Genomic DNA, 54,000 nt, shown 5'->3' on the forward strand with positions numbered 1-54,000 from the left:
GATGCCCGCGGACGCGAGGGCCTGCGGCTCGAACGCGCCGGGCGGGGCTGGACGGTGGACGGCGTCGCGCGCCCGGATCTCGACGGCGCCGACGAGCCCGACCTCTCGGTGACGCCCTTCTGCAACACGCTCCCGATCCGCCGGCTCGCGGCCGCGCCCGGGGCGGCGCTCGAGCTCGACGTCGCCCTCGTCGACGGGGCGACCCTCACGGTGACCCGCTCGCGTCAGCGCTACGCGCGAAAGGGACCGGGCCTCGTGCGCTTCACCGCCCTCGGCCCGACGAGCCCCGGCTTCGAGGCGGACCTCGCCGTCGACGCCGACGGCCTCGTCCTGCGCTACGAGTACCTGTTCGAGCGGATCGCCCGAACGGACGCGTAGCGCCTCAGCCCCGCGCCGCCATCACCGCCATCGCCGCCGCGAGATCCTCGATCGCCGCGCCGACCGACTTGAACAGCGTGATCTCGTCCGCGCTCGTGCGCCCGGGCACCTCGCCGCGGCACAGGCCGAACAGGTCGCCGCGCACCCGGTCGTGCGCGATGGCGCCGTCGCGGAGGGCGATGGCGACGTCGCCGCCCTCCTCCAGCGCGGCGGGCGTGTCGACGTGGACCCGCGAACGTCGCAGCGCGTCGTCGTCGGCCTCGCGCATCGCGAGATTGAAGGCACCGACGAGGTCGAGATGGGCGCCCGGCGCCAGCCAAGCGCCGTGCACGAGGGGCTCGCGGGACAGGGTGGCGCAGGAGACGAGGTCGGCCTCGCGCACGGCGCTCTCGAGATCCGCGCTCGCGCGCGTCGGCAGGCCCTCCGCGGCGAGGGAGGCGGCGAGCGCCTGCGCCTTGGCGGGATCGCGGTTCCAGATCGTCACGTCGGTGATCGGGCGCTGGCTCATGTGCGCGCGGATCAGGAAGGGCGCGAGCGCGCCGGCGCCGACCATGGTCATGCGCGCGGTGTCGGGCCGCGCGAGGTGCCGGGCGGCGAGCGCGGAGGCGCAGGCCGTGCGCCAGAGCGTCAGCCGGGCGCCGTCGAGCACCGCCCGCGGCACGCCCGTGGCGCCGTCGGCGAGATAGTAGACGCCCTGCACGGAGGCGAGGCCACGCGCGGCGTTGCCGGGGAAGACCGCGACGATCTTGACGCCGAGCGCGGACCCGTCGGCGCTCGCCGCCGTCGCGCCGGACGCGGTCCAGGCGGGCATCAGGAGCAGCGTCGCGTCGCCGTCGGGCCGCGCCACGCCGTGATGGTGGCGCACCGGCGCGACCAGATCGCCGCGGAACCCCGCCTCGAGGGCGTCGACGAGCCCGGGGAAGGTGAGCGCACGGTCGATGTCCGCCGCGGAGACGACGGCGAGGGGAGCGTCCGCGCTCATCGCCCGCGCGGGCCGGCGAGCGCCGGAAGGCCCGTCTGCGCCTCGCGCTGCGGAGCACGCTCCTTGGCGCGCTCCACCTCGCGCTCGAGCCGCGTCGCCTCGCGCTTGTAGGTGCGCTCGGCCTTGCGGTGCTTGCCCTGCACGAGCCAGGCGGCGCAGCCGCCAACGACGACCCCGATGGTGAAGGTGACGAACAGCACGACCCAGAGCGGCCCGGTCAGGGACCAGACCGGGCTCTCCGGGGTGAACGGATCGAGCGAGATTCGCGTCGGCACCCGGTTCGCCATGGCGAGCAGCGCCACCAGGAGCGCGAAGGGAACGAGGATCAGGAGCGAGACGATGCGCCTCATGGGAGGACCTCCAGCTATGGCTCCGGCAAGGGCGCGTGCGTCGCGCGCGTCGCGATGGCGGATCGATGCGTGCCGCGCAGCCTAGCGCGCGGCGGCGAGCGGCGCCACGCCACCCGGCTCTCCGGCGTCGTCGTCGGCGTCGTCCTCGCCGACCCCGTCGCGGTTGAGCCGGTTGCGCATCTCCTTGCCGGTCTTGAAGACGGGGATCGCCTTCTCGGCCACGGCAACGGTTTCGCCGGTGCGCGGGTTGCGCCCCATGCGCGCGTCCCGCCGCTTCACCGAGAACGCCCCGAACCCGCGCAGCTCGACCCGGTCCCCACGGGCGAGCGCGTCCGCGATCGTCTCCAGGATCGCGCCGACGATGTTCTCGACGTCGCGCTGATAGAGGTGCGGATTCTGCTCCGCGATGCGCATGACCAGCTCGGATTTGATCATTGTTCGCCTAGCATGTTGAAAATGTTTTAGTTTTCGACACGAGGCTGCCAGAGCGCGAGAAGCCCGTCAAGCCGAAAGCCGCGGGTTCCGGACGATGCGCGCGCGAGCGTGGCCGAGAGGCTCTCGAAGCCGGCGAGGTCGGCGAGGACCGCGCCCGCGAGGAAGACGTCGAACGGATCGTCCTCGCGCTGCGGCTCCCAGTCGCGCACCGGCAGGTCGGCGTCGACTCCCCCCTGCTCGAGCCAGGCGCGCGCGGTCTCCTCGTCGCCGAGCGCGTCGACGAGGCCGAGCGCCAGCGCCTGGCGGCCGTTCCAGACGCGCCCGTCGGAGACCCGTGCCACTTCCGCCTCGGTGAGCGGCCGGCGCTCGCCGACGATCTCGACGAACCAGCGGTAGGTGTCGGAGATGACGAGCTCGATCGCCTCCACCGCCTCCGGGTCGATCGGCGAGACCGGCGAGGGTGCCGCCTTGAGCGGCGTCGACTTGATCTCGAGCACCTCGATGCCGAGCTCGTCGAGCAGCCCCGAGACGTTCGGCACCTGCATGAGTACGCCGATCGAGCCGACGATGGCGGTCTGGCGCGAGACGATGTGGTCGGCCCCGAGCGCGGCTATGTAGCCGCCGGACGCCGCGAGCCCGTCCACGAAGGCGACGGTCGGTTTCGCCTCGGCGACGTCGCGCAGCGCCGCGAACAGCTCCTCGGCGCCGGTGGTCGTGCCGCCGGGGCTGTCGATCCGCAGGATCACGCCCTGCACGCTGTCGGTGTGCGCCAGCTCGCGCAGCATCTCCGCCGCCTCGCGGTCGGTGGTGATCAGGCCCTCGACCGAGACCCGCGCGACGTGGTCCCGCGCGCCGGGAAGCGCCCAGACGCCGAGGCCCGCGGCGCGCCAGCCGACGGCGACGACGGCGACGATGGCCGCGACCACGCCGGCGACCCGCCAGAAGGTCAGCTTGCGCCGGAGGCGACGGCGGTCGGCGATGTACTCGGCGTCCCGCGGGGCGGGGGAGGAGGTGGTGGGCATGCCTGGGCGGCCTCTCGATCCACGGGTGCCGGCGCGATCCGCCGCCGGACCCGGGCAAGCTAGTGGCGCGGGGGGGCCGCGGCAAGGGCGCTGCGAGGGCGCTGCGAGGGCGCTGCGAGGGCGCTGCGAGCCCGCGGACCCGGTCGGTGCGTCGTGAAGTCGACACTACCTATGGGGTATGTACCGAGTTGACCGGCAATCTTCGCGACGGGTAGCTTGCGCACGGGAAGTCTCCAGCGAAGCGGACAGACGCATGGCCGATCGAACGCCGCGCATCAACTGGGACGATCTGCGTCTCTTCCTCGTCGTCGCGCGCATGCCGAGCCTGCGCCTCTCCGCGGACGCGCTCGGCGTCAGCGCGGCGACGCTCAGCCGTCATTTGGCGGCGCTCGAGAACCAGCTCGGCACGGCGCTGTTCCTGCGCCGCAGCCGCGGGCTCGAGCTGAGCCGCGACGGCGAGGCGCTCTTGACGCGCTGCGAGGAGATCGAGCGCATCGTCGGGCGCGCCGCCGGGCCGGACCCCACGTCCGCGCGCTACCAGGAAGTCCACCTCACCTGCATCCCGACGCTGGCGCGGCTCATCGTGCCCGCGCTGCCGCGGTTCGCCGAGGGCTGGCCGGACCTGCGCGTCGTGCTGAACGCCGCGCCGGAGGTGAGCGACTTCGAGACGAGCGAGGTCGACATCGCGGTTCGCCTCTCGCGGCCCAAGAAGGGGCGCTTCACGGTGCGCCGCGTGGCCTCGCTGCCGCTCTCCGTTTGGGCGCTCGCCGACGCGCCGCCGAAGCAGCCGCTCGTGATCTGGGCACCGGCGGCGGGGCGGGCGAGCCGGATCGACTCCGTGCTGCGCGAGCAGCATCCCGGGCGGCGCATCGCCTTCGTGACGAACGAGCTCGCGAGCTTCGTCGAGGCGGTGCGCGGCGGGCTCGGCCAGGGCGTGCTGCCGGACGTCGTGGCGCGCGATCATCCCGAGCTCGTGCGCGTCGAGGGCTACGGGCCGCTGCCCGACCAGGAGGTCTGGGTCGTGGTGCGCGAGGAAGCGCGCCGGCGCACCAGCGTGCGCCAGCTCGCGACCTTTCTCGGCGAGGTCCTGCCCTGTGCGCTCAGGGCCGGCGGACGCCGCCCGCCGGAGCGCGGCAACGGCCACGCGCACCCCGCGGCGGCCGTGCCCGGCCTCGCGTAGATCGGGCGCTCCGGCCGGCCTCGTCCCGTCACGAGAAAGCCCCGCGCGAGGGTCGCTCGCGCGGGGCTCTCCGTCTCGTCCCTCACGCCGCCCGGCGGGCGGCGGAGAGGCTCACTTCTTCTCGCGGGCCTTGAGGGCCGCGCCGAGGATGTCGCCGAGCGAGGCGCCCGAGTCGGTCGAGCCGAACTGGGCGATCGCCTCCTTCTCCTCGGCCATCTCCAGCGCCTTGATCGAGAGCTGCACCCGGCGCGCCTTGCGGTCGAACTGGGTGACGCGCGCGTCGAGCTTCTCGCCGGGGGCGAAGCGCTCGGGACGCTGGTCGGCACGGTCGCGAGCGAGCTCGGCGCGGCGGATGAAGGTGCCGAGATCGGTGTCGACGATCTTCACCTCGATGCCCGAGTCCTTCACCTCCGTCACCTCGCAGGTGACGACCTGGCCCTTGCGGATCTCGCCGGCGTCCGCGAAGGGGTCGCCCGCGAGCTGCTTGATGCCGAGCGAGATGCGCTCCTTGTCGACGTCGACGTCGAGGACCTGGGCGCGGACCATGTCGCCCTTCTTGAACTCCTCGATCACCTGCTCGCCCGGACGGTTCCAGTCGAGATCGGAGAGGTGGACCATGCCGTCCACGTCGCCCTCGAGGCCGATGAACAGGCCGAACTCGGTCTTGTTCTTGACCTCGCCCTCGACCTCGGAACCCACCGGATGGGCCTCGGCGAAGGCGTCCCAGGGGTTCTGGAGCGTCTGCTTGAGGCCGAGCGAGATGCGGCGCTTGACGGGATCGACCTCGAGGATCTGGACCTCGACCTCCTGGGAGGTGGAGACGATCTTGCCCGGATGGACGTTCTTCTTCGTCCAGGACATCTCGGAGACGTGGATCAGCCCCTCGATGCCCGGCTCGAGCTCCACGAACGCGCCGTAGTCCGTGATGTTGGTCACGCGGCCCTTGAAGCGGGCGTTCACCGGATAGCGGGCGGCGATGCCCTCCCACGGGTCGGCCAGGAGCTGCTTGATGCCCAGCGAGATGCGGTGCGTCTCGTGGTTGATCTTGATGATCTTGACCTTCACCGACTGGCCGATCTGCACCACCTCGGACGGATGGTTGACGCGGCGCCACGCCATGTCGGTGACGTGCAGCAGGCCGTCGATGCCGCCGAGGTCGACGAACGCACCGTACTCGGTGATGTTCTTGACGACGCCCTCGATGACCTGGCCCTCCTCGAGGTTGGCCACGAGCTCGGAGCGCTGCTCGGCGCGGCTCTCCTCGAGGACGGTGCGGCGCGACACGACGATGTTGCCGCGGCGGCGATCCATCTTGAGGATCTGGAACGGCTGCGGCACGCCCATCAGCGGGGTGACGTCGCGGACCGGGCGGATGTCGACCTGCGAGCGGGGCAGGAACGCCACCGCGCCGTCGAGGTCGACCGTGTAGCCGCCCTTGACCTGGTTGAAGATCATGCCGGAGACGCGCTCGTTGGCCTCGAAGGCCTTCTCGAGCTTGACCCAGCTCTCCTCGCGGCGGGCCTTCTCGCGCGAGATCACGGCCTCGCCGAGCGCGTTCTCGACGCGGTCGACGTAGACCTCGACCTCGGAGCCGACCGAGATCGGCTCGTCACGGCCGGGACCCATGAATTCCTTGAGGGCGACGCGCCCCTCGGTCTTGGCGCCGATGTCGATGACGGCGACGTCCTTCTCGATGGCGACGACCTTCCCCTTGACGACGGAGCCCTCGGCCACCTCGTTCTGCTGGAAGGACTCCTCGAGCAGGGCCGCGAAATCCTCACGGCTGGGCGCGTTCTGCATGGAAGCGGACATTCAATCTCCTAGTGCCCTCGTCGGGCGTGCACCGGCGGGCTCGTGCTGCGTTGCGCCACCAACCGCCGCACCCGGGGGCGCGCGCGCTCGCGAAGCCCGTCGGGCTGCCGCTCCTGTCTGTACGGAGCGGGCCGGCGCGACGACGGCGGGCGGTGACGATCTCTCGTTCCGTGCGAACGCTCCGAACGGGTCTCGCGCCGGGACGCGCGCCCCTGCGGGCACGCGGACGCCGGACACGTCCTCGCGGAGGTCCTCACGGATCGCGGCGTCTTAACGGAAAACACCTGGACAGGCAAGGCGCCGGCGTGCTTTTGGGCGCGACGGGCAGCGGCCGCACGCGGCTGCGGCCGCACGGCCGCCGTACGGGGCCAAAAACCGGGAGAATCCGGGCGTTGCGACGTAGCGCCGGACGAAGCCTTGCATTAGGACTGTTACCGACCTCGTCGGAGCCGGTGGGAACGGCCGATGCCCGGCGGGAGAGAGAAACGTATGGGAGAGCCAACATGAAGAAGCTCATTGCGGCCACCGCCGTCGCCGCGCTGATGACCGCGCCGGCCCTGGCGCAGGACGACGGCATCCCCGTCGGCATCATCCTCGGCTTCACCGGGCCGCTCGAGTCGATCATGCCCAACATGGGCAACGCGGCCGAGCTCGCCTTCACCGAGGCGTCCGAGTCCGGCCAGCTGCTCGGCGGGCGCACGATCGAGGCGATCCGCGCGGATTCCACCTGCATCGACGCGGCCGCGGCGACGGCGGCGGCGGAGCGCCTGATCACTTCCGACGAGGTCGTCGCGCTGATGGGCCCCGACTGCTCGGGCGTCACGACCGCGGTCGTCAACAACGTGTCCGTGCCCAACGGCGTGCCGACCGTGTCGCCCTCGGCGACCTCGCCGGCGCTGTCGACGATCGAGGACCAGGGCCTGTTCTTCCGCACGGCGCCGTCCGACGCCCGCCAGGGCCAGGTCATCGCCGAGCTGCTCGACGAGCGCGGCGTGGACGAGGTCGCGGTCACCTACACCAACAACGACTACGGCAAGGGCCTCGCCGACTCGTTCGCCTCCGCCTTCGAGGCGCTCGGCGGGTCGGTGCTGATCTCCGCCGCGCACGAGGACGGCCGGGCCGACTACTCGGCCGAGGTGGGCGCGCTTTCGGCCTCCGGCGCCGACATGCTCGCGGTGTTCGGCTACGCCGACGGCGGCGGCCGCGGCATCGTCCAGGCCTCGCTCGACACCGGCGCCTTCGACCAGTTCGTCTTCGGCGACGGCATGTTCGGCGAGAGCATCATCGAGGCGATCGGCTCCGAGCTCGACGGCCGCGTGATCGGCGCCGTGCCGGGCACCGACAACGACGGCGCGCAGGCCTTCGCCGACATGACCTCGGGCACCTCCGTCGACTCGACGGGGACCTATGCCGGCGAGAGCTACGACGCCGCGGCGCTGATCGTGCTCGCCATGCAGGCCGCGGGCGACGCCACGCGCGCCGGCATCGCCGAGCAGATGATGAACGTCGCCAACGCGCCGGGCGAGCAGATCGGCCCGGGCGAGATCGGCCGTGCGCTCGAGATCATCGCCGGCGGCGGGGACGTCGACTACGTCGGCGCCACCGGCATCGAGCTGATCGGGCCCGGCGAGGCCGCCGGCTCCTACCGCATCTTCGAGATCGACAACGGCGAGATCGTCACGCTCGGCTTCCGCTGATCGCGACCGCGCGCCGGCCCGGGTCCGCCCGGGCCGGCGTCGCTCGGAGCATCGAACTCATGATTCGCGTCGACGACCTGCATCTCAGCTTCGGCGGCATCAAGGCCGTGGACGGGGCGAGCCTGGAGATCGCAAAGGGCTCGATCACGGGGCTGATCGGCCCCAACGGCGCCGGCAAGACGACCCTCTTCAACGTCGTCGCCGGGCACTACCGGCCGACCGCCGGGCGCGTCTTCCTCGACGGGCAGGACGTCACGGGCCTTCCCCCGCACGAGCTGTTCCGCCGCGGGCTGCTGCGCACCTTCCAGATCGCCCACGAGTTCTCGACGCTCACCGTGCGCGAGAACCTGATGATGGTGCCCGACCGGCAGTCCGGCGAGACGCTCTGGAACACCTTCTTCCGCCGCAAGCAGATCGCCGCCGAGGAGCGGGCGCTGTGGGACAAGGCGGACGAGGTGCTGCACTTCCTCCACCTCAACCACGTCGCCGACGAGCTGGCGGGCAACCTCTCCGGCGGGCAGAAGAAGCTGCTCGAGCTCGGCCGCACGATGATGGTCGACGCCAAGATCGTCTTCCTCGACGAGGTCGGGGCGGGCGTGAACCGCACGCTGCTCAAGACCATCGGCCACGCCATCGAGCGGCTCAACCGCGAGCGCGGCTACACGTTCTGCATGATCGAGCACGACATGGACTTCATCGGGCGCCTGTGCGACCCGGTCATCGTCATGGCCGAGGGCAAGGTCCTGACCAAGGGCCATCCCGACGCGGTGCGCGCCGACGAGCGCGTCATCGAGGCCTATCTCGGCCGCGGCCTCAAGAGCCGCCGCAGGCAGCCCGTCGGGCCGGACGCGCCGGCCGCGCAGCCCGGTGCCCGGCCCGGCACGCCCGCGGCCAGCCCCGGAGCGCCCGCATGAGCTTCCTCTCCGGGGCGCACATGACCGGCGGCTACGGCGGCGCCGACATCCTGCACGATTGCACCATCGGCGTGGAGAAGGGCGAGATCGCCGTGATCGTCGGCCCCAACGGCGCCGGCAAGTCCACCGCCATGAAGGCGATCTTCGGCATGCTCGGCCTGCGCCAGGGCACCGTCACCCTCGACGGCCGCGACATCGGCGGGCTCTCCCCGCAGGAGCGGGTCGTCGCCGGCATGGGCTTCGTGCCGCAGACGAACAACGTCTTCCGCGCGCTCACCGTCGAGGAGAACCTCGAGATGGGCGCCTACATCCGCACCGACGGCTATCGCGAGACGATGGAGCAGGTCTTCTCGCTCTTCCCCATCCTGCGCGAGAAGCGGCGCCAGCCGGCGGGCGAGCTCTCCGGCGGCCAGCGCCAGCAGGTCGCGGTCGGCCGCGCGCTGATGACCAAGCCCAAGGTGCTGATGCTCGACGAGCCCACCGCCGGCGTCTCGCCCATCGTCATGGACGAGCTGTTCGACAAGATCCTCGACGTCGCCGCCACCGGCATCGCCATCCTGATGGTGGAGCAGAACGCCCGCCAGGCGCTCGAGATCGCCGACAAGGGCTACGTCCTCGTCCAGGGCCGCAACCGCTACACCGACACCGGCGCCGCGCTGCTCGCGGACCCGGAGGTCCGCCGCACCTTCCTCGGAGGCTGAAGACCCGTGGAGAGCTTTCTCAACGCCTTCGTGGTGCTGTCGAACTTCGTGCTGATCCCCGGGCTGGCCTACGGCGCGCAGCTGGCCCTCGGCGCGCTGGGCGTCACCCTGGTCTACGCGGTGCTGCGCTTCTCGAACTTCGCCCACGGCGACCTGATGGCCTTCGGCACGATGGCCACGATCCTCGGCACCTGGTGGCTGCAGTCGATGGGCGTCGGCTTCGGGCCGCTGCCGACCGCGCTGCTCGTCCTGCCGCTCGGCATCCTCGCCGCCGTGCTGCTGGTGCTCGGCACCGATCGGGTGGTCTACCGCTTCTACCGCCGGCGGCGGGCGGCGCCGGTCGTGTTCGTCATCGTCTCCGTCGGGGTGATGTTCATCTACAACGCGCTGGTGCGGTTCTTCATCGGCGTCGAGGACCGGCGCTTCGAGGACGGCGAGCGCTTCATCATCAGGCCCAACGAGTTCGAGGCGCTCACCGGCCTCTCCGAGGGCCTGGCGCTGCGCACGAGCCAGCTGATCACCGTCGTCGTGACGCTCGTGGCGGTGGTGGCGCTGTTCTGGTTCCTGCAGCGCACCCGCACCGGCAAGGCCATGCGCGCCTTCTCCGACAACGAGGACCTCGCGCTCCTGTCCGGCATCGATCCCAAGCGCGTCGTCCTCATCACCTGGGCGCTCGCGGCGACGCTCGCGACGCTGGCGGGCGTGCTCTACGGGCTCGACAAGAGCTTCCGGCCGTTCAACTACTTCCAGCTCCTGCTGCCGATCTTCGCCGCCGCCATCGTCGGCGGCATCGGCAAGCCGTTCGGGGCGGTGATCGGCGGCTTCGTCGTCGCCTTCTCCGAGGTCGGGTTGACCTACGCCTACCGGCGGGTGCTGGGCCACGTCCTCCCGGACGAGTGGATGCCGAGCGGCCTCGCGCAGCTGCTCTCGACCGACTACAAGTTCGCGGTCTCCTTCATCATCCTCGTGCTGGTCCTGCTGCTGCGGCCCACGGGCATCCTGCGGGGGCGCGTGATATGAGCCTGTCCGTCAAGACCCTCCTGTCCTTCGCGGTGATGGCGGCCGCGCTCCTCGCGGTGGGCGTCTTCCAGAGCTGGACGCTCGCGCTCGCGATCCTCAACCTGTCGCTGATCTCGGCGATCATGGCGCTGGGCGTCAACATGCAATGGGGCTACGCCGGCCTGTTCAACGTCGGCGTCATGGGCTTCGCGGCGCTCGGCGGCATCGCCGCGGTGCTGGTGGCGATGCCGCCCGTGCCGGGCGCCTGGGCCGCGGGCTCGTGGAACCTGCTCTTCGCGGCGCTCGCGCTGCTGGGCACGATCGCCGCCGCGATCGCCGTGCGCCGGATGCTGCCCAAGGGCCGACGCACGGCGGCGACGATCCTCGTCGTCGCGGTGGGCTACTTCGTGATCCGCTATTTCGGCGACCGGGCGACGGGCGCCATCGAGGGCTACGACGCCGCCGCCACCGGCTATCTCGGGGGCCTGGGGCTGCCGATCCTGCTTGCCTGGGTCGTCGGCGCGCTGTTCGCCGCCGGCGCCGCCTGGCTCATCGGCAAGGTCGCGCTGGGGCTGCGCTCGGACTACCTCGCCATCGCGACGCTCGGCATCTCCGAGATCGTCATCGCGCTCCTCAAGAACGAGGCCTGGCTCACCCGCGGCGTGAAGAACGTCAGCGGCCTGCCGCGCCCGGCGCCCTACGAGATCGAGCTGCAGCAGCAGGCCTGGCTCGTGGACCTCGCCGCCGACCTCGGCATGCGCACGACGACGCTGTCCTCGGTGGCCGTGGCGCTCGTCTACACCGCGCTCTTCGCGGTCGTGCTGATCGTGCTCATCGTGCTGGCCGAGCGGGCGCTGAACTCGCCCTGGGGGCGGATGATGCGCGCCATCCGCGACAACCGCGACGCGGCGTCCGCCATGGGCAAGGACGTCACCCGCCGCCACCTGCAGATCTTCGTGATCGGCTCGGCGGTGGTGGGGCTCGCCGGCGCCATGCTGGTGACGCTCGACGGGCAGTTCACGCCGGGCACCTACAACCCGCTGCGCTTCACCTTCCTGATCTGGGTGATGGTGATCCTCGGCGGCTCGGGCAACAACATGGGCTCGGTGCTCGGCGCCTTCGTGATCTGGTTCGTCTGGGTCCAGGCCGAGCCCGCGGGCCTGTGGCTGATGAACACGCTCACCGCCGGCATGGAGCAGGGCGACGCGCTGCGCCGGCACCTGCTCGATTCCGCGCCGCACCTGCGGCTGTTCCTGATGGGGGTGATCCTGCTCACCGTGCTGCGTTTCGCGCCGCGCGGCATCCTGCCGGAGAAGACCGGGGTCGCCCGCCCGCGGACGTGACGGAACGAGGGAGGGTTGCGATGGCCGAGGACCGCGTCGATCCACACTGCCCCTTCTGCCGCATCGCGCGCCGGGAGATCGGGGCGAGCATCGTCTGCGAGGACGCCCGCCTCGTCGCCTTCCTCGACATCATGCCGATCCGGCCCGGCCACGTGCAGATCGCCCCGAAGGCGCACTACCCGACCTTCGAGGTGCTGCCGCCCGACCTCGCCGCCGAGATCCTCGCGCTCGGGCAGCGCCTGGCGCGGTCGATGAAGAGGCTCTACGGCGTCGAGCGCGTGGCGTTCCTGTTCTCGGGCGGCGACGTCGCGCATGCGCACGCGCACCTCGTGCCGATGCACGAGAAGACGGACATCACCTCGCGCCGCTACATCGCCGACGAGGACCTGAGCTTCCAGGCGCTGCCGCGCGCCGGCTCCGACGAGCTGGAGGAGACCGCGCGGGCGCTTCGCGGCGCGCTCGCGACGGAGGACGGCGCCGTGCAGCCGTGAGCGTGCACGAGCGGGCACCGTTCGTCTGGCACGGCACGGGGTCGTGCCTATATGGTTGGATCGCGAAACGAACGAGGCCGCGATGAAGCCGATCGAGATCTACCTGCGCTCCTGGTGCCCCTACTGCACGGCCGCCCGGGCGCTCCTCGACGAGAAGGGCGCCGCCTACACGGTGATCGACATCGAGCGCGAGCCAGAGCGCCGGCGCGAGATGATCGATCGCGCCAAGGGCCGCACGACGGTGCCGCAGGTCTTCGTCGGCGAGACGCATGTCGGCGGCTTCGACGACCTCTCGGCGCTCGACCGCGCCGGGCGGCTCGACCCGCTCCTGTCCGCGTGAGGAGGCCCGCATGAGCCGTCTCGTCGTCGCCTGCGTCCAGATGCGCTCCGGGCGCGATCCCGTCGCGAACCGCGAGGCCGCCATCGCCGGCGTCGCCGCTGCGTCGGACGCGGGGGCCGCCTACGTGCAGACGCCCGAGATGACCGGGCTGCTCGAGCGCGACAAGGCCGCGCTCTTCGACAAGATCCGCACGCAGGAGGAGGACGAGACCATCGCGGCGCTGCGCGCCGTCGCCCGCGCCCGCGCGATCACGGTCCATATCGGCTCGCTGGCGATCCGGGTCGGCGACAAGGTGGCGAACCGCGCGGTGCTGATCGGGCCCGACGGCGAGATCGTCGCCACCTACGACAAGATCCACCTCTTCGACGTCGACCTGCCCAACGGCGAGACCTGGCGCGAGAGCGCGACCTATGTCGGCGGCGAGAGGGCGGTCCTGGCGCAGACGCCGGTGGGCGCCATCGGGCTGTCGGTCTGCTACGACATTCGCTTCCCCTACCTCTACCGCGCCTATGCCGAGGCCGGCGCCGAGATCCTCACCGCGCCCGCGGCCTTCACCCGGCAGACCGGCGAGGCGCATTGGCGCACGCTCGCCCGGGCGCGGGCGATCGAGAACGGCGCCTTCTTCGTCGCCGCCGCCCAGGGCGGCCGGCACGAGGACGGGCGCGAGACCTGGGGGCACTCGATCGTGGTCGATCCGTGGGGACGCGTGCTCGCCGAGGGCGACGCGGAGCCGGGGCTCGTCGTCGCCGAGATCGACCGCGAGGCGGTCGCCGAGGCGCGCCGGCGCGTGCCGAGCCTGCGCCACGGGCGCCCCACGCCGCTCGTCCGTGCCGGCGGGGCGTCGGCATGACGCCGCTGCGCGCCTTCGGAATTCGTTCGCTGCCGACCCGCATCCTCGTCCTATGATCCGCTACGCGCTGGCCTGCTCGTCCGGCCACCCCTTCGAGAGCTGGTTTCCGTCCTCGGCGTCGTTCGAGGAGCAGGCGGCGCGCGGGCTCGTGGCGTGCCCCGTGTGCGGCGCCACGCGCGTCGAGAAGCAGATCATGGCGCCCTCGGTGGCCCGTACCGACCGCGGGCCGCGGGAGAGCGCGCCCGAGCCGGCGGCGGACGCGCCGCCGACGGGCATGCCCGTCGTCCCCGCCCCGTCCGAGCACGGGCCGCCGACGGCGCCGCCGGTCGCGCTCCTGTCGGAGGCGCAGCGCGAGATGCGCGAGGCGCTCCGTCGCCTGCGCGCCCACATCGAGGCGACCGCCGAGAACGTGGGGCGCGCCTTTCCCGAGGAGGCGCGCCGCATCCACGCGGGCGACGCCCCCGAGCGGCCGATCATCGGCCAGGCCGACCGCGACGAGGTCGCCGAGCTGATCGAGGAAGGCGTCCCCATCGCCCCGCTGCCGATCCTGCCGAACGAGCGGAATTGACGGCGAGCCTTCACGGCTTGCATTTCCCGCCCGAAAGCCCATAATCGAGCTTTCCCGCTCGGCCCGTTCCGCGCGGGCATCGTGCTGGCTCGCCTCTCGCGGCCGGCTGGGGCCGAAGGCGGCTCCGACCCACGGGTCCGTCGGACCCCGCCCGTGCCTCGACTCGTTCGCTCATCCGAGTCCGGCCGCCCGGCATTCGCCGGGAGCGCGATCGTCATCGATTCAGTCGGCGCCCGGCGCCGCGCAACACGAGGAGAGAGTTTTTGCAGGTACTCGTTCGCGACAACAACGTCGACCAGGCACTGCGCGTGCTCAAGAAGAAGATGCAGCGCGAAGGCGTCTTCCGCGAGATGAAGAAGCGCCGCTCCTTCGAGAAGCCCTCCGAGAAGCGTGCCCGCGAGAAGGCCGAGGCCGTGCGCCGCGCCCGCAAGCTCGCCCGCAAGCAGGCCCAGCGCGAGGGGCTGCTGCCCGTGCGCAAGAAGGCCGCCGCCGCCCCGGGCCGCCGCTGACCCGGTCCGCCTGCGACCCGCACCCTCGTCTCGCCGGCCGTGCCGGCGGCACGACGGCGGGTCTCAGCCCGCCGGGCGCTCCGCGAAGGCCATGTAGTTCACGGCCGTGTCGCGGGAGAGGCCCCAGGCGTCCTGGAGCGGATTGTAGGTCACGCCCGTCACCTCGCGCACGGCGAGCCCGCCGGCGCGCATGGACGCCTCCAGCTCGGCGGGCGTGACGAACTTGTCCCACTCGTGGGTGCCCTTGGGCAGCCAGCGGAGCACGTATTCCGCGCCGACGATGGCGAGTCCCCACGCCTTGAGCGTGCGGTTGAGCGTCGCCATGAACAGGAGCCCGCCCGGGGCCACCGCCCGCGCGCAGGTGCGCACGAAGGCGTCCGGATCGGGGACGTGCTCCACGACCTCCATCGAGATCACGACGTCGAAGCGCTCCCCGCGGGCGACGACCGCCTCCACCGTCTCCTGCTCGTAGGACACGGCGACGCCGGCGCGCTCGGCGTGGAGGCGCGCGACCTCGACGTTGGTCGGCGCCGGGTCGAGCCCCCGCGCCTGCGCGCCGAGCCGGGCCAGCGGCTCGGTGAGGAGCCCGCCGCCGCAGCCGACGTCGAGCAGCGTCAGGCCGTCGAGCGGCGCGCCGTCCTTCGGGTCGCGCCCGAAATGCGCGGCGACGTGGTCGCGGATGTAGGCGAGGCGCACCGGGTTGAACTTGTGGAGCGTGCGCATCGGCCCCTTCGGATCCCACCAGGTGCGCGCGATCTTCTCGAAGCGGGCGACCTCCTGCGGGTCGACGGCGGCGGCTTGCGTGTCCGCGTGCGGCTCGTGGTGTGCGGCGGGGCTCATCGGCTGGACCTTCTGGAACGCGACCGCGCCTCGTCTCGCCCGCACGCCCCCCGCGGTCAAGGGCGCGCCGGATGGCGTCGGTCACGAGAAGTCGCAGGCGATGCCCTTGATCTCCCAGTCGGCGTAGCGCACGGGCTCGAGCCCGCCGCGCCCGGCCTTCTCGGGCTCGGCGGCGATCTCCGCCGCGCGGGCGTCGATCGCCGCGCGGCGCGCCGCGGCCTCCTCCAGCGCCCGGCGCGCGGCCGGGGAAAGGGCCTTGCCGGGGGCGGCCCCCGGCAGCTCCGCCGCGGCGTCGACGGTCGCGTCGACCTGCGGGGCGTCGTCGTTGGCGTCCTGCATCGTCTCCCTCTCGTACGATCGGTCCGGCCGCGCTCGAGACGGGCCTTGCCGGAACCGCCGCGGCGATCCCACATTCTCGGTCGGACCTTGATATAGGCGCGCTCCCCCGGAGGTACACCACGATGAACGTCGCCAAGACGGCCCTGCTCCTCGCCGCGCTGACCGCGCTGTTCGGCGTCGTCGGCTACTGGATCGGCGGATCGGGCGGCATGCTGATCGCGCTCGGCCTCGCGGCGGCGACGAACCTCTACGCCTGGTGGAATTCCGACCGGCTCGCGCTGAAGGCCCATCGCGCCCGCGAGGTCGACGCGCGGACCGCGCCCGAGCTCGTCGGCCTGGTGGAGGATCTCGCCCGGCGCGCCGACCTGCCGATGCCGCGGGTCTACCTCATCGACAACCCCCAGCCGAACGCCTTCGCCACCGGCCGCAACCCGGCGAACGCCGCGGTCGCGGCGACGACGGGCCTCCTGCGCAGCCTCTCGCGCGAGGAGGTCGCCGCGGTGATGGCGCACGAGCTCGCCCACGTCAGGAACCGCGACACGCTGATCATGACGGTGAGCGCCACGCTCGCCGGCGCGCTCGCCACGCTCGCGCAGTTCGGCTTCCTCTTCGGCGGGCGCGAGCGGCAGAACCCGCTGGCGCTCATCGCCATGATCGTCCTCGCGCCGCTGGGGGGCATGATCGTGCAGATGGCGCTCTCGCGGGCGCGGGAATACGAGGCGGACCGGATCGGCGCGGAGATCTGCGGCAACCCGCTCTGGCTCGCCTCGGCGCTCGAGAAGATCGCCGGCGGCGTCGCGCGCAACGTCAACCCGGACGCGGAGAACCACCCGGCGACCGCGCCGCTCTTCATCGTGAACCCGCTGAAGGGCGGGGCCATCGACGGCCTGTTCTCGACCCATCCCGCGACGGCGAACCGCGTCGCCGCCCTCGTCGCCATGGCGCGCGAGACGGGCTCCGAGGCGGGGATCGGCGCGGGCGCGAGCCCGTCGGCGGGCCCGTCTGCAGGCCCCTGGGGCGGGACCCGCTCGCGCGGGCCGTGGGGATGAGGTAGAGGGCAGGGAGAACGATCGTCGCCGCGCGACGCGCGGGATCGACGCACGAGCTTGTCGAAGGAGACGGACCAATCGTGGCGGATACCCAGCCGGGCCTCGGCGCACGCCGGCTCGCCTTCGAATCGTTGGAGGAGACGCTGCGGGCGCGCCGCGCCCTCGACGACGTGCTCGCCGCCCGCGCGCCCGCGGCGGCACTCGACGCGCGCGACCTCGGGCTGGCTCGCGCCATCGCGGTCACCGCGCTGAGGCGGCTCGGCACGATCCGCGGGGCGCTCGCCGAGCGTCTGGCGGCGCCCGTGAGCGATCCGCGGCTCGAGGCGCTCCTCGTCGTCGGCGCCGCGCAGGTGCTGTTCCTCGACGTGCCGGACCATGCCGCCGTGGGCACCGCGGTCGATCTCGCGCGCGAGGAGAAGCGGCTCGCGCGGGCGAGCGGCCTCATCAACGCCGTCCTGCGCCGCGTCGCGCGCGAGCGCGAGGCAATCCTCGCGGACGCCGAGGCGGACGCGATGCGCGACGTCCCCGCGTGGCTCGCCGCACGCTGGCGCGCCGCCTGGGGCGAGGAGACGGCGGCGGCGATCGCCCGGGCGCACCGGAGCGAGGCGCCCCTGGACCTCACGCCGAAGCCCGACGCCGCGGCCTCCGCCGAGACCTCCGCCGAGGCCTCCGCCGAGGCCTGGGCGGAGCGGCTGGACGCGCGGCTCCTGCCCACGGGGACGCTGCGCGTCGGCGCGCGCGCTCCGGTTCCGGAACTCCCCGGCTACGCGGAAGGCGCCTGGTGGGTGCAGGACGCCGCCGCCGCCCTCCCCGCACGGCTGCTCCACGCAGGTCCGGGCGAGCGCGTCGCCGACCTGTGCGCGGCCCCCGGCGGCAAGACCGCCCAGCTCGCCGCGACGGGCGCCAGCGTGCTCGCCGTCGACCGGTCGGCGAAGCGCCTGGCGCGGCTGTCGGAGAATCTCGCTCGCCTCGGCCTTCGTGCGGAAACCCGGGCGATCGACGCGCTCGCGCTCGAGCCGGACGCCGGGTTCGACGCGGTCCTGCTCGATGCGCCCTGCTCCTCCACGGGGACGCTGCGGCGCCATCCGGACGTCGCCTGGACGAAGAGCGAGGCCGACGTGGCGAAGCTCGCCGGGCTGCAGACGCAGCTCCTCGACCGGGCGGCGGGGCTGACCCGCCCGGGCGGGCGCCTCGTCTATTGCACCTGCTCGCTCGAGCCGGAGGAGGGCGAGGCGCAGGCCGAGGCCTTCCTCGCGCGCCATCCGAGCTTCGCACGCGATCCCGTTCGGGCCGAGGAGATCGGCGGCGCCGCGGCGCTCGTCGACGCGGCTGGGAACCTGCGGGCGCTTCCGCATCTCGGCGTCGCGCCGGACGCGCCGGGTCTCGACGGGTTCTTTGCCGCCCGATTCGTGCGCTCGACATCAGCCGACCCGGGGTCGTGAGGCGAAACGTCGCGGCACCTGTGCCGCGGAACGGAGATGATCGAAGGTCGTACGATCGGCGGGCCCCGGCAGGCGCGACAGACGTCCGGCCGCCGTCCCGCCCGGCTTTCCCGGCTCGCGCGAGGCCGGGCGCGGCCGCGTTGCAGGGCCTTGCGGTTGCGTGTAATCGCCAGATGCAGCGCTACTATCCGGACGCGAACGTCACCGTCGCGTTCGAGGAGCGAACGCTCGGCTCGCCCGAGGCGAAAGCAGGAGTTTCGTGCCGAATGCCAGGGTTGACGGAAAGTCTCCCCTGCTCAATTTCCCGCTCGAGGCAGCGAGGCGGCCGCACGTGCTGCGAGCCAGGAGAGCGGACCGATGGAGAGCCCGTATCTCGGGACGATCATGATGTGGGCGGCGGACTACGCGCCGCGGGGCTGGGCGTTCTGCTACGGGCAGGTGCTCGACGCCCGCCAGCACAAGGCGCTGTTCGTGATGCTGCGCGAGACCTTCGGCGGCGACGGCGAGACCAGCTTCCGGCTGCCGGACTTCGTCGGCCGCACCCCCGTCGGCGCGGGGCTGCTCGGCAGCGGCGAGGAGATCGCGCTGGGCGCGGCGAGCCCCGTCCTGCGCGGCGGCCAGACGCCCGGCTGCGGGCTGCTGCGCGGGGCGCTCGCCGTGAACTACGTCATCTGCATCGACGGCCGCTTCCCCGAGCCGGCCTGAAACGCAGCGGGCGGGCGCGCCGGTCGCGGCGCGCCCGCCCGAGCGCGTCACTCCGCGGCTTCGACCTGCGGCCGCTCGCGGCCGACCTCGCGCTTGATCAGCTCGGCGGTCAGGAAAGCGATCTCGAGCGCCTGCTCGGCGTTGAGGCGCGGGTCGCAGTAGGTGTGGTAGCGGTCCGAGAGGTCGGCGTCGCCGAGGCCGCGGGCGCCGCCGGTGCACTCGGTGACGTTCTTGCCCGTCATCTCGAGGTGGATGCCGCCGGCATGCGTCCCCTCCGCCTGGTGGACGGCGAAGAAGTTGCGCACCTCCTGCATGATCCGGTCGAACGGCCGGGTCTTGTAGCCCGAGCCCGCCTTGATCGTGTTGCCGTGCATCGGGTCGCAGGACCAGACCGGCGTGCGCCCGGCCTTCTTCACCGCGCGCACGAGCGCCGGCAGATGGTCGAAGACCTTGTCGGCGCCGAAGCGGCAGATCAGCGTCAGGCGCCCGGGCTCGTTCTTCGGATCCAGCGCGTCCATCAGACGCAGCAGGTCGTCCGCCGCGAGCGAGGGGCCGCACTTGAGCCCGATCGGGTTCTTCACGCCCCGCGCGTACTCGACGTGGGCGTGGTCCGCCTGGCGGGTGCGGTCGCCGATCCAGATCATGTGGCCCGACGTGGCGTAGTAGTCGCCGGAGGTGGAGTCGACGCGGGTGAGCGCCTCCTCGTAGCCGAGCAGCAGCGCCTCGTGGCTGGTGTAGAACTCGGTGTTCTTCACCTCGGGATGGCGATCCGCCTCGATGCCGATCGCCTTCATGAAGGCGATCGCCTCGGTGATGCGCTCGGCGACGTCCGCATAGCGCGAGCTCTGCGGGCTGTCCTTGATGAAGCCGAGCATCCAGCGATGCGCGTTCTCGAGGTTGGCGAAGCCGCCGGTGGCGAAGGCGCGCAGCAGGTTCAGCGTCGCCGCCGACTGGCGGTAGGCGTCGAGCTGGCGCCGGGCGTCCGGCCTGCGGCTGTCGGGCGTGAAGGCGATGTCGTTGACGATGTCGCCGCGGTAGCTCGGCAGCGTGACGCCGTCGACCGTCTCCTCGTCGGAGGAGCGCGGCTTGGCGAACTGGCCGGCGACGCGGCCGATCTTCACCACCGGGCAGGAGCCCGCGAAGGTGAGGACCACCGCCATCTGCAGGAAGACGCGGAAGAAATCGCGGATGTTGTCGGCGGAATGCTCGGCGAAGCTCTCGGCGCAGTCGCCGCCCTGGAGCAGGAACGCCTCGCCGCGGGCGACCGACGCGAGGCTCGCCTTCAGCTTGCGCGCCTCACCGGCAAAAACGAGGGGCGGAAACCCCGCGAGCTGACCCTCGACCTCGCGCAGCAGGTCCTGGTCCTCGTAGGCCGGCACCTGCCGAATGGGCTTGCCCCTCCAGCTGTCGGGCGTCCAGCGCTCGCTCATCGTCCTCGCTCCTCGCTCATCGCGCGTCCCCGCGCGTCCGGTGTCCTCGTGACGGGGGCCGCCCATGCCCGGGCGGAGCGGCCTTATAGCCGCTTTGCGACGCCGACGCGAGCCTCCGTCGCCGCCTTGCGTGGAATCACGGAGCCACGCAACGATCTTGCGCATCGGCACCGGACATTTACAAAAGCGATCGCTCGCGTATATAAGAGCGTCATGGCCCAGAACGCACCCCGCCGCGGCCCCGGCCGCCCCGTCGACCCGCGCGCCCGCGCCGCCCGCCGCACCCACATCCTGGCATCCGCCCGGCGCTGCTTCCTGGCGCGCGGCTTCCACGCCGCCAGCACCGCCGACATCAGCCGCGAGGCGGGCGTGAGCGTCGCCAACCTCTACCAGTACTTCCCGTCGAAGGAGGAGCTCGTCCTGGCGATGGTGGAGGAGGATCTCACCGGCGATCTCGCCTTCTTCGCGCATCTGTTCGGCGGCGCCGACGGCTTCCTCGCCAGCGTCGAGGCGGCGTTCGCGGCCCTGGCGGAGGCGGGGCGCGCGCGCGACGAGCTCGGTTTGCGCGCCGAGATCTTCGCCGAGGCGTTGCGCAACCCGCGCGTCCACGAGGCGCTGGCGCGCTCGCAGGAGAAGCTCCTCACCGCGCTCGCCGAGCGCGTCGCGGCAGCGGTCGCCCGCGGCGAGATCGCGCTCGCCGACGGCGTCGCGGCGCGCGACGTCGCCGCCCTGCTGTTCACCCTGGCCGACGGCGTCTACTCCGCCGGCGGCCTCGATATTCTCGACGGGGCGCGCGCCGCACGCTGTACGCGCCTCCTCCTCGCCCGCGCGCTGACACCGGCGGCCTGACCCGGGCCAAGACCGCAGTCCGCAGTCCGCAGCCCGCTCGTAGCCCGAAATTGAGCGATGCCTCGCTCATAAAAAACCGACCGCCCGCCCCGGAGCCCTGCATGTCCCTCGTCACCCCCGCCGAACGCCCCACCCGCGACCGCAGCATCGACGCCCTGCGCGGCTTCGCGCTGATGGGCGTCGTCGTCGTCAACGCGCCCGCCTTCGCCGTGCCCATCGACGCGCTGCCGGCGCTGGCGACGCTCGCCGACCGGCTCGCCACCTGGGCGACGCTGGCCTTCGGTGCCGGCAAGTTCTTCCTGATCTTCTCGTTCCTCTACGGCTTCGGCCTCTCCGTCGCCCTCGATCGCGCCGCGCGCCCGGGCGGATCGCCGGCACCGCTGCGGCGGCGGCTCGCGGCCCTGCTCGTCATCGGCGCAGCGCACGCGACGCTGTTGTTCTACGGCGACATCCTGGTGCTCTACGCGGTGCTCGGCGCCGCGCTCCTCGCCCTGCGGGGCGCGCCGCCACGACGGCTCGCGGCGATCGCCGCGGCGAGCTTCGCCCTCGCGGTCGTCGCGCAGGCCGGGATCGTCGCGCTCGCGCTGTCGCAGAGCGCGACCCTCGGGCCGGTCGAGCGCATCGACGGTGTCGGCTATCTCGGAGCGTTCGCGGACACGGTCGCGGCGCGGCTCGCGGACCTGCCGAGCGCGATCGTCTTCCTCCTCGCCTTCAACGGCCCCGCCGCCTTCGCCATGGTGCTCGCCGGGCACCTGGCGCACCGCTCCGGCGCCTTCCCGCCGAGCCCGGAGCGCCTCGCCGGGTGGATGCGCCGGGCGCCGCTGGCGCTCGCGGCCGGCGGGCTCGCCGCCATGGCGGCGGCCGCGGCGCTCGTCCTCGCCGTCGTCGCCCCGGGCACGCTGGGCATGCCGGCCGTCGTCGCGGCCGCCGCCGGGCTGGGGCTCTCGGCGCCCGTCCTCTCCCTCGGCCTCGCCGTGAGCGTCCTCGCCGCCGCGCGCCGGCATCCGGACCACATCCTGGTGCGCGCCTTCGCGGTGGTGGGGGAGAGCTCGCTGTCGGGCTACCTCCTCCACTCGCTCCTGCTCGGTGCGGTGTTCCTCGGATGGGGGCTCGGACTGTGGGGCGGGCTCGGCTCGGCGGCGATCCTCGCCATCGCGCTCGCCACCTACGCCTCCATCGTCGGCATCCTCGCCCTGTGGCGACGCGCCTTCGCGCACGGGCCGATGGAGATGGTCATGCGCCGGATCCTGAAGGGCGGCGGCGCCCCGCGCGCCGCGCGCTCCTGAGCCCGCCGCCTCAGCGGGCCCGCGTGCGCATGGTGACGAGCTCCTCCGCCGCCGTCGGGTGCACGGCGACGGTGCGGTCGAAGTCCGCCTTGGTCGCGCCCATCGTCACGGCGACACCGGCGAGCTGGATCATCTCGCCGGCGTCGCGGCCGAGGACGTGGAGCCCCATGACCACGTCGCTCCGCGCGTCGACGACGAGCTTCATGTAGACCGGGTCGTCACGTCCCGAGAGCGTCGCCCGCATGGAGCGGAACGCGGTCTCGTAGATCGCGACCTCCCCCGTGCGCTGGCGCGCCAGCGTCTCCGAGCAGCCCACCGTGCCGATCTCGGGCGTCGAGAACACGGCGGTGGGGATGATCTCGTGGTCGACCATCCGGGGCGTGCCGCCGAACACCGTGTCGGCGAAGGCGTGCCCCTCGCGGATGGCGATCGGGGTAAGCGCGGCGCGGTTGGTGACGTCGCCCACCGCCGAGATCGACGGGACGAGCGTGCGCGAGTAGCCGTCGACGATGATCTCGCCGCCCGCGCCCAGCGCGACGCCCGCCGTCTCGAGCCCGAGCTCCGCGGTGTTCGGCTTGCGGCCGGTGGCGACGAGCACCCGGTCGAACGTGCCGCTCGACCCGTCGGAGAAGCGCGCGGCGATGGCGCCGTCCGCGTCGCGTGCCAGCCGCTCCAGCGTCGTGCCGAAGCGCAGCGCGACGCCCTTGCGGGCGTAGGCCGCGCCGAGGCGGTCGCGCAGGTCCTCGTCGAAGCCGCGCAGGAGCTTGTCGCCGCGCAGCGACATCGTCACCTGGGAGCCGAGCCCGGCGAAGATGCCGGCGAACTCGACGCCGATGTAGCCGCCGCCGACGACGAGGATGCGCCGCGGCTGCTCGGGCAGGTCGAAGATCTCGTTCGAGGTGATCCCGAGCTCGCCCCCGGGGATCTCCGGCTCGAGCGAGGGCCGCGCGCCGACGGCGACGAGGATGTGGCGCGCGCGGAAGACCTCGCCGGTGGAGAGCAGGCGCACGGCGTGCGGCCCCTCGACCACCGCCCGGCCGTCCATGACGCGCACGCCCGCCTTCTCGAGGTTGGTGCGGTAGACGCCCTCGAGCCGCGTGATCTCGCGCTCCTTGGCGGCGACGAGCGCCCGCCAGTCGAAGGTCGGTGCGCCCACGCTCCAGCCGTAGCCGGCGGCGTCGGCGAAGTCGTCGGAGAAGCGGGAGGCGAGCACCATCAGCTTCTTGGGCACGCAGCCGCGGATCACGCAGGTGCCGCCGTAGCGGAACTCCTCGGCGATCGCGACCGTCGCGCCGTGGCCCGCGGCGATGCGCGCCGCGCGCACCCCGCCGGAGCCGCCGCCGATGACGAACAGGTCGAGATCGTAGTCGCCGCTCATCGCGCGGGTCTCCTCGTGCGGGCGCGCCGGTCCGTGCTCACTGCGGGGCCGCCGCGGGCGCCTCGCCAGCGGCCTGCGCCTCGCGGCGCGCGACCATCTCCGCCTGGACGCGGATCTGCAGGTACTCGTTGAGCTCCTGCGACCACGCCTGCATCTCCGAGATCAGCCCGTCGAGGATCGCCGGCTGCACCTCGACGTAGCGGCGCCCGGCCTCGCTGTCGAAGAAGGCGGCGATCGCGGTCAGCTCCTCCTCCGAGAGGCGCGAGGCGATGACGCGCGCGGCCCGGTTCTGCATGGCGCGACGCTGCAGCTCCATCTCGGGGCCGAGCTCGCGGAGCACCGCGCTCGCGTCCTCGAGGAGCGCGGGGTTGCGGCCGTACTGCCGCAGCAGCCCTTCCTGCATCTGCGGGATGACGGCCTCGAAGGAGCGCGCCATGCCCGAGGAGGCGACGACCCGGCGGGCGACGGCGAGGTGGCTGTCGGAGAACTGCGCCTGGGCGGCGGGGGTCGCCTCCGTCTGCGCGCGGGCGCCGGTCGTCGCGGCGCCGGCCAGCGCGACGGCGACGGCGAGCGTGGAGGCGGCGAGAAGGGGTCTCAACATGGTGCGGATGGCTCCGGATTGTCGGGATTGTCGGTGTCAGAGGTCGCCCAGGGTGACGAGGCCGTCCTCGGTGGCGATCACGGCCCCCGTGGCGAGCCCCAGGAAGAGGCCGTGCTCGACGACGCCGGGAACGGTGGCGAGCGCCGCCGCGAGCGCGTCCGGCGCGTCGATTCGGCCCAGACGCGCGTCGAGGATGAAATGGCCGCCGTCGGTGAGGTAGGGCGTATTGTCCGTGGCGTTTCTGAGGCCGAGCGTGCCGGCCGCGCCGGCCGCGGCGATCGCCCGCTCCACCGCCCGGCGGGTCGCGCCGAGCCCGAAGGGCACGACCTCGATGGGCAGCGGGAAGGCGCCGAGCGTGGCCACGCGCTTCGACGCGTCGGCGATCACCACCATGCGGCGCGAGGCCGCGGCGACGATCTTCTCGCGCAGCAGCGCCCCGCCCCCGCCCTTGACGAGGTTGAGCGCGTCGTCGAGCTCGTCCGCCCCGTCGACCGTGAGGTCGAGCTCGGGGAACTCGTCGAGGGTCGCGAGGCGGATGCCCTCGGCCTCGGCCTGCGCCCGCGTCGCCTCGGACGTCGGCACGCCCACGACGTCGAGGCCGCCGCGCACCTTCTCGCCGAGCAGGGCGACGAAGTGCTTGGCGGTCGAGCCGGTGCCGAGCCCCAGCCTCATGCCGGGCTCGACGAGGGCGAGCGCACGCGCGGCCGCGTCCCGCTTGAGGGCGTCGGCGCTCATGACGGCGCTCCGGTGGTCGCACGTAGGCTCGAGGGCATGGTGGCTGGCATCCCGGTCTCGTCGGATGCCGGTCCTTAACATGCGTGGGGGACGCGGGGAAAGCGCCCGTGCGCGCCGTCGTCCGGCGCCGCGTCCGGCCGCCCCCGTCCGCACCCCCTTTTCCGCCGCCCGCGCGCGGGCTAGACCGGGCGCGACACGGAGGATTTCCATGCAGCTTTCAGACGTCTCCGCCGCCATCGTCACCGGCGGCGCTTCCGGCCTCGGAGAGGCCACGGCGCGCCGGCTCGCGCAGGCCGGCGTCAAGGTCGCGCTGTTCGACCGCGACACCGCCCGCGGCGAGGCGGTCGCCGCCGACATCGGCGGCCTCTTCTGCGCCGTCGACGTCACCGACGAGGCGACGATCGACGCCGGCCTCGAGAAGGCCCGCGCGGCGCACGGCGTCGAGCGCCTGCTCGTCAACTGCGCCGGCGTCGCGCCGGGCAAGCGCACCGTCGCCAAGAAGCGCGACACCGGCGCGCTCGTCGCCCACGACGTCGAGACCTTCGCCCGCACCGTGCAGATCAACCTCGTCGGCACCTTCGCCATGATCGCCAAGTGCGCGACGGCCATGGCCGGGCTCGATCCCGTCACCGCCGACGGCGGGCGCGGCGTCGTGGTGTCGACGGCATCCGTCGCGGCGCAGGACGGGCAGATCGGGCAGGCGGCCTACGCGGCCTCGAAGGCCGGCGTCGTCGGCCTCACCCTGCCGGTCGCGCGCGACCTCGCCGGCGTGGGCATCCGCGTCGTGACGATCCTGCCGGGCCTGTTCGAGACGCCGATGTTCGCCTCCGTCCCGGAGGACATCCGCAAGGCGCTGGAAGCGGGCGTGCCCTTCCCCTCGCGCCTGGGCAAGCCGTCGGAATACGCCGCGCTCGTCACGGCGATCGTCGAGAACGACATGCTCAACGGCGAGACGATCCGCCTGGACGGCGCGCTGCGCATGCAGCCGAAGTGACGGAGGTCGGGTGACGGACGTCGCGGCCGAGCCGGCAGCGGCGAAGAATGCGCAGCACTCCCGAGAAGCAGGCCGCCGCCCTTCTCCCTCCCCTCGTGGCCCCCGATGAGGGAGGAGCGGGTCCCACCCCGTCGGGGCGGGGACGGCGAGCGCAGCGAGCCAGGGGCGGGGTCCCCCCGGCTCGACGCGTCCGATTACGGCTCCGCCGAAGCGCGCCCGTCGGCGCACCCCCTCCGTCTCGTCGCCTTCGGCGCCGATCCATCTCGCCCGATGGGGGAGGAGCGAGCCGGGGGCAGGGTCGCGTGCCGAGCGGCGGCTTGATCTCGCTCAACGCGCGGATCGCACGGCGGCGCCATGGTGCCGCCGCATCGGCATTCGTCCCGCGAGGCTCCTCATGCTCAAGCTCGCCGTCCTGATCTTCATCCTCACCGCCCCGACCTTCGCGGGCACGCTCGTCATCGGCGTTCTCACCGCGGACATGGGCCTCGACAGCGCCATGCCGATCGTCGTCGCCGCGGCGCTCGGCGTCCTCGCCGCGGTGCCGGCGAGCTGGCTGATCACGCGCGCCATCCTCGGCAACCAGAAGCCGGGCGGCGATCCCGAGCACCGCCGCGCCTGAGCGCGCACCGTCGGGTCGCGCGCCGTCAGATGACGTTGCGCTCGACGTCGCGCCGGCCGTCCGCCACGCGCGCGAAGCCGAGATCGGAGAGGTCGAGGGTCGCATAGCGGCCCTCGACGATCCATTCGGCGAGCCCGCGCCCCACCGCCGGGGCCTGCTGCAGGCCGTGGCCGGAGAAGCCGTTGCAGACGAGGACGTTGTCCGGGCCGAACGGCGCCACGGGGCCGATCAGCGCGTTCGAGTCGAGCGCGCACATGTCGTAGGGGCCGGCCCAGGCGGCGCCGGGGCGGATCGCCTCGAAGGCGGGCACCCGCGCGGCGAGCGCGGGCCAGATCCGCTCCTCGAAATACGACCAGTCGACCGCCTGCGACGCCGGATCGTCGTCGCGCCAGGCGAGCCGCTCGTCCTCCTCCGGCCTCGGCGAGACGCCGCAGATGAACCGGCGGCCCTCCGCGCTCTCGCCCTCCGGGCGCACGTAGACGCCCGAGGTGTCGATCAGGAGCGGGCAGTTCGGCACGTCGCCGCGGCACGAGAAGCCGAAGACGTAGCGCGGGCGCGCGAACACCGGCAGGTCGAAGCCCGCCATCGCCGCCACCGCACGCCCGCCGGCGCCCGCGCAGTCGACGAGGGTGCCGCAGGCGATCCGCGCCCCGTCGGCCAGGACCGCGTGCGTGATGCGCGAGCCCTCGCGCACGAGGTCGACCACCTCGCCGGCGACATAGTCGGCGCCGAGCGCCTTCGCCTTGCGCCGGAACGCCTGGAGCAGGCCCCAGCCGTCGAACCAGCCCTCGCCCGAGAGCCCGAGCGAGCCGAGCACCACGTCCTCTCCCGGGTTCAGCCAGGGGAAGCGGGCGACGAGGGCGGCGGGGTCGAGGAGCGCCACGTCCGCGCCCTCGGCACGCTGGAGCGCGTGCGCCGCGCGCATGCCGTCCTCCTGGGCGGCGTTGGCGAGGTAGAGATAGCCGCCCTCCGTCAGCCCGATCTCCGGCGCCTCGCCGTCGACCGCGAGATGGTCGCCGATCGCCCGCAGGAAGCGGATGCCGTGGAGCGAGATGCGCACGTTCACCCCGCTCGTGAACTGGCTGCGGATCGAGGCTGCCGACAAGGCCGAGGCCGAGCGGGCGTAGGTCGAATCCTTCTCGACCACGACGACGCGGCCCGCGAAGCCGGGATGGGCGAGGAGATGGTAGGCGAGGGAGGAGCCCATGGCGGCTCCCCCGACGATGAGGACGTCTGCGGTCTGCGGGCTCGGCACGGCTCTCGGTCCTGTCCTGGTGTCCGGGCGGGACGGGAGCACGGAACGCCGCGCCCGCCAAGGCGCGAAAATCCGCGCTCCCCATGGACCTTCCAGCGCGGGCCTTTCGCGGGGCGCGCCGGCGCGCTAGGGTCGCGGCGCGCGGTGCGGGACGGAGCGACCATGGCCGACAGCAAGGGAAAGGGGCTCGTGCGCGTCGTGCTCGACGAGGCCTCGATCGGTCGCGGCAACCCCGATCAGGAGCACGAGCGCGCGGTGGCGATCTGGGACATCGTCGAGGCGAACCATTTCGCCGTGCCCGGGCGCGACGACGGCCCCTACGCGCTCAAGCTCGGGCTCGTCGAGAGCAAGCTCGCGTTCGAGATCCAGACGCAGGACGGCACGCCGGTGATGACGCACCTCCTCTCGCTCACGCCGTTCCGGCGCGTGATCCGCGACTATCGCACCGTGTGCGAGAGCTACTACGCCGCGATCCGCACCGCCTCCCCGCAGAAGATCGAGGCGATCGACATGGGCCGCCGGGGGCTGCACAACGAGGCGGCGGAGCTGCTGGTGGAGCGGCTCGCCGGCAAGGTCGACATCGACTTCGACACGGCGCGGCGCATCTTCACGCTGATCTTCGCGCTGCACTGGAAGGGCTGAGCCCGTGGCGTCGGCGGACGAGCGCGTCCATTCCGTGCTGTTCGTGTGCAACTTCAACGCTGTGCGCTCGCCGATGGCGGAGGGGCTGGCGCGCCACTTCTTCGGCCGCTCGACCTACGTCCAGTCCGCGGGCGTGCGCAAGGAGGAGGCGCCCGACCCGTTCATGATCGCGGCCATGGACGAGCTCGGCATCGACGAGTCCCGCCACCGCTGCCGCACGCTGGACGAGCTGGAGGAGTACGAGGGGCTGAGCTTCGACCTCGTCGTCAGCCTCACCCCGGAGGCCCACCACGCGGCACTGGAGCTGACCCGCTACCTCGCCGCCGACGTGGAGTACTGGCCCACCCCCGACCCCACCCTCGAGACCGGCACCCGCGAGCAGCGGATGGACGCCTACCGCGCGACGCGGGACTGGCTGATGGAGCGGGTGAAGGCGCGGCTGAAGTGAGATGGGGCGAGGTCCTACTCGCTCGAGCCGCTAAGATCTCTTCTCCGCTCGATGCTTCTGAGTGCCACGGCCAGCTTCGGCAGGTCGACGGTCGCCACGTTCCAGATGATCCTGCGCGAGATGCGATGATACTCGTGGCGCAGGACGTTTCCGATGGAATGAACCGCCCGCCAAGGAATGTCGGCGTGCTGCGCCTTCTCCGAGTCGGGTAGATGGCGTGATGCTTCGGAGACAATCTCCAGTCCGCGCTCTATGGCACGAGCGAGGACCCAATCGGCTTCCAGATCAGCGAGGGACTTCCCACGGCACGCTTCGTCGATGTGATCGATCGCTTCGAGCATCTCGTCGAGGACGATATCGATCGGCCGGCTCGTCAAAACACCTGCACCGCGTTCCGCTCGATCTCCCCGCGCAGCCTCGGGTGCAGGCTGTCGCGGGTGGTGACGTCCACTGGTCGCTGCAGCGCCTCCTCGAGGTAGAGCTTGATGCCCACGAGGTCGAAGAGCGAGAAGCGGCTGTCGTGATCGTAGTCGAGGAAGAGGTCGATGTCGCTGTCGGGCCGGGCGTCGCCGCGCGCGACCGAGCCGAACAGCCAGAGCGCGGACGCGCCTCGCGCCTTCACGGCGTCGGCGTGGCGCGACAGGTCGGCGATGATCGTGTCCCGCTCCATGCGGGCATCATGCCGAAGGACGGGCCGGAAAGGAAGTGTCGCGCCTCACAGCCCCGCGAGCCGCGCCAGCGACACCGCCGCGAGCCCCGCCGCGACGCCCGCGAGCTCGAAACGCACGAGCGCCATCGTCGCGATCGCGGCGGCGAGCCCCAGCACCGCGGGCGCGCCGGACTGGGCGGCGATCGGCAGGATCGTGGCGACGACGATCGAGCCCGGCAGGGCCCTGAGCGCCCGGTCGATGCGCGGCGTGATGCGCATGCGGCTCATGAACAGGATGCCCGACGCCCGGCACAGGTAGGTCGCCCCGGCCATCAGCGCGACGGCGAGGTAGTCCGCCGCCGGGTGGGCGAGGAACGCCGAGGCGAGCGCACCCTCAGCCATCGCGCAGCGCTCCCGCCAGCGCGCCGGCGAGCGCGCCGACGATGATGAAGGCGTAGCCGTCGACGAGCGCGCTCGTCGCGAGCGCCACCGCGCCCGCGACGATCCAGGGGATGGCCGGGGAGAGGCCCTTCCACAGTGGCACGAGCATCACCGCGAAGAAGATCGGCATGACGAGGTCGAGCCCGAAGGCGTCGGGCCGGGTCACCAGCGCGCCGGCGAGGAAGCCGGGGACGGTGGCCAGCACCCACAGGACCCACAGCATCGCGCCCGCGCCGAGGATCACACCGAGATCGCGCCCGCCCTCGCCGTGGTAGCGCGTGGCGACGAGCCAGTTGGCGTCGACGAGGACGAAGAAGTTGAGGAGCCGGATGCCGCGGGGCATCGCCTTCACGTGCGGCGCGATCGCCGCGCCCATCAGCACCATGCGCCCGTTGATCGTGGCGGTGACCGCCACGAGGTAGGCGAGCGTCGGCCAGGTCCAGACCTCCCGCCACAGCTCCAGCGCCACCATCTGCGAGGCGCCGGCGAAGACGAAGGCGGAGAGCGAGAGCGTCAGCCAGACGTCGAAGCCCTTCTGCGCCGCCGCCGCCCCGAAGGCCGTGCCGAAGACGATCACGCCCGGCACCAGCGGCAGGGTGAGCCGCATGCCGGTTCGGGCGCCCGCCAGGGTGAGGGGCGGCGGGCCGGCGTCCTGCGGGCTGGGGTCGGGCATGGGCCTCGGGTCTCGGGTGCGATGGCGGTGATCGTCGCTTTCGTCATCGCTCTAGGCCGAGGACCGGGCGCGGACAATCGCACCGGATGCGCACCGGGCATGCGCGCCGGCCCGCGCCGACGAGGGACGAGCCCGGCGTCGCGTCCGCCGGACCGAACGGCCCCACCGCCCGCACTTCGCGCGGACTCCTCCCCTCCGGGAGGGCGACGACGCCGCCCGCGGGCTCAAGTCGAGCCCGCGCGCGTCACCCCGTCAGCCGCGCGATCTCCCGGCGCAGCGCCGGCGCGAGCTCCGGGTCCTCGAGACCGTAGGCGAGGTTCGCCACGAGGAAGCCGATCTTCGAGCCGGTATCGTGGGTGGTGCCGTCGTAGCGCATGCCGTGGAAGTCCTGGGTGCCCATCAGCGTCTTCATCGCGTCGGTGAGCTGGATCTCGCCGCCGGCGCCGGGCTCCTGGCGCTCGAGCACGTCGAAGATCTCCGGCTGGAGGATGTAGCGGCCCGAGATCATCAGGTTGGAGGGCGCGTCCTCCACCTTCGGCTTCTCGACCATGCCGGAGATGCGGAAGGTGCGGCCGTGGTCCTCCGCCACCGAGAGAATGCCGTATTTCGAGGTCTCCTCCATCGGCACCTCCTCGGCGGCGATGATGTTGCCGCCGTGGCGCTCGTAGGCCTCGAGCATCTGCGTCATGCAGCCCTTCGACAGCATGTCGGGCAGGATCACCGCGAACGGCTCGTCGCCGACGATCTCGCGGGCGCACCAGACGGCGTGGCCGAGCCCGAGCGGCGCCTGCTGGCGGGTGAAGCTCGTGGCGCCCGCCTTCGGCAGATCCGCCTTCAGCCCGTCCAGCGCGGGCTTCTTGCCGCGCGCCTCGAGCGTCGCCTCGAGCTCGTAGGAGATGTCGAAATGGTCCTCGATCGCCGCCTTGTTGCGGCCGGTGACGAAGACGAAGTGCTCGATCCCCGCCGCCTTCGCCTCGTCCACCACGTGCTGGACCACCGGCCGGTCCACCACCGTCAGCATCTCCTTGGGTACCGCCTTGGTGGCGGGCAGGAAACGGGTGCCGAGCCCGGCGACGGGAAGGACTGCCTTGCGGATGCGCTTCATGACGTTGGTCCTCGCTGGTCTTTCGCGGCCGCCGGTTCCGCCGGCTGGCCGCGCCCGGTCGGCTTAACGGCTCCTCGAGCTGTCGCGTTGCATGGTCTCCCGACCCGGGCTTTGCGGCACCATGCCAGAGGCCCGCGCGTGGCGTAAAGGCGGGAGCGGATCATGACGGTGCTGGTGACGGGCGGTGCGGGCTACATCGGGGCGCATGCGGTTCTCGCGCTCGCGGACGCAGGCGAGGACGTCGTCGTCCTCGACGATCTCTCAACAGGCGTCGCGGAGGCCGTGCCAGACGGCGTCCGCCTCGTCGTCGGGGACGTCGCCAACGCCGCGCTGGTGACGCGCATCGTGGCCGAGCACGGCATCCGCGAGATCATGCACTTCGCCGCGAAGATCGTGGTGCCGGACTCCGTCGCCGACCCGCTCGGCTACTACGAGGCCAACACGGTGAAGACGCGCGCCCTCCTCGCGGTGGCGGTCGCCGCCGGCGTCGAGCGGCTCGTCTTCTCGTCCACCGCCGCCGTCTACGGCGAGCCCGACCTGCCGCTGATCGGCGAGGAGTGCGCGCCCGCGCCGATCAACCCGTACGGCCGCTCGAAGCTGATGAGCGAGTGGATGATCCGCGACACCGCCGCCGCTCACGGCCTCGACTACGCGGTGCTGCGCTACTTCAACGTCGCGGGCGCCGATCCGCGCGGGCGCGCCGGCCAGTCGTCGCGCAGCGCCACGCACCTGATCAAGGTCGCGGCGCAGGCGGCGCTCGGCGCCCGGGCCGGACTCTCTGTCTTCGGCACCGACTACCCGACGCCGGACGGCACCTGCCTGCGCGACTATGTCCAGGTGAGCGATCTCGCCGACGCCCACCTCGCGGCGCTGCGGCACCTGCGCGCGCAGGGCGGGCGGCTCACCCTCAATTGCGGCTACGGGACCGGCGCCTCCGTGCACGAGGTGGTCGAGACGATGCGCCGGATCTCCGGCCTCGCCTTCCCCGTGACCGAGGCGCCGCGCCGCCCCGGCGACCCCGCCGCGCTCGTCGCCGACGCGACGCGCATCCGCGAGGTGCTGGGCTGGGAGCCGCGCTACGCCGATCTCGACACGATCGTCGCCCAGGCGCTCGCCTGGGAGCGGCGGCTCGGCAACGGCGGGGAGCGGGTGCGCGCCGCGGGGTGAGCGCCGCGGCTTAATCCCATCTTCACCATACTCTGGTGGCATCCGGCGCAACGCGTTAGTCTCGGTTCCCGAAAGCGATCGCCCATGCCCCACGTCGCCCGCGCCCATCGACGGTCCGCCACGCGACCGCCCCTCTCGCGCCGCGCCCGCGCGCTCGCCGTCGCGATCGCGGCCGCGGCGCTGCCGCTCGCCGGCTGCACCGTCGCCGGCGCGGGGACCGGCATCGGCGAGCCGATCGGGGTCGCCACCGCGAGCCTCGACGCGCGCGCGCCGCAGGAGGGCGTGCCGCAGGGGGAATTCGGCAGCTTCGTCGCCGGGCTCTGGCCGGAGGCGCAGGCCCGCGGGGTTTCCCGCGCGACCTTCGACACGGCCTTCGCCGGCGTGACGCCCAACCCCCGCATCGTCGAGCTGACGCGGCGCCAGTCCGAGTTCACCCGGCCCATCTGGGAATACCTCGACAACGCCGTGTCCGCCGAGCGCATCCGCCTCGGCGAGGCCGCGCGCACGCGCTACGACTCGGTCCTCTCCTCCGTCGAGCGCGCCTACGGCGTGCCGCAGGCGATCGTGCTCGGCGTCTGGGGCATGGAGACCAATTTCGGCGGCTTCACCGGCGACATGGACGTCATCCGCTCGCTGGCGACGCTCGCCCACGTCCGCCACCGGGGCGACTTCTTCCGCGGCGAGCTGCTCGCCGCGCTCGAGATCCTCGAGACGGGCAAGATCTCGCGCCGCGAGCTCGAAGGCTCCTGGGCCGGCGCCATGGGCCACACCCAGTTCATGCCGACGAGCTACCTGCGCTTCGCGGTCGACGGCGACGGGGACGGCAAGCGCGACATCTGGCGCTCGATCCCCGATGCGCTCGCCTCCACCGCCAACTACCTGAAGGAGCACGGCTGGCGCACCGGGCTGCCCTGGGGCCTCGAGGTGCGCCTGCCGGCGGGCTTCGACTTCGCCCAGCGGCAGATGCCGTTCGCGAGCTGGGCCGCGCTCGGCGTCGCCCCCGCCGCCGGCGGTGCGCTGCCGGCGGGCGGCGCGGAGGCGACGCTGTTCCTGCCCGCCGGCGCGCGCGGCCCGGCCTTCCTCGTCACCGCCAACTACGACGTGATCAAGCGCTACAACTCGTCCGACAGCTACGCCATGGGCGTGGCCCTGCTCGGCCAGCGGCTCACCGGCGGCGGCGGCGTGCGCGGCGATTGGCCGCGGGGCGAGCGCATGCTCGATGCCGCCGAGCGTCGCGAGCTGCAGAACCGCCTCGCCGGGCTCGGCCTCTACGACGGCACGATCGACGGCAAGATCGGCTCCATGACCCGGGAGGCGGTGCGCAGCTTCCAGCTTTCCCGCGGGCTGACGCCGGACGGCTACGCCGACGTCGCCCTGCTCGAGGCGTTGCGCGGGCGCTGACGCCGCGGGGCGGATGCGCTATGATACGGGGCATGCCGATGCGCGTGCCCCGCCCGCTCGTCCGTCTCGCCATCACCTGCGCCGCGCTCGTCCTCGCGATCACGGCGGGGATGGTGCCCACGCGCGCCAACGAGGACGAGCGCCGGATCTGGCTCGAGGTGCTGCGCTCGCAGCCGGCGACCGCGGAGCCCGCGCCGGCGCCCCGCCAGCGGCCGAGGCGCGCCGCCCGTCCGGCCGCGCCCGCCACCGCGCCGCGCGCCGAGCCCGCCGCCGCGGCGGCCGCAGAGGTGCCCCAGGACGTGCCGATCACCCACCGCGTCGTCGTCTTCGGCGATTCGCTCGCGACGAACCTCGGCGAGGGCCTGGCCGACGTCCTCTCGGACAAGCCGAACGTCGTGGTCGAGACCCGCGCGCAGGGCTCCTCGGGCCTCGTGCGCGACGACTTCCACGACTGGCGCGCCGAGATCGACCACTTCCTCACCGGCGAGGACGCCTTCGACATCGGCGTCGTGCTGGTCGGGCTGAACGACCGCCAGGACATCGCCGGGCCCGAGGGGCGGCTCGAGCGGCTCGGCCCCGAGTGGAAGGACGCCTACGCGAGGCGCGTCGACACGATCCTGGCGAAGTTCCGGGCGGCCGGCGTGCCGCTCGTCTGGGTCGGCCTGCCGCCGATGCGCTCGTCGCGGCTCTCCACCGATCTGCTGGCCATCAACGAGATCGTGCGTGGGCGCGTGACACGGGGCGGCGGCATCTGGGTCGATACCTGGCAGGGCTTCGTCGACGACGACAACCGCTATTCCGACAACGGCCCGACGCTCGAGGGCCAGATCGCGCGCCTGCGCGCCGGCGACGGCATCCACTTCACGCCCGCGGGCGGCCGCAAGGCCGCGCATTTCGCCGACGTCGAGATCCGCCGGCTGCTCGCCCGCGATCGGCCCGCGCCGATCTCCGCCGCCGCGCCGGTGCCCGCTGCCGGCGGCCTCGCCGCGATCGGCGACCTCGAGGCGCTCACCGTCGAGGAGATCATCGCCCGGCTCTCCGCGCTTCCGGAGGCGCCGGAAGACGTCGCGATCGAGGACGCCCCGCCCGCGATCGGCCCGGTCGTGCCGCTCACCGAGACCGCCGCGGCGGGATCGACGGCGCTCGTGCGCGCCCCGCCGCTCGCCGACCGGGCGACGCGGCTCCTCAACGAGCGGGTCCTGGCCGACGGGGTCGCGCCCCCCGCCGCGCCCGGCCGGGCGGACGACTTCACCTGGCCCGCCGCTCCGGTATCGCGTTAACCCATTCTCAGCAGCCCGTCGCTATCCTGCGGGCTCGGAAGGATGGGACCATGAGCACCTTCGCGGAGACGAGCGAGCAGCGGACGGCGCCCCGGCGGCGCGCGCTCGTGGCCGCGCGCATCCGCTACGGCGGCGGCGCCGTCACGGTCGACTGCGTGGTGCGCAACATCTCCGACACCGGCGCCAAGATCGACCTCTCCGAGGGCGTGACGCTGCCCGAGCATTTCGAGATCGTCATCCCGCAGATGAACGCCGTGCACCGCGCCGAGCTGCGCTGGCGCCGCGGGAGCGAGGCCGGCATCGCCTTCCTCGACGCCGCCGAGGGCGAGCACCGGGCGGACGCGGGCCCGCTGGCGCAGGCGAGCACCGCCCCGACGCCGAGCGAGGCGGCGCTCAAGGCGCGCATCCGCGCGCTCGAGGCCGAGGTCGTGCGGCTGCGCGAGCGCATCCTCGAGCTCGGCGGCGGTCTCTGAGCGGCAGCCTCCGAGCGGCGGTCTCCGAGCGACGCGTCCCGCGCGCGCTCAGCGCACGATCATCACCTGCTTGTCCGTCACCTGCTCGCGCACGGGGCAGTTCACCACGAGCCGGATGTCGTCGTAGTCGGTGTCCGTCCAGCCGAGGTTCGGCGGCCGGTCCTCCCAGCCGAAATACATGTACATTCCCTCCTGGCAGGCCTGGGTCGCCGTCGTCGGCGTGCGCCCCGTGCGCCGGTTCGGGATGATGCCGCCCTGCGCCACCGGCTTGCACTCGTCGAGCGTGGCGCAGCGGATCGTCTCCAGGATCGGGCTCGTGCGCATGTCGAGCGGCGTGCGGGTGGTGCCGCCCGTCACCCGGTAGCCGCGCACGTCGTGGATCATCACGCGGGTGTCCGGGTCGAGCACGGTGTCGGCCCAGTACTCGTAGACCTGCTGCGCCGGATCGTCCCAGCGGCTCGGATAGCGCCGGGCGCTGCGCACGTTGCGCAGCATGTAGCTCACCACCTCGCCCGGGCCGCAGCTGGGCAGCGCATGGCCCTGCGCCGCGTAGTCCGTCGGCGGCGAGCCGTTGTCGGCGATGGGCGTCAGCGCGCGGCGCCCGCCGTCCGCCTCGCCCGCCCGCTCCGAATCGTAGCAGTAGAGGTAGATCCGGTTGTAGTCCGCCGCCTCGGGCTCGAGCAGCGACTGGTGCGGCGGCTCGGTCGCGTAGGTCGGCGGGATGCGGCGCGTCACGCTCTCGAGCACGAAGGGGATCTCGCGGGGCATGCCGGGCACGGCCGCCAGGATCCGGGTATCGAGGGACGCCTCCACCCGGACCGCGTAGTGCGCCGGGTCGAGCCATCGGCCGGTGACCTCGAGCGCGGTCAGCTGGTCTCCGTAGCGGCTCTCGATCAGCGTCTTCGCACCCGCGAGCGCCTCCGTGGCGATGTCGGCGTCGGCGGCGGCGATGCGCACCGCCGTCCCGTCGCCGACGCTGCGGGCGAACTCGCGGGCCGCGTTGACGCGGGTGTAGTCCACCGCGGCGCCGGTGAGGCCCAGCGTGGGGATGAGGGTCAGCGCAAAGGCGATGGCGACGTTGCCGGCCTCGTTCTTCCCGAAATCGAACATGGTCGTTCTCCTCGCTTTCAGGATCCTTTAAGCAGCGAGATCCGAAAGCGAGGTGTGCGCGAACGCTCCATTTCGAGACGTCCGCGAACGACGCGCTTCACGTTAGGGAAACCATTGGGTCCGCCCGGGCCCCGGAGGCACCTCATGCTCGACTTCACCGACCGGATCGTCCTCGTCACCGGCTGCGGCTCGCGGGCCGACGGATCCCGGGGCGAAGGCTGGGGCAACGGCCAGGCCATCGCGACGCTGATGGCGCGGCGCGGGGCGATCGTCGTCGGCTGCGATCGCGACACCGAGGCCGCGGAGGTGACCCGCCGCATCGTCGCCGGCGAGGGCGGCACCTGCGAGGTCCATGCCTGCGACGTGACGGACCGCGCCGCGGTGGAGACGCTCGTCGCGGACGTCGTCGCCCGGCACGGACGCATCGACGTCCTCGTCAACAACGTCGGCCGCTCGGAGCCGGGCGGTCCCGTGGAGATGGACGAGGAGACCTTCGACGCGCAGATCGACGTCAACCTCAAGAGCGCCTGGCTGTGCTGCAAGGCGGTGCTGCCCGTCATGGAGCGGCAGGGGCGCGGCACGATCGTGAGCGTCGCGTCCGTGGCGGGGCTGCGCTACATCGGCAAGCCGCAGGTGGCGTATTCCGCCGCGAAGGCCGCGCTCCTGCAGATGACGCGCGCCACCGCCGTGCTCTACGCGCCCCGCGGCGTGCGGCTCAACGCCGTCGTGCCCGGCCTGATCGGCACGCCGCTCGTGCGCCGCCTCGCCGACAAGTACGCCGGGGGCGACTACGAGGGCTTCGTGGCGACCCGCAACGCGCAGGTGCCGATGGGCTTCATGGGAGACGCCTTCGACGTCGCCAACGCCGTCGCGTTCCTGGCGAGCGACGAGGCGCGCTACGTCACGGGGACGCAGATCGTGGTGGACGGCGGCTTCGTGGCGGCGACCCGCTGACGGCGCGGGTCAGCCCGCCGCGAGCCGGTCCATCTCCTGGGCCAACGTCACGTCGAGCCGGGTCAGCCCGCCGGCGTCGTGGGTGGAGAGCGTCACCTCCACCGTCCTGTAGACGTTGAACCATTCGGGATGATGATCGTGCTTCTCGGCGACGAGCGCCACCTTCGCCATCCAGCCGAAGGCGGCGACGAAATCGGCGAAGTCGTAGCGCTTGTGGATGGCGTCGCGACCCTCGACCAGGCTCCAGCCCGTGAGCCCGGGGAGCATCGCGTCGCGCTCGGCGGCGGTGAGCGTCTCGGCGGCCATGCTGCGTTCCTCCTGTCGGCACTCGTCGTGCGGAGGTAGGGCGCGGCGGCGGGTCGCGCCAGGGGCGTCGCGGGCGCCGGGACGGCCTGCGCGGGAATCCTCCGCGGCCTCGTTTTTCGGGGTAGGCAAGCGCGCCGCGAGCGTATATAGACCGCGCCTCGACCGACTTCCCGCCGGCGAGACGCGCACTCGCGCGCGCCGGCGCATGCCCCGACCGGAGACGAACCATGGCCGTTCCGAAGAGAAAGACGTCGCCGTCCAAGCGCGGCATGCGCCGTTCGGCCGACGCGCTGAAGGCCCCGACCTATGTCGAGGACAAGGACTCGGGCGAGCTGCGCCGCCCGCACCACGTCGACCTGAAGACCGGCATGTACCGCGGTCGCCAGGTGCTGACGGTGAAGTCCGAGGACTGAGCCGGGACGCGGGCCTGCCGCGCCTGCGCCGTCGACGCCCCAATGGGCCCGCCCTCGCGCGGGCCCTTTCGCGTTGGTGCCGCACCGTGGCACCGGGCCCGATCACCCGCCGGCGAGATGGCGGGCGATGGCGCGGAAGGCCGGCAGCGTGATCGGATCGTTGGCGGCGTTGCCGGCGGTCGGGTGCGAGGCGAAGCGCGCGATCACCAGGCGCGCCGTCGGGTCGACCCAGATCGTCTGCCCGTGCACGCCGCGCGCCAGGACGGTGCCGTGGGGATCGTGCGACACCCACCACATGCCGCGATAGCTCCAGCCCTCCAGCAGCGCGTAGCCGGCCTTCGCGAACGCCTCCCGGTCGCCGCCGCCCAGGATGCTCGCCACGGCCGCCGCGGGGAGGATCTGGCGCCCCTCGATCCGCCCCGCGTCGAGCAGGAGCTGGCCGACGCGCGCGAGGTCGCGCAGGCCCGCGTTGAGCCCGCCTCCCGCGAAGGGCGTGCCGATCGAGTCGACCGTGAAGTAGCCGTCCAGCTCCGCGCCCATCGGTCGCCAGACGCGCTCGGACAGGAGCTCCGTCACCGGCATGCCGGCGACCCGGGCCACGATCCAGCCGAGGACGTCCGAATTGGCGGTACGGTAGCCGAAGGCCTCGCCGTGCTCGGCGCCCGCGGTCTTCTCGACGGTGACGAGAAACTCGTAGTAGGTCCGCGGCCCCTCGTAGCCCGGCGGCTTCGGCAGCGGGCTGCCGGCGGCGGCGTGGCGCCAGACCTCGGCGTCGGGATCCGTATAGTCCTCGCTGAAGTCGATGGCCGTCGTCATGTCCATCACCTGGCGGACCGTCGCGTCGCCGAAGCCGCTCGCCGCAAGCTCGGGCACGTAGGCGTCGACCCGCGCCGTCTCGTCGAGCACGCCGTCGGCGACGAGGATCTCCGCGAGCAGCCCCGTCATCGACTTCGTGACCGACATCGCGCCGTGGACGCCCTCCGGCTCCAGGCAGCCGGCATAGCGCTCGAACACGATGCGCCCCTCGTGGAGCACGACGATGCCGTCGGTGAAGGTCGCCGGCAGCGCCTCGGCCACGTTCATGGTCTCGCCGGTGCCGAGGACCTCGAAGGTGACCTCGGCGATGTCCGGGCGTTCGTCGCGGGGCAGATCCGCGACGCGGAGCGGATCGCGCGAGACGACGCGCGTGGGCATCAGCTCGCGGAAGTGGCACACGGTCCAGCGCATCGCCGGGAACTCGAAATAGCTTCCGTCGGCGAAGCGGACGATGCGGTCCTCCGGCGGCGGGAAGCCCTTCATCCAGCCGAGGGCGCCGGGATCCGACGCCTCCGCGGTGGGCGCCGCCGCGGCGGCATCCGGGCCGGCCCCGGGCGCGGCCTGCTGGGCGGCGACCGGCGCCGCGAGACAGGCGAGGAGGGACGCGGCCGCGGCGCGGCCGAGGAAGCGGGCGCGGGGACGGGCGAACGGGCGGAACAGACGGCGGGTCCGGCTCGGCATGGTCACCTCCTCCTCGCGTCGCGGCACCGTCCGGCGCGGCGGGATCAATACTCGATCACCAGGTTGGCGAAGCCCCCGACCCAGGCCGGCGCCCGGCCGCCGGCGACCCGGTCGATGCCCTCGCCGGGAAACGAGACGCTGGCGCCAACCGTCAGGAAGGCGTTGGGCGTCACGACGCGCGTATATTCGACGAACAGATCGTCGGAGAGGTGCGGGTGGGTGACGCCGGCGACGAGCGCCGGAGCCCCGCCGGACGCGGCGACCCGCGTCGCCTGCCCGAACTGCAGCGGGCTGCGCAGCTCGACCGCGCGGATATGGGCGTAGCGGAAGGTCAGGATGTCCCGCGGGCTCGGCGCCAGCGCCAGGGTCAGGAGATGGGCCTGGACGTTGGTGTTGATGAACACCATCGAGGATTTCGAGCCGGTGGCCCAGGCCCGGGGGCTGCCCTCGTAGAAGAGCGGATCGAACCGCTCCAGCCGCGCCGTCGCGGGGTCGTCTCCCGAGAAGCCCTGGTAGGCGTAGGACAGGGTGGGCCGCCAGGGCAGCTCGGAGAACACGCGCCCGATCTCGACGCGGCCGCCGACGGCGGCGAGGTCGATGCGGTCGTTCCACTCGTAGGCGCCTTCCGCCGAGACCCACAGGCCGGGCACCGCATCCGGCAGCGGCTCGGCACGGGCGAAGACGTCGACGAAGGAGAGCCCGTCGCGGGCACCGGGCAGGATCGCCGGCGGCCCTCCGGGCACCGCCCGCACGTAGGGCGAGCGCGAGCGCTGCACGGTGGCGAGGGTCGCGCCGAGATAGGTTCCCTCGCGCGGGTCGGCGCGCAGCGTGCCACCGACGATCCGCGTCTCGCTGTCGTTGTCCGACAGCTCGTTGGCGTCGAGGTAGAACAGGTCGGCGGAGAAGATCCCTGCGCGGGCCCGGGCGATGGCGGTCGTCTCCCAGGCCTTGCGCGGGCCGAGCTTGAGTGCGCCGCGCTCGAAGCCGTTCGAGCCCCCGTTGGCGATCAGCATGCCGGTCCCGGCGCGGTAGTCCTGGCGCCCCGCCGAGAGGTCGAGGGAGACGGGGGCACCCGGGGCGCCGAACCGCAGGCCCAGGTGGCCCTGCTCCAGCGTCGCCCGGCCGGTGTCGCCGATGGCGTAGGCGTCCTCGCCGGCCGTGCCGGAGATCACCGTGGAGATGCGCCCGTAGGCCAGGACGCCGTCCGCCAGCGCGGCCTCGAAGGAGAGGCCCGGCTCGACGTAGCCTTCGAGCCAGGCCCTGTCCGGCTCGTAGCGGGCCTGGGGCGAGAAGATCGAGGCGAGGTCCCAGAACAGGCCCGATTCGACGACCGCGTTCACGCCTGCGCCGAGATGGGCGCGGACCGTCAGGCCCGGGCGGTCGACGAGGAGCAGGGGATCGGGCGCCGCCTCCTGCGCCGCCGCCGGCGCGGCGACGAGGGCGAAGAGCGCCGCCGCCACGGAACAAGTGCCTCGGAAAGAATGCGCACGACCGCGCACGAACCTATCCTCCACGTTGAGCCGGAGGACATGTCACCACGAACGCGACGGGCCGGCAAGCGGACTTCTCCCGACGGCCGTCGACGGCCCGCTAGAGAAGACGCGACAGGAGGGGCCGCGCGTTGCGCCCGGAGCCGGCGCCGTAGCGTGCGCTCGCGTCCCCCGGCTCGGCCCGCCGGCGCTCGCGATAGGCCGGGAGCCGGCGCTCGCAGGCGATGAGCTGCGTCAGGAAGGCGGCGTCGGGTCGGCCATGGCCGCGCGGCCCGGGCGAATCGGACGGCGCGCCCGTCTCGAGCGGCACGAGCGCGCGACAGCCCGATTCGACGTCTCGTTGCCGCGTTAATGTCTCGTTATGCAACGGCGCGATCTCCGACGGGGACGACGACGACATCCTAGCAAGTCTCGCGCCGTTCTTCACCATTCGTTAACCCTCGGCGCCCATCCTCGCCTGGCAAGCCTGCGCGCGCGTGCTCGCGCGGCATCGGGCACGAACGGGGACGTCATGGAACTCGAGGGCGCACGCCCCCACGGCCCGAAGCGCGACACCGACGGCGGCCCGCCCCACACCCGGCGCTCCGATCGCGCACGCGGCCCCCTCGACCCGCGCTCCGTGCTCACCTCCATCGGCGAGGTCGTCTACGACTGGGACGTCGCGAGCGACGCGCTGACGTGGAGCGCCAACGCCGCCGAGGTGTTCGGCCTGCCGGACATGGCTCCCTTCGCCACCGGCGCCGCCTTCGGGCTGGCCTGCGAGGACATCGGCGGGCGCACACGCCACGACGCCGTCCTCGACGCGGGCCAGGCGGAGAGCGCACAGGCGGCGGCGGGCGCCGGCGTGCCCTATCGTGCCACCTACCTGCTGCGCCTGCCGGCCGCCGCCCGCGGCGCCCACGGCGCGGCGTCCGACGGATGCGTCCAGGTGGAGGACACCGGGCGCTGGTACGCCGACGGCGACGGCCGCCCGGCCTTCGCCCACGGCGTCCTGCGCCTCGCCCCGCCCGAGCGCGAGGCCAAGTCCGGCCCCAACACCCGGGCGGCCTTCCTCGCGCAGATCGGCCGGGACGTGACCGCGGCCGCGCGCTCCAACCGCCCGATGACGCTTCTCGTCATGTCGATCGAGGGCCTCGACCGGTTGAACGAGGAGCACGGGTTCGAGGTCGCGGACCTCGCGATCGAGGAGGCGATGCGCCGCGCCGCCGTGGTGATGCGCCGCCGCGACGTGTTCGCGCGCTACGCCTCCAACCGCTTCGGCGTCGCGCTGCTGTCGTGCACGCTCGACCAGGCGCCGATCGCCGCCGAGCGCCTGCGCGCGGGGGTCGAGGGCGCACCGCTGACGACACCGCGCGGCCCGCTCTCCGTGCGCGTCGCGATCGGCGCCGCCAGCGCGCCCGACCACGCGAGCGAGGCGGCGGGCCTGCTGCGCCGGGCCGAGGAAGCCCTCTCCGCCAGCCGTCGCACCGCCGCGGGCTACCAGATCTACCGCCCGGGCACGCTGCGCGGGGGGCCCGCCCCCCGGGCCGGGCGCGAGCTCGACGTGATCGCCGCGCTCAACGAGCGTCGCGTCGTCGCCGCCCGCCAGCCCGTGGTCGAGGCCGGGGGGACGCGTCGCGTCGCCTTCCACGAGGCGCTCGCACGCATCCGCGAGACGGACGGCCGCATCGTCGGCGCCGCCGACATCATCCCCCTGGTCGAGCGCGCCGGCCTCGTCCCGCTGCTCGACGCGCGCGTGCTCGAGCTCGCGGCGCGCCATCTCGTCGCCCATCCCGCCGAACGGCTGTCGGTCAACCTCTCGCCGCTCACCCTCGAGACACCGGACTGGCTCGGCATCCTCGCCGCCACGCTCGGCGCCCATCCCGGCGTCGCCGAGCGGCTGATCGTCGAGGTGACCGAGACCGTGGCCGTGCGGGACCCGGATGCGACCCGCGGCCGGCTCGACGCGATGAAGGCGCTCGGCGTCGCCATCGCGCTCGACGATTTCGGCGCCGGCCACACCTCCTTCCGGCACCTGCGCGAGTTCCCCGTGGATCTCGTCAAGATCGACGGCGCCTTCGTCCAGAATCTCGCCCGCTCGCCGGACGACCGCTTCTTCGTGCGCACCCTCGTCGACCTCGCCCACCACCTCGGCATCCCCACCGTCGCCGAATGGGTCGAGACCGAGGAGGCGGCCGCCATGCTCGCCGGCTGGGGCGTGGACTACCTGCAGGGCGACCTGTTCGGCGCGGCCGCGATCGCGACGGGAGAGGCGATCGAGGGGACGGACGCGACGGTGCGGCGCGCCGCCGTGGCGTGACCGGCGCCTCCGGCCGCGGCCGGGGGCCGTAGCCCCCGCCCCTCCCCGCTCGTCGTCACATCCGGCCGACCTCCGCGAGGAAGGTCCGCACCGCCTCGGCGACGCGGCCGGTTTCCTGCTCCACGCGGCTCGTCGCCGCGAGCGCACCGTGCGCCGACCCGCTCGAGCTCTCCGCCGCGGCACCGACCCCGGTCATCGCCTCGCCGACCTCGGACGCCCGGGCGGCGGCGGTCGCGACCGAGCGGCTGATCTCGGCGGTCGTCGCCGCCTGCTGCTCGACTGCGGCGCTGATCGCGGTGGCGCTCTCGTCGATGCGCGCGATCACGGCCTGGATCTGGTCGATCTCGCCCACGGTCTCCGCCGTGGCGCTCTGGATGTGGGCGATCTGGCCCGAGATCTCCTCGGTGGCGCGCGCGGTCTGGCTCGCCAGCGTCTTCACCTCGGCGGCCACGACGGCGAAGCCCTTGCCCGCCTCCCCGGCGCGCGCGGCCTCGATCGTGGCGTTGAGGGCGAGCAGGTTCGTCTGCGCCGCGATCGAGGAGATCACGGAGACGATCTGGCCGATCCGCTGCGAGGTCTCGGCGAGCGCCGAGACGCTCTGCGAGGTCGCCCGCGCCTGCTCGACCGCCTGGCGCGTCACCTCGTTGGAGGCCTGGACGCGGCCCGAGATCTCCGCGATCGACGCGTCGAGCTGCTCGGCCGCCGCCGCCACGGCCTCGACGTTGGCGGACGCGTCGCGGGCGGCGTCGGACGAGGACCGCGCCCGTTCGGACGTCGTGCGGGTCGCGTCGATCACCGACGCCACAGCGCTGCGGGTCTCGCCGCCGGCGTCGCGGACCGCGGTCGTCACCTCGGTGATCGTCTGCTCGAACGCGTCGATGGCAGTCGAGAGGCTCGTGATCACCGACCACGACAGCGTGGCTGCGACATAGCGGCCGCTCCGATCGAAGACGGGCGAGATGTGGAGATCCATGCGCTCGGTGCCGAGCCGGATCTTCGTGCGCCAGGGCAGGCGCGACGGATCCCCGACGATGGCGCGCTGATGCGCCGGATTCTTGTGGAACACGTCCATGCTCGTGCCGACCATCCGGTCGGGATCGACGCCGGCGGGGAGCACGGCGCGGATCGCCTGCAGGGTCTCGACGCTGCGCCGGTTGGCGTAGATGATCGTCGCGTCCCTCGGGTCGAGCACCAGGACGTTGTTCGGCAGCGAGTCCAGCACGGCCGCGTGATCGACGGCGGCTCCCGTGCGCGCGTCGTCGTGCACGCGATGTCCTTCGCTCGGGCGCGATCGCCGCGCCAGCGCATCTCGAAACATCCCAGTCCCCTTCCCGGTCTCGGCCTCGACCTTCGGCCTTCGGCACGTCAGCACCTGCGAGGCGTAGGGGGAACGAATGAATTCGTTCCTAATTCCGCTTGGAACAAGTATTTTACCGGACGCGCTCCCGTGGCGGGTCGGGGCTCGAGCGCCGCGGCCGCCGTCCGGCCGCCACCTGCGCCCACGATGCGCCGCCCCCTTCCCCTCCCTGCGCTTCTCCCCTAGAAACCGGGGCAGGAGCGCGCGTCCATGTCCCACAACACGTTCGGCCATCTCTTCCGCGTCACGACCTTCGGCGAGAGCCACGGGCCGGCGCTCGGCTGCGTGGTGGACGGCTGCCCGCCCGGCATCCCGCTCGCCGTCGAGGAGATCCAGGCGGAGCTCGACCGGCGCCGGCCGGGGCAGTCGCGCTATACCACGCAGCGGCGCGAGCCCGACGCCGTGCGCATCCTCTCCGGCGTCTTCCAGGACGAGCGGATGGCGGCGCAGGTCACCACCGGCACGCCGATCGCTCTGGTGATCGAGAACGTCGACCAGCGCTCGAAGGACTACGGCGAGATCCGCGACGCCTACCGCCCCGGCCACGCCGATTTCGCCTACGACGTGAAGTACGGCGTGCGCGACTATCGCGGCGGCGGGCGCTCATCGGCGCGGGAGACGGCGGCGCGGGTCGCGGCGGGCGCCATCGCCCGCAAGGTCGTGCCGGGAATGACGGTGCGCGGCGCGCTCGTGCAGATGGGCCCGCACGGGATCGACCGCGAAGCCTGGGACTGGGAGGAGGTCTCCCGCAACCCCTTCTTCTGCCCGGACGCGAAGGCCGCCGCCCTGTGGGCGGACTATCTCGACGGCATCCGCAAGGCGGGCTCGTCCATCGGGGCTGTGATCGAGGTCGTCGCCGAGGGCGTGCCGCCCGGCCTCGGCGCACCGGTCTACGGCAAGCTCGACGGCGAGCTCGCCGGGGCGCTGATGTCGATCAACGCGGTCAAGGGCGTCGAGATCGGCGAGGGCTTCGCGGCCGCCGCCCTCACCGGCGAGGAGAACGCCGACGAGATGCGCCCCGGCAACGGCGGCGCACCGGTGTTCCGCTCCAACAAGGCCGGCGGCGTGCTCGGGGGCATCTCGACGGGCCAGCCCGTCGTCGCCCGCTTCGCGGTCAAGCCCACCTCCTCGATCCTCGCCCCGCGTGCCTCGGTGACGCGCCAGAACGCGGAGACCGAGGTCGTCACCAAGGGCCGCCACGACCCCTGCGTCGGCATCCGCGCGGTGCCGGTCGGCGAGGCCATGGTGGCATGCGTGATCGCAGACCATTATCTGCGCCACAGAGGGCAGGTCGGCGCGGTGCGCAGCTGGCCTCTGGAGCGTCCCTTCGGTTAAGCACCGTTCGAACGACCTTGCGGCCGGCGGCGCCCGCCACCCTCCCGCCGCCCGAACAGAGCAGCGACACCCATGCCCCAATCGGTCACCGACGCCATCGAAGCCTTCGCCCGCGGCGAGATCGTCATCGTCACCGACGACGACGACCGCGAGAACGAGGGCGACCTCATCGTCGCCGCCTCGCTGTGCACGCCCGAGAAGATGGCGTTCATCATCCGCAACACCTGCGGCATCGTCTGCGCGCCCGTCACGGCGGCGCAAGCCAAGCGCCTGCGGCTCGACCCGATGGTGGCCTCGAACGACGCGCCGCTCGGCACCGCCTTCACCGTCTCGGTGGACGTGCGCCACGGGCTCACCACCGGCATCTCGGCGGAGCAGCGCTGCAACACCGTGCGCGCCCTCGCCAACGGCAACATGGGTGCCGAGGACTTCGTGCGCCCGGGCCATGTCTTCCCCCTCGTCGCCAAGGAGGGCGGGGTGCTGATGCGCTCGGGCCATACCGAGGCCGCCGTCGACCTGTGCAAGCTCGCCGGGCTGCCCGAGGTCGGCGTGATCTGCGAGCTCGCCAACGACGACGGCACCGTGATGAAGGGCGACCAGATCGTCGCCTTCGCCGAGCGGCACGGGCTGAGGCGTGTCTCCGTCGCCGACATGATCGCCTATCGCCAGCGCCGCGAGCGTCTGGTGACCCGGGTGGGCACGTTCCCGGTCGAGACCCGCTTCGGGCCGATGACGGGCTACGCCTACACGACGCCCTTCGACGCCGTGCAGCACTTCGCCCTGGTTCACGGGCGCGTCGGCGACGGCCGGGGCGTGCTGGCGCGCCTCCACCGCGCCAACGTCGTCACCGACGTCTTCGGGCCCACCGGCGCCGTCGACAGCGCGCTGGCGCGCTTCGCCGCCGAGGGTCGCGGCGTCCTCGTCTACCTGCGCGAAGGCACCGCCGGCGTGCCGCTGACCTCCTACTCGGAGGAGGCCGGCCGCTCGGAGGCCGAGCGCAATGCCGCCTGGCGCGAGGTCGGGCTAGGCGCGCAGATCCTGCGCGACCTCGGGGTCACCTCGATCCGCAATCTCGCGAGCTCGTCGCGCTCCTACGTCGGCCTCGCCGGCTTCGGCATCGCGCTCGAGGAGACGGTGCCGCTCGACGGGTGACGCGCCGCGCGCGCCGGCGGGGACGCGCCTCGCCGCACGACGGCCTCTGCACGCCGCACCCTCGTCGCGGCCGCCGTCCCGTGGTAGCGCTCCCGGGATGACCGCACCCGCTCCCCCCGCCCCCGGATCCCCCGCCCGCGCCGGTGCGGACGCGATCGACGCCCGGCCCGCCTGGATCCGGCTCGCGATCGCCGTGTGCCTGTCCTCGCTGGGCGGCGTGGGCATGTGGTCGATCGTCGTCGTGCTGCCGACGGTCGAGGCGGCCTTCGAGGCGAGCCGCGCCGCTTCGTCGCTCGCCTACACCGTGCTGATGCTCGCCTTCGCCGGCGGCGGCGTCATGATGGGGCGGCTCGCCGACCGCACCGGCATCGTGCCGCCGCTGCTCGCCGGTGCCGCCTTCCTCGCGACCGGCTACGCCGCGAGCGCGGCGGCGCCGAGCCTTCCGGTCTTCATCCTCGCCCACGGGCTCGTGGGCCTCGGCGCATCCGCGACGCTCGGGCCGCTGATCGCCGAGATCTCGCACTGGTTCCGGCGGCGGCGCGGCATCGCGGTGGCGATCTGCGCGGCCGGCAACTACGTCGCCGGCGCGATCTGGCCGCCGATCGTGCAGGCGCTGGTCGAGGCCGGCGGCTGGCGCAGCGCCCATCTCGCCATCGCCGGCATCCTCCTCGTCGGCATGGTGCCGCTCGCGCTCGCGCTCCGGCGACGTGCGCCGCTCGGCGACGTGGGCACGGCGCACGTCGCCCCGCCGGGGCGCGCCGCGCTCGGCCTCTCGACGAACGCGCTCACCGCGCTCCTCTTCGTCGCCGGCATCGCCTGCTGCGTGGCGATGGCGATGCCGCAGGTGCACATCGTCGCCTATTGCACGGAGCTCGGCTTCGGCGCCGGCGCGGGGGCGCAGATGCTCTCGCTGATGATGCTCTTCGGCATCGTCAGCCGCGTCGCGTCCGGCTTCGTCGCCGACCGGATCGGCGGCCTCGCGACGCTGCTCGTCGGCTCGACGCTCCAGGCCTTCGCGCTCCTGCTCTACATGCTGGTCGACGGCCTCGCCGCCCTCTACGTCGTCTCGGCGCTGTTCGGCCTGTTCCAGGGCGGCATCGTGCCGAGCTACGCCATCGTCGTGCGCGAGTACTTCGCCCCGGCCGAGGCGGGCATGCGCGTCGGCCTCGTGCTGATGGCGACGATCCTCGGCATGGCCTTCGGCGGCTGGCTTTCGGGCGCGATCTTCGACGCCACGGGCGACTACGCCGTGGCCTTCCTCAACGGGCTGGCCTGGAACCTCGTCAACATGGGCGTGATCGCGATGCTGCTGCTGCGGCGCGGGCGGCGGCTCGCGGCGGCGTGATGGTTGGGTGCCGCCGGCAGCCGAAGCTCAGCGGCTTTCCGGCCGGAGAGGGCCGAGGTTGACGATCAGCTCGGGGTGCCGCTCGTTCACCTTTCGGTACTCGGCAACGATGCGCTTGAAGAGCCGGGGCCCCGCAGGGCCGATGACCCCGTGTCCGTGTGCATCGATATCGGGGAAGAACCGGCGGTCGAAGGGGAGAAATGCCCTCTTTCGTACATCGACGAGAAATGGGACCGCCTGACCGGCGCGTCTTGCGCTCTCGATGGAGACCCGCAGCACGCCGACCGGCGTCGCATCCTCGAACCGATCGACCCGCGAGGTCGTGTAGACACCCACGACGAGGCCTTCGGCAGGAACAGCCGCCGTCGTGACCGCTGCAGCAACACGCGGCGTGAAGACGCCGATGACGCACGCGGCATGGCGCACGGGTCCCGGCCTATCGGGCTCTTGCTCGTAGGGAAACGAGGTCCAGACGAAGTCTCCGGACCGGAGCGGGATCACCGCCGGTCACCTGAACAGCGACAGGCGCTCTTCGAAGTCTTCGTCGCTTTCGCCGGGATCGCGCTGAAGCTCGTAGCGATCCAGGCTGAAACGCTGCGTACTCGGCTCGCCGTCGGAAAGAGCGTCGATGTACTCGGCATGACGCCGCACGAGATCGGTGAGCAGCGTCTCGACATCCAGGTTGTCGCGCGCCGCCGTCCGCCGAGCGACCTCGACGACATCGGACGGAAGCTCGATCGCAACACGCCCGCCGCTCATGTCACCCTCCATTCGGTTCGCCGTACGGCTCCTCGCTAGAACTAGCATGAAGGCGCCCGGCGCTCCACTGCACCGACGCCTTCGCGGAGTCGGTTGGACAGGAGGGCGCACATCGGCATCCCCCTCACCGCACCATCACCACCGCCGTCCCCACCCGGACCCGCTGCATCAGGTCGAGCACGTCCTCGTCGCGCATGCGGATGCAGCCGTAGCTCGCCGCGGAGCCGATGGAGGCGCGCATGGTGCGGGTCGTGCCGTGGATGGCGGTGAGCCCGTCGTCGAGGGTGAGCGCGGCGGCGCCCATCGGGTTCGAGGGGTGCCCGCCGGGGATCACGTCGGGCAGGTGCGGCAGGTCGCGGCGGACGTCCGGCGGGGGCGTCCAGGCCGGGGCGACGTGCTTGCCGTCGATGCGCCGCCAGCCGGTCCACATCTTGTCGGCGCGCGGCACCGCCACGCGATAGCGGATCGCGGTGCCGTCCCCGAGGTCGAGGTAGAGCGCGCGCTCGGAGGCGCGCACCACGATCGTGCCGGCGGGCACGTCGAGATCGAAGGCGACGCGCTCGCGCGCCTGCAGCGGCGCCGGCGCGAAGGCGAACCAGGCGGCGAGAACGAGGATCATGGTGAGACGCTGCATGCGTCGGGCCTCCCCGGGCGTTGCGATGGGGAGCGTTCTCGCGCGAAAGCCTCCAGCGCCGGATGAGCGAACGTGGTTGAGAGAGGCTCAATCGCGCGGGATGGTCGGCAGAGCGTCGACGAAACGCATCGAATTGCGCGCATCCGCGTCCGGCCACGTTCCGCACGGGGGCGGGAGCGTGCTACAGATCGCCGAGCAGCGACCGATCCCGGCCACCATGACCCTCGACGGCACCCGCATCCTCCTCGTCATCGGCGGCGGCATCGCCGCCTACAAGGCGCTCGACCTGATCCGCCGCCTGCGGGAGCGCGGCGCGGGGGTGCGCTGCGTGCTCACCGAAGGCGCGCAACGCTTCGTGACGCCGCTGGCGGCGGCGGCGCTGTCGGGCGAGCGCGCCTTCACCGACCTGTTCGACCGCGAGGACGAGGCCGCCATCGGCCACATCCGCCTGGCGCGGGAGGCGGACGCGGTGGTGGTCGCGCCCGCCACGGCGAACCTGATGGCGCGCATGGCGAGCGGCCAAGCGGACGACCTCGCGACCACCGTGCTGCTGGCCACCACGGCGCCCGTCCTGATCGCACCGGCGATGAACCCGACGATGTGGCGCCACCCGGCGACGCGCCGCAACATCGAGACGCTGCGCGCCGACGGCGCCGCGGTCGTCGGCCCGAACGCGGGGCCGATGGCGGAGCCCGAGAGCGGACCCGGGCGGCTCGCGGAGCCCGTGGAGATCGCCGACGCGCTCGCCGCGCTCCTGTCCCCGGCCCTCGCCGCTCCCGCCGGGCCTCTGGCCGGACGGCACGTGCTCGTCACGTCGGGCCCGACGCACGAGCCGATCGACCCCGTGCGCTACATCGCCAACCGCTCCTCGGGCAAGCAGGGCCACGCCATCGCCGCCGCCGCCGCCGCCGCCGGCGCGCGGGTGACGCTCGTCTGCGGCCCCGTGACGATCCCCGACCCGCCGGGCGTCGCCGTCGTGCGGGTCGAGACCGCCCGGGAGATGCAGGCCGCCGTCGAGGCGGCGCTGCCGGCGGACGTCGGGGTCTTCGCCGCCGCTGTCGCCGACTGGCGCACGACCGAGGCGGCGCCCTCCAAGCGCAAGAAGGACGGCGGCACCCCGCCCCCCCTCGCGCTCGCACTCAACCCGGACATCCTCGCCGGCGTCGCGCAGCGCACGGACGGGCGGCCGGCCGTCGTCGTCGGCTTCGCGGCGGAGACCGACGACGTCGTCGCCAACGCCCGCGCCAAGCTCGCGCGCAAGGGCTGCGACCTCGTCGTCGCCAACGACGTCTCCGCCGCCGGCGGCGGGGTGATGGGCGGGGACCACAACACGGTGCACCTCGTCGACCGCGGCGGCGTCGAGAGCTGGCCGCGCGCCGGGAAGGACGAGGTCGCGCGGCGCCTCGTGGGACGAATCGCGTCCCTGCTCGCCGCGGGAGAGGAGGGAATTCCCACGTGACTGCGACCATTCGCGTCAAGCGCCTGCCGCATTGCGGCGATCTTTCGTTGCCGAAATACGAGACAGGCGGCGCGGCGGGGCTCGACCTCGTCGCGGCGATCAGTCATAATACGTACATAGATCTGGGAATTCGCGAGAGGGTCCTGGTCCCGACCGGCTTCGCGCTCGAGCTGCCCGACGGCTACGAGGCGCAGGTGCGGCCGCGATCGGGGCTGGCGGCGCGGCACGGGGTCACCGTGCTCAACGCACCGGGCACCATCGACGCGGACTATCGCGGCGAGGTGATGGTCCTCCTCGTGAACCTGGGCGACGCACCGTTCCGGATCTCCCGGGGCATGCGCATCGCGCAACTGGTCGTCGCACCGGTCACCCGGGTGACGCTGGTCGAGGTCGCCGCGCTCGGGGAGACGCCCCGCGCCGGCGGAGGGTTCGGGTCGACCGGCGGGTGAGCGCCGGCGGCCGGAGTGGAATGCACGGCCGAACGGCCGCACGAGGGGGTTCGCCGTCATGATCCTGCTGTCACGCCGTTCGCTGCTCGCCATCGCCGCAGTGGTGGACATCGCGCTGCACGCGCGCCCGACGCCGGTGGCGGCGAAGGTCCTGGCCCAGCGCCACAACCTGCCCCCGCGTCATCTGGAGACCGTCCTGCAGGCGCTGGTTCGCTTCGGCATCCTCAAGGGCGTGCGCGGCCCGCGCGGCGGCTACGAGCTCGCCAAGGAGCGCCGGCGGATCACGGCGGGCGACATCGTGCGCGCGGCGATGAGCGTCACCGGCGAGGACGGGCTGCCGCCGCTGCCCGAGAGCCAGCTCGTCGACGAGGTCGTCGGCCCCGTGGTCAAGAGCGCCGGCGAGGCCTTTCTGGGCGAGCTCGACGCCATCACCGTCGAGGACCTCTGCACGCGCGCGGACGCGATGAAGGAGCCCGGCGCCCCCAGCGACGACGCGCTCGATTTCGCAATCTGATATGTGAATTCCAAAACAACCGCGACACCACCCGTGAAATCGGCTAGAAGGGGCGCAACCGAAACACGGAGGCTCTCATGGCCATTTCGCACGCCGCCCACGGCGGCCCTACCGACGAGACCCCGCGCACCCACGGGCGCGGCCGCGTCTACGAGTCGATCACCCAGACCATCGGCGACACGCCGCTCGTGCGCCTCGCCCGCCTGCCGCAGGAGCGCGGCATCGACGCCGACATCCTGCTCAAGCTCGAGTTCTTCAACCCGATCGCCTCCGTGAAGGACCGCATCGGCGTCTCGATGATCGAGGATCTCGAGGCGCAGGGCCGCATCGCCCCCGGGGCGACGCTGATCGAGCCGACCTCGGGCAACACCGGCATCGCGCTCGCCTTCGTCGCGGCGGCTCGCGGCTACCGGCTGATCCTGGTCATGCCCGAGACGATGTCGCTCGAGCGGCGCAAGATGCTCGCCTTCCTCGGCGCCGAGCTCGAGCTCACGCCCGGCCCGCAGGGCATGAAGGGCGCCGTCGCCCGCGCGCGCGAGCTGGCCGAGGAGATCC

Annotated in this window: 60 protein-coding genes (2 of these 60 running past the window's edge); 35 read left to right on the top strand and 25 right to left on the bottom strand. The window is 72.9% G+C overall.

Annotated elements, in window-relative coordinates; genetic code table 11:
• Positions 1-378: the 3' portion of a putative glycolipid-binding domain-containing protein gene (locus G407_RS0123495; protein WP_029032770.1), read on the top strand. It extends 192 nt beyond the left edge of the window; the window shows 378 of its 570 coding nt (coding positions 193-570); its start codon lies off the left edge, out of view; its stop codon occupies positions 376-378.
• Between the two features lie 4 nt (positions 379-382).
• Here G407_RS0123495 and lhpI read toward each other — a convergent pair whose 3' ends face one another.
• From lhpI to sppA, 4 genes are all read right to left on the bottom strand, one after another.
• Positions 383-1,360 (bottom strand): bifunctional Delta(1)-pyrroline-2-carboxylate/Delta(1)-piperideine-2-carboxylate reductase, encoded by a 978-nt coding sequence (gene lhpI / locus G407_RS0123500; protein WP_029032771.1) that lies wholly within the window; start codon positions 1,358-1,360, stop codon positions 383-385.
• Positions 1,357-1,710 carry a LapA family protein gene (locus G407_RS0123505; RefSeq protein ID WP_029032772.1) on the bottom strand — a complete coding sequence of 118 codons (354 nt, stop codon included), beginning with the start codon at positions 1,708-1,710 and terminating at the stop codon, positions 1,357-1,359. Before G407_RS0123505 ends, lhpI begins: the two co-directional genes overlap by 4 nt.
• 81 nt (positions 1,711-1,791) lie before the next feature.
• Positions 1,792-2,145 carry an integration host factor subunit beta gene (gene ihfB, locus G407_RS29695; RefSeq protein WP_052341813.1) on the bottom strand — a complete coding sequence of 118 codons (354 nt, stop codon included), beginning with the start codon at positions 2,143-2,145 and terminating at the stop codon, positions 1,792-1,794.
• A 26-nt stretch (positions 2,146-2,171) separates the two neighbouring features.
• The gene (sppA, locus tag G407_RS0123515) at positions 2,172-3,167 is read right to left on the bottom strand and encodes a signal peptide peptidase SppA (protein ID WP_029032773.1); all 996 of its coding nucleotides are present in this window, start codon (positions 3,165-3,167) and stop codon (positions 2,172-2,174) included.
• A 253-nt stretch (positions 3,168-3,420) separates the two neighbouring features.
• Here sppA and G407_RS0123520 point away from each other — a divergent pair, with 253 nt between their 5' ends.
• The gene (locus G407_RS0123520) at positions 3,421-4,347 is read left to right on the top strand and encodes a LysR family transcriptional regulator (protein WP_029032774.1); all 927 of its coding nucleotides are present in this window, start codon (positions 3,421-3,423) and stop codon (positions 4,345-4,347) included.
• A 111-nt stretch (positions 4,348-4,458) separates the two neighbouring features.
• Here G407_RS0123520 and rpsA read toward each other — a convergent pair whose 3' ends face one another.
• Positions 4,459-6,159 (bottom strand): 30S ribosomal protein S1, encoded by a 1,701-nt coding sequence (rpsA, locus tag G407_RS0123525; protein WP_029032775.1) that lies wholly within the window; start codon positions 6,157-6,159, stop codon positions 4,459-4,461.
• Positions 6,160-6,662: 503 nt separating this feature from the next.
• On the opposite strand from rpsA, the gene G407_RS0123530 reads away from it, so the two are divergent.
• The 10 genes from G407_RS0123530 to rpsU all read left to right on the top strand — a co-directional run bounded on the left by G407_RS0123530 (position 6,663) and on the right by rpsU (position 14,571).
• Positions 6,663-7,856: an ABC transporter substrate-binding protein gene (locus G407_RS0123530; RefSeq protein WP_029032776.1), complete on the top strand. Its 1,194-nt coding sequence runs from the start codon at positions 6,663-6,665 to the stop codon at positions 7,854-7,856.
• A 59-nt stretch (positions 7,857-7,915) separates the two neighbouring features.
• On the top strand, positions 7,916-8,770 hold the full coding sequence (locus tag G407_RS0123535) for an ABC transporter ATP-binding protein (protein ID WP_029032777.1): 855 nt from the start codon (positions 7,916-7,918) through the stop codon (positions 8,768-8,770).
• Positions 8,767-9,471 carry an ABC transporter ATP-binding protein gene (locus G407_RS0123540; protein WP_029032778.1) on the top strand — a complete coding sequence of 235 codons (705 nt, stop codon included), beginning with the start codon at positions 8,767-8,769 and terminating at the stop codon, positions 9,469-9,471. The genes G407_RS0123535 and G407_RS0123540 overlap by 4 nt, the downstream gene beginning before the upstream one ends.
• 6 nt (positions 9,472-9,477) lie before the next feature.
• Complete coding sequence (locus tag G407_RS0123545) at positions 9,478-10,491, top strand: branched-chain amino acid ABC transporter permease (protein ID WP_029032779.1); 1,014 nt, start codon at positions 9,478-9,480, stop codon at positions 10,489-10,491.
• The gene (locus G407_RS0123550) at positions 10,488-11,813 is read left to right on the top strand and encodes a branched-chain amino acid ABC transporter permease (RefSeq protein ID WP_029032780.1); all 1,326 of its coding nucleotides are present in this window, start codon (positions 10,488-10,490) and stop codon (positions 11,811-11,813) included. The genes G407_RS0123545 and G407_RS0123550 overlap by 4 nt, the downstream gene beginning before the upstream one ends.
• A 20-nt stretch (positions 11,814-11,833) precedes the next feature.
• Positions 11,834-12,304 (top strand): HIT family protein, encoded by a 471-nt coding sequence (locus G407_RS0123555; RefSeq protein ID WP_029032781.1) that lies wholly within the window; start codon positions 11,834-11,836, stop codon positions 12,302-12,304.
• Between the two features lie 82 nt (positions 12,305-12,386).
• On the top strand, positions 12,387-12,644 hold the full coding sequence (grxC, locus tag G407_RS0123560; RefSeq protein WP_029032782.1) for a glutaredoxin 3: 258 nt from the start codon (positions 12,387-12,389) through the stop codon (positions 12,642-12,644).
• Between the two features lie 10 nt (positions 12,645-12,654).
• Positions 12,655-13,494: a carbon-nitrogen hydrolase family protein gene (locus G407_RS0123565; RefSeq protein ID WP_029032783.1), complete on the top strand. Its 840-nt coding sequence runs from the start codon at positions 12,655-12,657 to the stop codon at positions 13,492-13,494.
• Between the two features lie 52 nt (positions 13,495-13,546).
• Complete coding sequence (locus tag G407_RS0123570; protein ID WP_029032784.1) at positions 13,547-14,062, top strand: DUF1178 family protein; 516 nt, start codon at positions 13,547-13,549, stop codon at positions 14,060-14,062.
• Between the two features lie 263 nt (positions 14,063-14,325).
• Positions 14,326-14,571 (top strand): 30S ribosomal protein S21, encoded by a 246-nt coding sequence (gene rpsU, locus G407_RS29700; protein ID WP_043540452.1) that lies wholly within the window; start codon positions 14,326-14,328, stop codon positions 14,569-14,571.
• Between the two features lie 63 nt (positions 14,572-14,634).
• Here the strand turns inward: rpsU and ubiG are convergent, their stop codons facing one another.
• Entirely contained in the window at positions 14,635-15,411 is a 777-nt protein-coding gene (gene ubiG, locus G407_RS0123580; RefSeq protein ID WP_029032785.1) for a bifunctional 2-polyprenyl-6-hydroxyphenol methylase/3-demethylubiquinol 3-O-methyltransferase UbiG, read from the bottom strand.
• Between the two features lie 81 nt (positions 15,412-15,492).
• Positions 15,493-15,750: a DUF1674 domain-containing protein gene (locus G407_RS0123585; protein ID WP_084327769.1), complete on the bottom strand. Its 258-nt coding sequence runs from the start codon at positions 15,748-15,750 to the stop codon at positions 15,493-15,495.
• A gap of 122 nt (positions 15,751-15,872) precedes the next feature.
• Between G407_RS0123585 and htpX the strand changes: the two genes are divergently transcribed.
• From htpX to G407_RS30825, 3 genes are all read left to right on the top strand, one after another.
• A complete protein-coding gene (htpX, locus tag G407_RS0123590; protein ID WP_029032787.1) occupies positions 15,873-16,799 on the top strand; it encodes a zinc metalloprotease HtpX in 927 nt (308 codons plus the stop codon).
• Between the two features lie 77 nt (positions 16,800-16,876).
• Positions 16,877-18,241, top strand: a complete 1,365-nt coding sequence (locus G407_RS0123595) for an RsmB/NOP family class I SAM-dependent RNA methyltransferase (RefSeq protein ID WP_029032788.1) — start codon at positions 16,877-16,879, stop codon at positions 18,239-18,241.
• 357 nt (positions 18,242-18,598) lie between these two features.
• The gene (locus tag G407_RS30825) at positions 18,599-18,946 is read left to right on the top strand and encodes a phage tail protein (RefSeq protein ID WP_052341814.1); all 348 of its coding nucleotides are present in this window, start codon (positions 18,599-18,601) and stop codon (positions 18,944-18,946) included.
• 47 nt (positions 18,947-18,993) lie between these two features.
• Here G407_RS30825 and G407_RS0123605 read toward each other — a convergent pair whose 3' ends face one another.
• Entirely contained in the window at positions 18,994-20,376 is a 1,383-nt protein-coding gene (locus G407_RS0123605) for a class II 3-deoxy-7-phosphoheptulonate synthase (RefSeq protein ID WP_029032789.1), read from the bottom strand.
• A gap of 213 nt (positions 20,377-20,589) precedes the next feature.
• Between G407_RS0123605 and G407_RS29710 the strand changes: the two genes are divergently transcribed.
• Both G407_RS29710 and G407_RS0123615 read left to right on the top strand, forming a co-directional pair.
• Positions 20,590-21,225, top strand: a complete 636-nt coding sequence (locus G407_RS29710; protein WP_052341815.1) for a TetR/AcrR family transcriptional regulator — start codon at positions 20,590-20,592, stop codon at positions 21,223-21,225.
• Between the two features lie 101 nt (positions 21,226-21,326).
• Positions 21,327-22,511 (top strand): DUF418 domain-containing protein, encoded by a 1,185-nt coding sequence (locus G407_RS0123615; protein ID WP_029032790.1) that lies wholly within the window; start codon positions 21,327-21,329, stop codon positions 22,509-22,511.
• Positions 22,512-22,521: 10 nt separating this feature from the next.
• Here the strand turns inward: G407_RS0123615 and gor are convergent, their stop codons facing one another.
• The 3 genes from gor to rpiA are packed head-to-tail and all read right to left on the bottom strand — an operon-like array spanning position 22,522 to position 25,225.
• Positions 22,522-23,889, bottom strand: coding sequence for a glutathione-disulfide reductase (gene gor, locus G407_RS0123620; RefSeq protein ID WP_029032791.1), 1,368 nt, complete (start codon positions 23,887-23,889; stop codon positions 22,522-22,524).
• Positions 23,890-23,926: 37 nt separating this feature from the next.
• A complete protein-coding gene (locus tag G407_RS29715) occupies positions 23,927-24,490 on the bottom strand; it encodes a DUF2059 domain-containing protein (protein ID WP_052341816.1) in 564 nt (187 codons plus the stop codon).
• A 36-nt stretch (positions 24,491-24,526) separates the two neighbouring features.
• Positions 24,527-25,225 (bottom strand): ribose-5-phosphate isomerase RpiA, encoded by a 699-nt coding sequence (gene rpiA, locus G407_RS0123630; protein WP_029032792.1) that lies wholly within the window; start codon positions 25,223-25,225, stop codon positions 24,527-24,529.
• Between the two features lie 208 nt (positions 25,226-25,433).
• Between rpiA and G407_RS0123635 the strand changes: the two genes are divergently transcribed.
• Together G407_RS0123635 and G407_RS0123640 are read left to right on the top strand one after the other, a co-directional pair.
• Positions 25,434-26,219: an SDR family NAD(P)-dependent oxidoreductase gene (locus G407_RS0123635; protein WP_029032793.1), complete on the top strand. Its 786-nt coding sequence runs from the start codon at positions 25,434-25,436 to the stop codon at positions 26,217-26,219.
• A gap of 394 nt (positions 26,220-26,613) precedes the next feature.
• Positions 26,614-26,838, top strand: a complete 225-nt coding sequence (locus G407_RS0123640) for a hypothetical protein (protein ID WP_029032794.1) — start codon at positions 26,614-26,616, stop codon at positions 26,836-26,838.
• A 25-nt stretch (positions 26,839-26,863) separates the two neighbouring features.
• Here the strand turns inward: G407_RS0123640 and G407_RS0123645 are convergent, their stop codons facing one another.
• Positions 26,864-28,093, bottom strand: a complete 1,230-nt coding sequence (locus tag G407_RS0123645; RefSeq protein WP_029032795.1) for an NAD(P)/FAD-dependent oxidoreductase — start codon at positions 28,091-28,093, stop codon at positions 26,864-26,866.
• A 162-nt stretch (positions 28,094-28,255) separates the two neighbouring features.
• Between G407_RS0123645 and G407_RS0123650 the strand changes: the two genes are divergently transcribed.
• Together G407_RS0123650 and G407_RS0123655 are read left to right on the top strand one after the other, a co-directional pair.
• Positions 28,256-28,735 (top strand): UPF0262 family protein, encoded by a 480-nt coding sequence (locus G407_RS0123650; protein ID WP_029032796.1) that lies wholly within the window; start codon positions 28,256-28,258, stop codon positions 28,733-28,735.
• A gap of 4 nt (positions 28,736-28,739) precedes the next feature.
• Entirely contained in the window at positions 28,740-29,183 is a 444-nt protein-coding gene (locus tag G407_RS0123655) for an arsenate-mycothiol transferase ArsC (protein ID WP_029032797.1), read from the top strand.
• A 14-nt stretch (positions 29,184-29,197) separates the two neighbouring features.
• Here the strand turns inward: G407_RS0123655 and G407_RS0123660 are convergent, their stop codons facing one another.
• From G407_RS0123660 to galU, 5 genes are all read right to left on the bottom strand, one after another.
• Positions 29,198-29,524 carry a HepT-like ribonuclease domain-containing protein gene (locus G407_RS0123660; RefSeq protein ID WP_052341852.1) on the bottom strand — a complete coding sequence of 109 codons (327 nt, stop codon included), beginning with the start codon at positions 29,522-29,524 and terminating at the stop codon, positions 29,198-29,200.
• 32 nt (positions 29,525-29,556) lie between these two features.
• Positions 29,557-29,853, bottom strand: coding sequence for a nucleotidyltransferase family protein (locus G407_RS0123665; protein WP_029032799.1), 297 nt, complete (start codon positions 29,851-29,853; stop codon positions 29,557-29,559).
• Positions 29,854-29,898: 45 nt separating this feature from the next.
• Entirely contained in the window at positions 29,899-30,234 is a 336-nt protein-coding gene (locus tag G407_RS0123670; RefSeq protein ID WP_029032800.1) for an AzlD family protein, read from the bottom strand.
• Positions 30,227-30,946 (bottom strand): AzlC family ABC transporter permease, encoded by a 720-nt coding sequence (locus tag G407_RS0123675; protein WP_052341818.1) that lies wholly within the window; start codon positions 30,944-30,946, stop codon positions 30,227-30,229. Before G407_RS0123675 ends, G407_RS0123670 begins: the two co-directional genes overlap by 8 nt.
• Before the next feature lie 244 nt (positions 30,947-31,190).
• A complete protein-coding gene (galU, locus tag G407_RS0123680; RefSeq protein ID WP_029032802.1) occupies positions 31,191-32,051 on the bottom strand; it encodes a UTP--glucose-1-phosphate uridylyltransferase GalU in 861 nt (286 codons plus the stop codon).
• A 162-nt stretch (positions 32,052-32,213) separates the two neighbouring features.
• Between galU and galE the strand changes: the two genes are divergently transcribed.
• The 4 genes from galE to G407_RS0123700 all read left to right on the top strand — a co-directional run bounded on the left by galE (position 32,214) and on the right by G407_RS0123700 (position 36,372).
• Entirely contained in the window at positions 32,214-33,218 is a 1,005-nt protein-coding gene (galE, locus tag G407_RS0123685; RefSeq protein ID WP_029032803.1) for a UDP-glucose 4-epimerase GalE, read from the top strand.
• An 84-nt stretch (positions 33,219-33,302) separates the two neighbouring features.
• Positions 33,303-34,619: a lytic murein transglycosylase gene (locus tag G407_RS0123690; protein ID WP_084327770.1), complete on the top strand. Its 1,317-nt coding sequence runs from the start codon at positions 33,303-33,305 to the stop codon at positions 34,617-34,619.
• 32 nt (positions 34,620-34,651) lie between these two features.
• Positions 34,652-35,899 (top strand): SGNH/GDSL hydrolase family protein, encoded by a 1,248-nt coding sequence (locus tag G407_RS29720; RefSeq protein ID WP_052341819.1) that lies wholly within the window; start codon positions 34,652-34,654, stop codon positions 35,897-35,899.
• Between the two features lie 50 nt (positions 35,900-35,949).
• Complete coding sequence (locus tag G407_RS0123700) at positions 35,950-36,372, top strand: PilZ domain-containing protein (protein ID WP_029032805.1); 423 nt, start codon at positions 35,950-35,952, stop codon at positions 36,370-36,372.
• 48 nt (positions 36,373-36,420) lie between these two features.
• Here the strand turns inward: G407_RS0123700 and G407_RS0123705 are convergent, their stop codons facing one another.
• A complete protein-coding gene (locus G407_RS0123705) occupies positions 36,421-37,482 on the bottom strand; it encodes a TadE/TadG family type IV pilus assembly protein (protein ID WP_029032806.1) in 1,062 nt (353 codons plus the stop codon).
• A 144-nt stretch (positions 37,483-37,626) separates the two neighbouring features.
• Between G407_RS0123705 and G407_RS0123710 the strand changes: the two genes are divergently transcribed.
• A complete protein-coding gene (locus tag G407_RS0123710) occupies positions 37,627-38,436 on the top strand; it encodes an SDR family NAD(P)-dependent oxidoreductase (RefSeq protein WP_029032807.1) in 810 nt (269 codons plus the stop codon).
• A gap of 9 nt (positions 38,437-38,445) precedes the next feature.
• Here the strand turns inward: G407_RS0123710 and G407_RS0123715 are convergent, their stop codons facing one another.
• Entirely contained in the window at positions 38,446-38,742 is a 297-nt protein-coding gene (locus G407_RS0123715; protein WP_029032808.1) for a 4a-hydroxytetrahydrobiopterin dehydratase, read from the bottom strand.
• A gap of 227 nt (positions 38,743-38,969) precedes the next feature.
• Here G407_RS0123715 and rpmF point away from each other — a divergent pair, with 227 nt between their 5' ends.
• Positions 38,970-39,155: a 50S ribosomal protein L32 gene (rpmF, locus tag G407_RS0123720; protein ID WP_029032809.1), complete on the top strand. Its 186-nt coding sequence runs from the start codon at positions 38,970-38,972 to the stop codon at positions 39,153-39,155.
• A gap of 102 nt (positions 39,156-39,257) precedes the next feature.
• On the opposite strand, the gene G407_RS29725 is transcribed toward rpmF, so the two are convergent.
• Complete coding sequence (locus G407_RS29725; protein WP_084327772.1) at positions 39,258-40,652, bottom strand: serine hydrolase domain-containing protein; 1,395 nt, start codon at positions 40,650-40,652, stop codon at positions 39,258-39,260.
• A gap of 44 nt (positions 40,653-40,696) precedes the next feature.
• Positions 40,697-42,112, bottom strand: a complete 1,416-nt coding sequence (locus G407_RS0123730; RefSeq protein ID WP_029032810.1) for an alginate export family protein — start codon at positions 42,110-42,112, stop codon at positions 40,697-40,699.
• 541 nt (positions 42,113-42,653) lie between these two features.
• On the opposite strand from G407_RS0123730, the gene G407_RS29730 reads away from it, so the two are divergent.
• Complete coding sequence (locus tag G407_RS29730; RefSeq protein WP_052341821.1) at positions 42,654-44,441, top strand: EAL domain-containing protein; 1,788 nt, start codon at positions 42,654-42,656, stop codon at positions 44,439-44,441.
• Positions 44,442-44,496: 55 nt separating this feature from the next.
• Here the strand turns inward: G407_RS29730 and G407_RS0123745 are convergent, their stop codons facing one another.
• Positions 44,497-45,708: a methyl-accepting chemotaxis protein gene (locus G407_RS0123745; RefSeq protein ID WP_210163156.1), complete on the bottom strand. Its 1,212-nt coding sequence runs from the start codon at positions 45,706-45,708 to the stop codon at positions 44,497-44,499.
• Positions 45,709-46,008: 300 nt separating this feature from the next.
• Between G407_RS0123745 and aroC the strand changes: the two genes are divergently transcribed.
• The 3 genes from aroC to G407_RS0123760 all read left to right on the top strand — a co-directional run bounded on the left by aroC (position 46,009) and on the right by G407_RS0123760 (position 49,630).
• Complete coding sequence (aroC, locus tag G407_RS29735; protein ID WP_043540453.1) at positions 46,009-47,133, top strand: chorismate synthase; 1,125 nt, start codon at positions 46,009-46,011, stop codon at positions 47,131-47,133.
• Positions 47,134-47,205: 72 nt separating this feature from the next.
• A complete protein-coding gene (gene ribB, locus G407_RS0123755; RefSeq protein ID WP_029032813.1) occupies positions 47,206-48,285 on the top strand; it encodes a 3,4-dihydroxy-2-butanone-4-phosphate synthase in 1,080 nt (359 codons plus the stop codon).
• 97 nt (positions 48,286-48,382) lie between these two features.
• The gene (locus tag G407_RS0123760) at positions 48,383-49,630 is read left to right on the top strand and encodes an MFS transporter (protein WP_029032814.1); all 1,248 of its coding nucleotides are present in this window, start codon (positions 48,383-48,385) and stop codon (positions 49,628-49,630) included.
• Between the two features lie 27 nt (positions 49,631-49,657).
• On the opposite strand, the gene G407_RS0123765 is transcribed toward G407_RS0123760, so the two are convergent.
• The 3 genes from G407_RS0123765 to G407_RS0123775 all read right to left on the bottom strand — a co-directional run bounded on the left by G407_RS0123765 (position 49,658) and on the right by G407_RS0123775 (position 51,023).
• Entirely contained in the window at positions 49,658-50,056 is a 399-nt protein-coding gene (locus G407_RS0123765) for a hypothetical protein (RefSeq protein ID WP_169728830.1), read from the bottom strand.
• 81 nt (positions 50,057-50,137) lie between these two features.
• Entirely contained in the window at positions 50,138-50,389 is a 252-nt protein-coding gene (locus G407_RS0123770; RefSeq protein WP_156917702.1) for a hypothetical protein, read from the bottom strand.
• Between the two features lie 124 nt (positions 50,390-50,513).
• Positions 50,514-51,023: a L,D-transpeptidase gene (locus tag G407_RS0123775; RefSeq protein ID WP_043540454.1), complete on the bottom strand. Its 510-nt coding sequence runs from the start codon at positions 51,021-51,023 to the stop codon at positions 50,514-50,516.
• A gap of 217 nt (positions 51,024-51,240) precedes the next feature.
• On the opposite strand from G407_RS0123775, the gene coaBC reads away from it, so the two are divergent.
• The 4 genes from coaBC to cysK form a co-directional block, all read left to right on the top strand.
• Positions 51,241-52,482, top strand: a complete 1,242-nt coding sequence (gene coaBC / locus G407_RS0123780) for a bifunctional phosphopantothenoylcysteine decarboxylase/phosphopantothenate--cysteine ligase CoaBC (protein WP_043540455.1) — start codon at positions 51,241-51,243, stop codon at positions 52,480-52,482.
• Positions 52,479-52,931: a dUTP diphosphatase gene (gene dut, locus G407_RS0123785; RefSeq protein ID WP_029032819.1), complete on the top strand. Its 453-nt coding sequence runs from the start codon at positions 52,479-52,481 to the stop codon at positions 52,929-52,931. Before coaBC ends, dut begins: the two co-directional genes overlap by 4 nt.
• 58 nt (positions 52,932-52,989) lie before the next feature.
• Positions 52,990-53,445, top strand: a complete 456-nt coding sequence (locus G407_RS0123790; RefSeq protein WP_029032820.1) for an RrF2 family transcriptional regulator — start codon at positions 52,990-52,992, stop codon at positions 53,443-53,445.
• 77 nt (positions 53,446-53,522) lie between these two features.
• On the top strand, positions 53,523-54,000 hold the beginning of the coding sequence (gene cysK, locus G407_RS0123795; protein ID WP_052341822.1) for a cysteine synthase A. 518 nt of this gene lie beyond the right edge of the window; only the first 478 of its 996 coding nucleotides appear in the window; the start codon lies at positions 53,523-53,525; the stop codon falls past the right edge of the window.

It is taken from the genome of Salinarimonas rosea DSM 21201 (assembly GCF_000429045.1).
In the GTDB taxonomy this organism is placed as follows: domain Bacteria; phylum Pseudomonadota; class Alphaproteobacteria; order Rhizobiales; family Beijerinckiaceae; genus Salinarimonas; species Salinarimonas rosea.

Coding starts and splice junctions, on each gene's coding strand:
- ubiG (WP_029032785.1), bottom strand. CDS start 15,411: ATGAGCCCCGCCGCACACCACGAGCCGCACGCGGACACGCAAGCCGCC.
- G407_RS0123565 (WP_029032783.1), top strand. CDS start 12,655: ATGAGCCGTCTCGTCGTCGCCTGCGTCCAGATGCGCTCCGGGCGCGAT.
- G407_RS0123535 (WP_029032777.1), top strand. CDS start 7,916: ATGATTCGCGTCGACGACCTGCATCTCAGCTTCGGCGGCATCAAGGCC.
- lhpI (WP_029032771.1), bottom strand. CDS start 1,360: ATGAGCGCGGACGCTCCCCTCGCCGTCGTCTCCGCGGCGGACATCGAC.
- G407_RS0123660 (WP_052341852.1), bottom strand. CDS start 29,524: ATGCTCGAAGCGATCGATCACATCGACGAAGCGTGCCGTGGGAAGTCC.
- G407_RS0123615 (WP_029032790.1), top strand. CDS start 21,327: ATGTCCCTCGTCACCCCCGCCGAACGCCCCACCCGCGACCGCAGCATC.
- G407_RS0123715 (WP_029032808.1), bottom strand. CDS start 38,742: ATGGCCGCCGAGACGCTCACCGCCGCCGAGCGCGACGCGATGCTCCCC.
- G407_RS0123585 (WP_084327769.1), bottom strand. CDS start 15,750: ATGCAGGACGCCAACGACGACGCCCCGCAGGTCGACGCGACCGTCGAC.
- aroC (WP_043540453.1), top strand. CDS start 46,009: ATGTCCCACAACACGTTCGGCCATCTCTTCCGCGTCACGACCTTCGGC.
- G407_RS0123675 (WP_052341818.1), bottom strand. CDS start 30,946: ATGCCCGACCCCAGCCCGCAGGACGCCGGCCCGCCGCCCCTCACCCTG.
- galU (WP_029032802.1), bottom strand. CDS start 32,051: ATGAAGCGCATCCGCAAGGCAGTCCTTCCCGTCGCCGGGCTCGGCACC.
- G407_RS0123775 (WP_043540454.1), bottom strand. CDS start 51,023: ATGCAGCGTCTCACCATGATCCTCGTTCTCGCCGCCTGGTTCGCCTTC.
- grxC (WP_029032782.1), top strand. CDS start 12,387: ATGAAGCCGATCGAGATCTACCTGCGCTCCTGGTGCCCCTACTGCACG.
- G407_RS0123555 (WP_029032781.1), top strand. CDS start 11,834: ATGGCCGAGGACCGCGTCGATCCACACTGCCCCTTCTGCCGCATCGCG.
- G407_RS29725 (WP_084327772.1), bottom strand. CDS start 40,652: ATGCCGAGCCGGACCCGCCGTCTGTTCCGCCCGTTCGCCCGTCCCCGC.
- G407_RS29730 (WP_052341821.1), top strand. CDS start 42,654: ATGGAACTCGAGGGCGCACGCCCCCACGGCCCGAAGCGCGACACCGAC.
- coaBC (WP_043540455.1), top strand. CDS start 51,241: ATGACCCTCGACGGCACCCGCATCCTCCTCGTCATCGGCGGCGGCATC.
- G407_RS0123605 (WP_029032789.1), bottom strand. CDS start 20,376: ATGAGCGAGCGCTGGACGCCCGACAGCTGGAGGGGCAAGCCCATTCGG.
- galE (WP_029032803.1), top strand. CDS start 32,214: ATGACGGTGCTGGTGACGGGCGGTGCGGGCTACATCGGGGCGCATGCG.
- G407_RS0123670 (WP_029032800.1), bottom strand. CDS start 30,234: ATGGCTGAGGGTGCGCTCGCCTCGGCGTTCCTCGCCCACCCGGCGGCG.
- gor (WP_029032791.1), bottom strand. CDS start 23,889: ATGAGCGGCGACTACGATCTCGACCTGTTCGTCATCGGCGGCGGCTCC.
- G407_RS0123760 (WP_029032814.1), top strand. CDS start 48,383: ATGACCGCACCCGCTCCCCCCGCCCCCGGATCCCCCGCCCGCGCCGGT.
- G407_RS0123710 (WP_029032807.1), top strand. CDS start 37,627: ATGCTCGACTTCACCGACCGGATCGTCCTCGTCACCGGCTGCGGCTCG.
- G407_RS0123700 (WP_029032805.1), top strand. CDS start 35,950: ATGAGCACCTTCGCGGAGACGAGCGAGCAGCGGACGGCGCCCCGGCGG.
- rpsA (WP_029032775.1), bottom strand. CDS start 6,159: ATGTCCGCTTCCATGCAGAACGCGCCCAGCCGTGAGGATTTCGCGGCC.
- ribB (WP_029032813.1), top strand. CDS start 47,206: ATGCCCCAATCGGTCACCGACGCCATCGAAGCCTTCGCCCGCGGCGAG.
- G407_RS0123665 (WP_029032799.1), bottom strand. CDS start 29,853: ATGGAGCGGGACACGATCATCGCCGACCTGTCGCGCCACGCCGACGCC.
- G407_RS0123650 (WP_029032796.1), top strand. CDS start 28,256: ATGGCCGACAGCAAGGGAAAGGGGCTCGTGCGCGTCGTGCTCGACGAG.
- G407_RS0123770 (WP_156917702.1), bottom strand. CDS start 50,389: ATGAGCGGCGGGCGTGTTGCGATCGAGCTTCCGTCCGATGTCGTCGAG.
- G407_RS0123550 (WP_029032780.1), top strand. CDS start 10,488: ATGAGCCTGTCCGTCAAGACCCTCCTGTCCTTCGCGGTGATGGCGGCC.
- G407_RS29715 (WP_052341816.1), bottom strand. CDS start 24,490: ATGTTGAGACCCCTTCTCGCCGCCTCCACGCTCGCCGTCGCCGTCGCG.
- G407_RS0123570 (WP_029032784.1), top strand. CDS start 13,547: ATGATCCGCTACGCGCTGGCCTGCTCGTCCGGCCACCCCTTCGAGAGC.
- G407_RS30825 (WP_052341814.1), top strand. CDS start 18,599: ATGGAGAGCCCGTATCTCGGGACGATCATGATGTGGGCGGCGGACTAC.
- G407_RS0123690 (WP_084327770.1), top strand. CDS start 33,303: ATGCCCCACGTCGCCCGCGCCCATCGACGGTCCGCCACGCGACCGCCC.
- G407_RS29710 (WP_052341815.1), top strand. CDS start 20,590: ATGGCCCAGAACGCACCCCGCCGCGGCCCCGGCCGCCCCGTCGACCCG.
- G407_RS0123640 (WP_029032794.1), top strand. CDS start 26,614: ATGCTCAAGCTCGCCGTCCTGATCTTCATCCTCACCGCCCCGACCTTC.
- sppA (WP_029032773.1), bottom strand. CDS start 3,167: ATGCCCACCACCTCCTCCCCCGCCCCGCGGGACGCCGAGTACATCGCC.
- G407_RS0123520 (WP_029032774.1), top strand. CDS start 3,421: ATGGCCGATCGAACGCCGCGCATCAACTGGGACGATCTGCGTCTCTTC.
- G407_RS29720 (WP_052341819.1), top strand. CDS start 34,652: ATGCCGATGCGCGTGCCCCGCCCGCTCGTCCGTCTCGCCATCACCTGC.
- G407_RS0123705 (WP_029032806.1), bottom strand. CDS start 37,482: ATGTTCGATTTCGGGAAGAACGAGGCCGGCAACGTCGCCATCGCCTTT.
- G407_RS0123530 (WP_029032776.1), top strand. CDS start 6,663: ATGAAGAAGCTCATTGCGGCCACCGCCGTCGCCGCGCTGATGACCGCG.
- rpmF (WP_029032809.1), top strand. CDS start 38,970: ATGGCCGTTCCGAAGAGAAAGACGTCGCCGTCCAAGCGCGGCATGCGC.
- G407_RS0123540 (WP_029032778.1), top strand. CDS start 8,767: ATGAGCTTCCTCTCCGGGGCGCACATGACCGGCGGCTACGGCGGCGCC.
- htpX (WP_029032787.1), top strand. CDS start 15,873: ATGAACGTCGCCAAGACGGCCCTGCTCCTCGCCGCGCTGACCGCGCTG.
- G407_RS0123505 (WP_029032772.1), bottom strand. CDS start 1,710: ATGAGGCGCATCGTCTCGCTCCTGATCCTCGTTCCCTTCGCGCTCCTG.
- rpiA (WP_029032792.1), bottom strand. CDS start 25,225: ATGAGCGCCGACGCCCTCAAGCGGGACGCGGCCGCGCGTGCGCTCGCC.
- ihfB (WP_052341813.1), bottom strand. CDS start 2,145: ATGATCAAATCCGAGCTGGTCATGCGCATCGCGGAGCAGAATCCGCAC.
- G407_RS0123790 (WP_029032820.1), top strand. CDS start 52,990: ATGATCCTGCTGTCACGCCGTTCGCTGCTCGCCATCGCCGCAGTGGTG.
- G407_RS0123635 (WP_029032793.1), top strand. CDS start 25,434: ATGCAGCTTTCAGACGTCTCCGCCGCCATCGTCACCGGCGGCGCTTCC.